The sequence below is a fragment of the Micromonospora sp. A202 genome, assembly GCF_006715105.1.
Classification (GTDB): Bacteria; Actinomycetota; Actinomycetes; order Mycobacteriales; family Micromonosporaceae; genus Micromonospora; species Micromonospora zamorensis.
On the sequence record NZ_VFMP01000001.1, the window covers coordinates 1,589,719 to 1,645,676 of the forward strand.

Below are 55,958 nucleotides of genomic sequence, written 5' to 3' on the forward strand. Positions count from 1 at the left end.
ATCGCCATCTGCTTCGTCGTCGTGAACCTGGTGGTCGACATCCTCTACCTCTTCGCCAACCCTCGACTGCGCGGAGCCCACTGATGCGTCGAACACTCACCGCCCGGCTGTCGGCTCCCGGCATCGCCTTCAAACGGCTCAGCATCACGGCCCGGATCGCACTGAGCTTCGTCCTGCTCATCGTCGTGGTGGGCATCTTCGCGCCGCTGCTCCTGCGGCACGACCCCGCGCAGGCCGGGCTCGGTGCCGCGCTGACCGGCCCGAACGGCGACTACTGGTTCGGCCTGGACAAGCTCGGACGCGACGTGTTCTCACGGCTGGTCGCCGGCACCCGCCGCTCGTTGATCGTGGGCTTCGGCAGCGCCGGCATCGCCCTGGTGGTCGGCGCGATTCTGGGCGCGCTGGCGGGAACCAGCCGGCCCGCGATCGACGAGGTGGTGATGCGGTGCCTCGACGTCGTCATGGCATTCCCCGCCATCGTGCTCTCCGCCCTGCTGATCATCTCCTTCGGCAAGAACAGCCTCGTGGTCCTCGTGGTCGCGATCGGGTTCGTCTTCGTGCCCTCGATCGCGCGCATCGTGCGCGCCAACGTGCTCTCGCAGTACCGGGAGGACTACGTCGCGGCCGAACGGATCATCGGTGCCCGACGGCCGCACATCCTCTGGCGGCACATCCTGCGCAACTGCGCCGCCCCGATCCTCGTCTTCGTCACCGTCATGGTGGCCGACGCGATCGTGTTCGAGGCGTCCCTCTCCTTCATCGGTGGCGGGCTCGCGCCCCAGGAGGCGGCGTCCTCGTGGGGTTCGGTGATCGCCTTCGGCAAGGAGATGGTGCAGATCGGTGGCTGGTGGGCCACGTTCTTCCCCGGCCTGCTGATCCTGCTGACCGTGCTCGCCCTGAACGTGCTCTCCGAGGGGATGTCCGACGCCTGGGCCGCCCCGGCGGCGCGGCGTGCCACCGCGACGAAGGTCGGCGACGCGCAGGAGGAGGCGCAGCCCGGCTCCGGTGAGGTGGTGCAGCTGCCCGGCCTGGCCGAGGCAGCGCAGCGGCTGCGCGAGCGGGCCCGTCCGCTCCCGCAGGGTGAGCCCGTCCTGGAGGTCCGGAACCTGTCCATCGGGTTCGAGGGGCGCCACCGGGGCGTCGACATCGTCGACGACCTGACCTTCGACGTCCGCCCCGGCGAGGTGATGGGCCTGGTGGGAGAGTCCGGCTCGGGCAAGTCCCTGACCTCGCTCGCCGTGATGGGCCTGCTGCCGCAGGGCGCACGGGTCCGAGGCGAGGTCCGCTTCGCGGGCACCGACCTGCTGACGATGAGCACCAAACGACGTCGTGCCCTGATGGGCCGCGAGATCGCGATGGTCTACCAGGACGCCCTCTCGGCGTTGAACCCCTCACTGCGCGTCGGCCCCCAGCTCGCCCAGATGATCAGCCGAGGCGGCACCCGGTCGGCTGAGGAGCTGATGGACCTGGTGGGCCTGGACGCACGGCGCACCCTGTCCGCGTACCCGCATGAGCTGTCCGGCGGGCAGCGGCAGCGCGTGGTGATCGCCATGGCGCTGTCCCGAGACCCGCGCCTGATCATCGCCGACGAGCCGACCACCGCGCTCGACGTCACCGTCCAGGCGCAGGTCATGGAGCTGCTGCTGCGGCTGCGCGGCCAGTTGGGCTTCGCGTTGATCCTGGTCAGCCACGACCTGGCGCTGGTCAGCGACGTCGCGGACCGCGTCGTGGTGATGTACGGCGGGCAGATCATCGAGAGCGGCGTCACCGCCGACGTGGTCGGCGCGCCGGCACACCACTACGCCCGGGGTCTCCTCGGCTCCGTCCTCTCCCTTGAGGCCGGTGCGGAACGGCTCACCCAGATCCGTGGCGTGGTGCCGTCGCCGGCCGACTTCCCGGCGGGATGCCGGTTCGCTGATCGCTGCCCCATGGCGACCGAGGTCTGCCGGACGGAGACGCCCCGCCTGGAGGGCGACTCCAACCACCGGTACGCCTGTCACCACCCGGCCGTGACCGTCAGGGAAGAGGAGCTGGCCCGATGAGTGCGACATCCCCGCGCGACTCGATCGTCGAGCTACGCGACGTGCACGTGGTTCACCGCACCCGCGGTGGCGGCCTGTTCGGCCGCGAGCGGGTGTACGCCCTCACCGGCGCGGACCTGACCGTGCGTACCGGCGAGACCATCGGGGTCGTCGGTGAGTCCGGCTGCGGCAAGTCCACGATGGCCAAGGTGCTGGTGGGCCTCCAGCGACCGACGAGCGGCACTGTCGCCTTCGCCGGCAAGGAAGTCTGGTCGATGAACGCGTCGGAACGACGGCAGCACATCGGTGCCGGCGTCGGCATGATCTTCCAGGATCCGGCCACGTCGCTGAACCGGCGCATGCCGGTCCGCGACATCCTGCGCGATCCGCTCGACGTGCACCGCCGTGGCACCCGCAAGCAGCGTGAGGAGCGGGTCAACGAGCTGATGGCCCTGGTGGGGCTGCCCCGGTCGGTCGCCGACGTCCTGCCGAGCCAGCTCTCCGGTGGCCAACGCCAGCGGGTGTCCATCGCGCGTGCCCTCGCCCTGGAGCCGGGCCTGGTCATCGCCGACGAGCCCACCAGCGCCCTCGACGTGTCGGTGCGGGCGCAGATCCTCAACCTGCTCCTGGACCTCAAGGAGCGTCTGAACCTGGCGATGGTCTTCGTCTCGCACGACATCCAGACGGTCAAGCGGATCAGTGACCGCGTGGTCACCATGTACCTCGGCCGGATCGTGGAGCAGACACCCGCCGCCGGGCTTCCCGAGGTCGCGCAGCACCCGTACACGCGGGCGCTCTTCTCGGCCACGCCGGGTCTGCTCTCGCCCCTGGATCCCATCCCGCTCGTCGGCCCCGTCCCGCTCGCCACCAAGCCGCCGACCGGATGCCCGTTCCGCACCCGGTGCTGGAAGGCGACCGACGGCTGCGCCATCGAGATGCCGCCGGTCCGGTCGGGCGACGGTGGCGCCGGCTCCCACGAGTTCCGGTGTTACCACCCCGTACCCGCTGGATCCAGCAACACGGAGCTGGTCGAGCTCGCCAGAGCAGCGACCGGCCGCACCACCCCCCTACATCTCGAGGAGACAGCGTGACCACCCCTGCCCCGCGGTTCGCCGGAGTCGTGCCGCCGGTCGTCACCCCTTTGACCGAGGAGGGTGCGGTCGACGTCGCCTCCCTGGAGCGGATCATCGAGCGGATGCTCAGCGCAGGCGTCGACGGCATCTTCGCCCTCGGCAGCTCCGGCGAGACCGTCTTCCTCACCGACAGCCAGCGGGACCAGGCTCTCGAGGTCGTCGTGAAGACCGTCGCGGGCGCCGTACCGGTCATCGCCGGCTGCATCGAGCCGACCACGCGCCGGGTCCTCGACCGGGCCGACGCGTCGACGCGCCTGGGCGTCGACGGCCTGGTGGCCACGGCACCCTTCTACGCCATCGTCGGCCCGTACGAGGTCGAGCGTCACTTCCGGTCGCTCGCCGCGTCGGTCGAGCTTCCCCTGCTGGCGTACGACATTCCCGTCTGCGTGCACACCAAGCTCTCCCCGGGTCTGCTGAGCCAGCTGGCGGTGGAAGGCGTCCTCGCGGGTGTCAAGGACTCCAGTGGCGACGACGTCGCCTTCCGTCAGCTGGTGCTGGCGATCACGGAACGCGCGCCGGACGCCGGTTTCAGCCTGTTGACCGGGCACGAGGTGGTGGTCGACGCGATGATGCTCGCGGGCGCCTCCGGCTCGGTTCCCGGCCTGGCCAACGTGGACCCGGCGGGCTACGTGCGACTGCACCGGGCGTGCGTGAACGGCGACTGGGACACCGCCCGCGTGGAGCAGGACCGACTGACCCGGTTGTTCCGGATCGTCGACGCGGCCGACCCGGCGACGGCGGCGGGGGCGACCCGGGGCGTGGGCGCGTTCAAGACCGCCCTGGCCCTGCTCGGCGTCATCGACAGCAACACCGTGTCACTTCCGATGCGGCCGCTCGACGCCGACGAAACGGCGCGGGTTCGTGCCCAGCTGGAACTGGCGGGGCTGCTCTAGCCATGTCCAAGGTGCGCAAGCCCCCGGTCGTCGACGAGGCGGTAGCCGCGCTCGACATCGGGGGCACCAAGACGGCTGCCGCCCTCGTCACGAGGCAGGGCGAGGTCGTCCACCGGGCCACGGCCCCCACCCCTGGTCGGGCCGGGGCGACCGCCATCCTCGACACCGCGGCCGATCTCGTCGATCGGTTGCGGGCTAGGGCGACGGGGACACGCGTCCGTGCCGTCGGAGTCGGTAGTGCCGGAGTGATCGACCACCGGACGGGCCTGGTGCTCTCGGCCACCGACGCCCTGGCCGGTTGGGCCGGCACGGATCTGCGACGACGACTGCGCGAGCTGCTGGACCTGCCCGTCGCGGTGATCAACGACGTGCACGCGCACGCCCTCGGCGAGACGCGCCACGGGGTGGCCGCCGGCCACCAGACGACGCTCTTTCTCGCGGTCGGCACCGGCATCGGCGCCTCGTTCGTCGTCGACGGCACCGTGCTGGCCGGCGCCCACTCCGCGGCCGGGCACGCCGGCCACCAGCCGTCGCCGTACGCCGGGCAGTTGCCCTGCACCTGCGGCGGGCAGGGACACCTGGAGGCGATCGCGTCCGGGCCCGGCCTCGCCCAGGAGTACGCGCGGCGTACCGGCCAACCGGTCGACGACCTGCGGTCGGTGGCCGCGCGCGCAGCCGACGGCGACGCGACGGCCCGGGAGGTGGTCCTGCTGGGCGGGGCTGCCGTGGGCTCGGCTGTCGGCGGACTGGTCAACATGCTCGATCCCGCTGCCGTCGTCATCGGCGGCGGGGTCGCCGGCCTCGGTGACCTCTGGTGGCAGGCACTTCGGGACGCCGTGCGGCGGGAGACGTTGCCCAGCCTGGTCGACGTGCCCGTGCTGGCCTCGACCCTCGGATCGGACGCCCCACTGCTCGGCGCCGCGTCACTCGCCTGGGAGGGCACCGAATGAACAAGCTGATCGCGCATCTCCGTCACCGCCTCGTCGTCTCCTGCCAGGCGTACCCCGGTGAGCCGATGCGCACCCCGGACACGATGCGCCGGGTCGCCCTCGCCGCCGCCAAGGGCGGTGCCGCCGGCATCCGCGCCCAGGGTGTGGCGGACATCGCGGCCATCCGGGAGGCGGTCGACCTCCCGCTCATCGGGCTGTGGAAGGACGGCGACGACGACGTCTTCATCACCCCCACGCTGGAGCACGCGCTGGCCGTGGCACGGGCGGGCGCGCACGTCGTCGCGCTCGACGGCACCGCACGGCCCCGGCCCGACGGCCGAACCCTCGCTGACACCATCGCCGCCGTCCACGAACTGACCGGGGCTCTGGTGATGGCCGACTGCTCCACGCTCGGCGAGGGCATCGCCGCCGCGGCGGCGGGCGCCGATCTGGTCGGCACCACCCTTTCCGGCTACACCGCGTACACCAGCAAGCAGCCCGGCCCCGACCTGGACCTGGTTGCTCAGCTCGCCACCGCGATCGACGTGCCGGTGATCGCGGAGGGTCGGATCCACACCCCGGCCCAGGCGGCGCAGGCGCTGCGGGCCGGGGCGTGGGCGGTGGTGGTGGGCACCGCGATCACCCACCCCAGCACCATCACCGGCTGGTTCGCGTCGGCGATGGCGAACGCCAACCCTGCTGCGACGGAGGCCAAGCTGTGGCTTTGAGCGATCTCACCCTCGCCGAATGCTGGGCGTACCGACCCGATCTGGCTGTTCCGGAGGACCTGGACGCCTTCTGGGAGCGGACACTTCGCGTCGACGAACCAGCGGAGGCGACGTACGAGCCCGTCGACACCGGTCTCACCCAGATCCGCACCTGGTCGGTCACCGTCGCTGGCTACGGCGGCGAGCCGGTGCACGGCTGGCTGCACCTGCCGACGAATGCCACCGGGCCGTTGCCCTGCGTGGTCGAGTATCTCGGGTACGGCCGTGGTCGTGGCCTGCCACACGAGAAACTGTTCTGGGCCTCGGCGGGCTTCGCGCACCTCATCATGGACACCCGGGGTCAGGGCTGGAGTGCCGCGCCCGGCGACACCGCCGACCCGCACCGCTATCCGGCGGGCAGTGTTCCGGGTTTCCTCACCCGGGGGGTCACCAGCCCGGAGGACTTCTACTACCGCAGGCTGATCACCGACGCGGTCCGGTTCGCCCAGGCTGCCCGGGAGCATCCCGCCGTCGACCCCGACCGGGTCGTCGTCACCGGCATCAGCCAGGGCGGTGGCCTCTCGCTGACGGTGGCCGCGCTGTTCCCGGAGGTGGCGGCCGCCATGCCCGACGTGCCCTTCCTGTGTGACTTCCCGCGCGCCGTCCAGGTCGCCGGTCAGGGTCCCTACGGCGAGGTCGCCGGATATCTCGCGCTTCACCGGGGTCAGAGCAGCCAGGTATTCCGTACGTTGTCGTACGTCGACGCCGCCGTGCTCGCACCCGGCGCGACAGCGCCCGCGCTGTTCTCCATCGCGATGATGGACCAGATCTGCCCGCCCTCGACCTGCTTCGCCGCCTACCACCGCTACGGCGGTGACAAGGAGGTGCGCGTGTACGAGTTCAACGACCACGAAGGTGGCGAGGCGCACCACCAGCTCGAACAGCTCGCCTGGCTGCACAAGCTCTTCGGCCGCTGAGGCGCTGAGGCGTTGAGGCGCTGAGGCCTGAGGCGTTGAGGCGCTGAGGGCTTGCGGACAGGGCCGCCGGTTGGCGTCAGCGCGGCTCCCAGGCGTCGGGCAACGCGGTGAGCTTGCGGACGTGGGCGGGCAGCCGACCGCTGACGATCTCGGCGAGGCTCACCTCGTCGACGACCCGGCGCACGGCGGCGCGCACCGCCACCCACAGGCCGGGCAGGTTCTCCGCCGAACCCTCGTACCGGGTCTCCTCGGGGCGCAGCCCGCGTACGCCGGCGAGCGGGCCCTCGACGGCCCGTAGCACCGCGCCGACGGTCACCTCGCGCGGCGGTCGGGCCAGCGTGTAGCCGCCCTCGGCGCCGCGCTGGGCGCGCACGATGCCGGCCCGGCGCAGATCCGCCAGGACCGCCTCCAGGAACTTGCGAGGCATGTCCTGCTCGGCGGCGATGGCCTGGGTGGACAGCAGCGAGGGGTACGCGGTGGCGAGGCTCAGCGCTGCCCGTACCGCGTAGTCGCCGCGCGCGGAGATCTGCACAGTGTCATCATGCCCGCCCGGTGCCGTTGGCCGGTGTGGTGGGCGACCCGGGTCGCGTGGTGTGAGAACCGTTGGCCGATCCGCCGACGGGGAAACCGCCGCCGTTGGCGCCCGTCGGCTCGGCCGGCGGTCGGGGCCGGATCACCCGGGCGGCCGGTTGGTCGCGCGCGGCCCGGAACGCACCGGGGCTGACGCCGACCTCCCGGGTGAAGAAGCGACCGAAGTTCGTGGGCTCGGAGAAGCCGAGGTGCCGGCCGATCTGGGCGATCGGCTGGTCGGTCGCGGCGAGGAGTCGGCCGGCCTGCAACGCGACGCGCTCGTCGATGACCTGCTTGGCGCTGCGACCGGTGACGGCCAGGCAGGCCCGGGTCAGGGTCCGCACCGAGCAGCGGAGCTCAGCCGCGTAATCCTCCACCCGGCGGGTGTGCGCGTAGCTGTGCTCCACCTCCCGGCAGAACCGGTGGAACGTCTCGTCCTCGGGGCGGGGCGTCGACCGGTCGGCACTGCCCAGGGCCAGCCGCAGCAGCAGCACGGCCAGTTGGTGGCGGAGCAGCGCGCGGGCGGCGACGGTGTCGGGGTGCCGCTGGCAGTCCACCACCAGTTGGCTCACCTCGGTGATCACCGCGTCCTCGTCCTCGCCGGCCAACTGCCGCCAGGTCACCGGTGTGTCCAGGTCGACGTCGAAGCCGCGCAGCGCCTCCGGGTCCCAGGCGACCACTGTCGCGTCGAACTGCGGACCGGAGCAGCGCAGCACCTGGCCGGCGCGGACCCGCAGCAGCGTGCCGGGCCGACAGGGCAACGGGTGAAAGTCGGGTTCGGCGTCGCCGTGCCCACGCGTGGTGAGGATCAGCAGCTCCCGCTCGACGATCACGGGCCGACGCCAGCGCGGGTCAGGGGAGAGGTCGGCCAACGCGAACGTGGCTATCTCGTCGGGGACGGGTGACGCCGTTCCGATCGGTGGCGCGGGGGAGGGACCGGTGGAGACCATCGCCTGCGACGGTAGCCCGAACCGCAGGTCACCGCATCCCGATCGACGCGCACAGCGAAGTCGGCGCGTCGATGCGGGCTTGTCGCGATCCTCGTGGCCGGGCTACGTTACCCGGCGGTAGCGCCGTCCGGTCCGCGGTCCGCCCGGCGCACCGCCGGCCGCCTACCCGGCCGGCGGCCTCCGCCGACTCGCGATGGGATGGGCATGACGCAGCTGTTCTCGGTCGAAGGCAAGACGGTCCTGGTCACCGGTGGTTCGCGGGGGATCGGTCTGATGATCGCCCAGGGGTTCGTCCGGGCCGGCGCCCATGTGATCATCTCGTCCCGCAAGGCGGACGTCTGTGAGGCGGTCGCCAAGGAACTCTCCGCCGAGGGCCGCTGCGAGGCCATCCCCGCCGACCTGGGCGACGACAGCGGCGCCGAGGCGCTGGCCGCCGCCGTACGCGAGCGCTTCGGTCGCCTCGACGTGCTGGTCAACAACGCCGGCGCCACCTGGGGCGCGCCGTTGGAGGGCTACCCGGAGGCGGCGTTCGACAAGCTCTGGGCGGTCAACGTCAAGGCCGTCTTCCGGCTCACCACCGCGCTGCTGCCGGCGCTACGCGCCGCCGCCAGCGCCGACGACCCGGCCCGCGTGATCAACATCGGGTCGATCGACGGCATCCGGGTGCCGTGGATGGAGGTGTACGCGTACTCGGCCACGAAGGCGGCAGTGCACATGCTCACCCGCAGCCTGGCCCACCAACTGGCCAGCGAGCAGATCACCGTCAACGCGATCGCGCCCGGCCCGTTCGAGAGCAAGATGATGGCGTTCGCACTGGACGACCCGGAGAGCCGGGCCGCCATCGAGCAGCAGGTGCCGCTGGGCCGGATCGGCCGCCCCGAGGACATGGCCGGCACCGCCATCTACCTGTCGTCGCGCGCCGGCGCGTACCTCACCGGCGCGGTCATCCCCGTCGACGGCGGCATCACCACGCACGGCTGAGCACCGGCTGACCCGGGTCGGGCTGCCCGCGTACACCTTCGGTGTGTGCCGGGGCCGCGCGGACTCGGCAGATCCGCGCGGCCCCGGTGTGGCCGGTGTTGCCCGTTCGGGCGGTGCTCAGCGACCGGCGAGCAGCCGGTTCACCGCCGTGTCGACGTCCAGGTGCTCGGCCTCACGGCCGCGCGGGACGACGACGTACGTCCGTCGAAGGAAACGCACCAGGACGCTGCGCGGCACCTCGAAGAGGGCGTTGCCGTCCGGTGACGAGAGGGCCAGCGCGACGAAGTCACCGCGCGGTGTGGCCCAGGGCCAGACCCGCACATCCCCGATGCCGGCTGGCTCGTCCAGGCCGGTGACCAGCAGTTCGCGGGCAAAGGACCAGCTCACCGCCTCGCCGCCGGCAGATTCGGCGTGGAACAGGACATGGACCGCATACGGGTCAGCAGGGTCGTAACGCAGACTGGCACGCACCGGCAAGGCGGTGGCGTCAGGTGCGACGAGCCTTAGCGACGTCTCGACCTCTACGGTCGTCGGTCGGATGACACTCATGGACGTTCTCCCCCCGGCACCGCTGCGGAACGCGCGTGTCCCGCTTTTCCCATACTCAGGTGCTACTCCTGGCTACGCTCCGCCATACGCTGACTTCACCCAGTGGTGGGAAGGGGGACGGAAAGGCCGCGTGAATACGAGGATTCGCGTAGAATTTCCGGTTCTGCCCAGTGCGTGATCCCGCCCGGCATCGGGTGGTTCAGTCGTCGACTTACTCCGGTAACGTCCAGTCGGCCGTTGCAGTGACGGGCCCGAGCGACACTGGGGGGTGAAATGGTGACGAAGAGATCCTCTATGGATCCGTCGGCGGCTCCCGGCCCGCCGAACGTCGCGGTCCGAGCAGCCGAACAGCGGGGGTACGCAGTGCCGATGGAGCAGCCCGAACGGGCCGGTCGGCCGGCGCCCGATGCCGATCATCCGAACGGCCGAGGCGCGGACCGGTCAGCTGTTGGCACCGGCGGTGGCAGCACCGTCGTGCAGGACCCGCCACGCCGCCCCCGCTGGCGGGAGCGGATCAGGGTGACTCTCGATCTCATCCGGGCCAACCCCACCGGCCGGATCGCACTCAAGATCTTCATCTCGATCGCCGGGGCGCTCGTGGTGACCATCGGCATCGCTCTCATTCCCCTGCCCGGTCCAGGCTGGCTGCTGGTGATCGCCGGGCTGGGCATCTGGGCCGTCGAATACCACTGGGCGCGCCGGCTGCTCGGCTTCACCCGCCGACATGTCCACGGATGGACACAGTGGGTGACCAGACAGTCACTGATGGTGCGAATCGTGCTCGGCTCCGTCGGCCTCGTTTTCGTGGGCGCCGTGGTCTGGCTGTCCCTCAAGTACAGCCTCGGCATCGACGTGGTGGCCGAGGCGATGCACTACCTCGCGACGCACTGACCCCGGATTTCCGGTCCGGTTCCACGATCGGGTAGAGTCAGTGGCGCTGAGGGCGATTAGCTCAGTGGGAGAGCGCTTCGTTCACACCGAAGAGGTCGCTGGTTCGATACCAGCATCGCCCACTCTCAGTTCGTGCAGTCAAAGGTCATTCCCAGTCATTGGGGGTGGCCTTTTTGCTGCCTGTACAGCAGCTAAGTACAGCAGCTAAGTACAGCAACCACGGTCGTTGGGTCTGTGTGTGGTGCAGCCGGGAGGGTGGTGAACGTGACGGACGTGCTGAATGTTGAAGACCTTCGCCAGGTGTTCGGCGTGCTGCTGGACATGGTGGAGGAGCGGTTCGGCGCGGAGATCGATCTTTCGGGCGTCGGTGTCGATCTCTACTGGAACGTCGACCTGGCGACCGCGTTCGACCTGAGAGACCTTCCGGAATCGGGGATCGACGTCGGGCAGTGCAGTGACGACGTGGCAGAGCTACATGCACTGCTGCGCCGTCCGGCAGATCACGTGCCGGTGCTCTGGCACGACCTGCAACACCTGGCCGGTGTTCTGAGGCTGCTGGCCTATCTCGACCTGCCAGCCGGCAACGCTAGCGAGAGTTGAAGGAGCACCAGCGTCACCGCTGCCCGGCTTGGCCGACTGGTGGGTCAGCGGCCGAGAGAATCGCCGAGCCGCTTGAGTGCGTCGCGGGTCGCCTTAGACGAGACCTGGGTGTAGATCTCCATCGTCACCGAGAAGCGGGCATGCCGGAGCACCTGCATGGCGACTCGCGGGTGGACGTCCAGGTCTGCTAGCAACGTGGCGCAGGTGCGGCGTGCGTCGTGGACGGTGATCGGGCGGACCTTTGCTTTGTCGCACCGGGCTTGCCAGGAGCGCTGGAAGTTGCGCGGCTCGATGGGTGTGCCATAGCGCGTGGTGGATGCCAGGCCGTTCTCGTGCCATGCGTTGCCTGCGGATGCTTCTGTCTCGTTGCGTTGATCGCGCCGCAGCTTAAGTGCGGTCAGGCAGATGTCGGGAAGGGGGAGTGTGGCGTCCGAAGCCTGGGTCTTGGTGTCTCTGTGCAGAAGTTGCCCGCGCACGCGTTGCAGTTGACGACCGATCGCCAGCTCCCCAGCGTTGAGGTCGACGTCCTCCCACGTCAGTCCCAGAGCCTCGCCCTTGCGCAGGCCGGTCACGAGGACCAGGGCGTAGGCGGCGTAGAGCGGGTCCTCGTCTGCGCGGGCCGATTCGAGAAACCTGCGCGCCTCGTCGCTCGACCACGACTTGCCTCGTCGACGACGGACGGTTGCCAGGGTGACCGCCACGGCCGGGTTCTTGGAGATGAGGTCTTCGGCTTGGGCGTGAGTGAGGGCAGCCCGCAGTGCGGCCCGGATGTCGCTGACCGTGCGCGTCGACGGGACGGCCTGACAACAGCGGCCGACCGCGCAGCAGTGGCGTTTCTCCTTGGGCCGTGCGGCGTCCTTGCCCTGGGCGCAGCACTGGCAGGTGCGGGCCACCTGGTTGATCCAGGTCTGCACGTCCCGCGACTGAAGCCGGTCCAGCCGCTTTGCTCCGAGGCCGGGGGAGATGTAGCGGCGAACGAACGTCTCGTAGGTGGCGTAGGTCAGGGGCGCGCGGTTCGGTTGGATGATTTCGTTGAGCCAGTAGGTGAGGAAGCTGTCGACCGTCGGAACGCTCGTCGCCACTGGCCCGGCCTTGGCCTGCTGGTGCAACTTGATCCACTTGTCGTGCACAGCTTCGCGGGTCTTGCCGTAGACGTACTTCCGGGTGCGCCTGCCGTCCGGCTTGGTGACCCAGACGTATGCGGCGAAGCCGTTGCGGTAGGGGAAGATGGAGCCCTCGCCGTTAGCTCGTGTGCGTCCGGGCATCAGGCGGCCTCCTGGCGCTCGACCTGTTCGCGGATGTAGTCGTCGACCCACTCCGGGAGGATGCGGCGGTACTTGCCGTCCTTGATAGAGCGCAGCTCGCCGGTAGCGATCTTCATCTTGACCTTGGAGATGCCGAAGCCGAGCAGGACGGCGACCTCGGCAGGGGAGTACCAGCGGGGGCGGAGATCGTGGGTCATGCGGCGGCCACGGTGAGCCAGGCTTCGTGGGCAAGTTCTTCCCGGCCGATGCGTCTGGCCTGCCGGCGCTGCGCGGCGACGGTGTTGGCCAGGAGTGCGTCGCCTTCGCTGAGCCACCCGGAGCCGGCGTAGGTAAGGATGCCGACGGTGACGGTGCCGGGGTTGTCGTCGTTCTCCTCGCGGCGGTGATGGCGCGGGTGTCGCGGAGTAGGCCGAAGGTGACCGAGTAGCGGCGTGCCTTGGTAAGGAAGTGGCCGCCGAGACCGAGCATGTGCGCCCAGCGGCGCAGTCTGGCGTAGGCGTTCGGTTGGGTGTCAAGGCTGTCTTGACGGTCGTCCGCCGTTGTGGCGCCGCTGGCGGTGTCGGTGCCGGTGGGCCGTCCGAGGTGCCAGCAGGCGTCGATGAGGCGGGCGAGGTGGTCGCCTTCCGGGTCGGCGTAGTCGTCGATCGTGGCCGGGGTGAGCCGGACGAAGGAGCGTCCGGTGGATTCGGTGGCCTTGGTGGCGTACTTGGCCAGGTAGGCGGCCACCTTGCCATCGGTCAACTCGCCGTCGGCGGCGTTGATCCGTCGCACGTCGACCTGCTCGCCCCAGGCCACCACCCAGCCCTGCGGCCGGTCGAGATGCGGAGGTGTGGTGACGACGATCTGCCGGGCGGCGGTATGGACTGCGGCGTCCAGATCGTCGATGGTGATGCCGACCGGCGGCGGGACGAGAGCATCCGGGTCAGGGCCGACACCGTCGAGGCGTAGCAGGGCGTGGAAGTGCACGGCCACCCTTCTCTGCATCTCGGCGACCTTGCCGTGCGATACCCGCACCGGCGGCAACCGGCGCACCTTGCCGGAGCCGGTGACAACCTGGACGAAGGGGATGTCGCGTCGGCGGCAGAGGGCGGCGAGGTGACGTTCGATGGCCTGCTTGGTGCGCCGCCACGATTTGCCGGAGAAGTAGTTCCAGACGGCCTGGTGCTGGTGGTCGTAACAGTCCAGGCACAACGGCTGCCCGAGCCGCGGATCGTCGGCGTCGTGGCGGGCGAAGCACGCCGCGGGCTGCCCGTGCTGGCAGTTGCCGGCGGCACCTTGGGCGCGGCAGGGAGCGGGCCGGCAGTCGCAGCGCTGTCGGGTAGCGCAGGTGTGGCGGGCGACCTGCCGATGGTGGACCGCGCCAAAGGACGGGGCGGTGAAGGTGGCGAAGACGACCGGGTGCCGGCCGACCGAGTCGGGTACGCCCTTGCCGCCGGTCAGGCCGCAGCGGACGACCTGGTAGGCGTCACCGGCGGGGTGAGAGGTGGGCCGGCAGCCGGCCGGGCCGCGCGGCCACGAGCCCGCGCGGCGCAGGGGAGCGCACGCCGGCCGCGTCGGCGAGCTGGCGGCAGTCGCGGGTTGCGGCTACTGCGCCTCCGGCGGGGGCGCTCCGGCTCCAGGATGGCCGGGGCTCCGCCGGCGGGTCACGGTCCGTGGGTGGTTGCGGTAGGCCATCCCGCCCGCCATCGACCTGGGCGAGCCGAGCAGACCGCCGCCCGACCCGCCAGCGTCCGAACCTGCGTCAAGGTCCGCTTGACGTGGCGGGCCGGGCGGCGGCCCGCTCCCCGTGCAGGCGGGTCGATGGCAGACGGGATGGCGAGTTCGACGGCGTCTGCTGTGCCGCCTGCTGTCCGGCGGTGGCGGCCGGTGCCTACCGGTCGGTCGTTGCGCGAGCGATCAGGGGAGGTCGGTGGTCGGGCAGGACGACGATGAACTGCCACGGTCCGTGCTCGACCCTGGCAAGCCCGACCGATCCGTTGACGCTAAGCGCCGCGATCAGGGCGGGGCTGCCTTCGACGATTCGGTCCAGCTCGGCGTAGTGCTTGGCCAGGCTGGCGGCGGGGCCGTTGATCCATAGCTTGATCTCGGCACCTCGGCGCAGGGCGTCGAGCAGTTCCTCGCGCATTGGTCCCGCCGCAGCCGCTAGGACCCGGTCGTGCAGGCGTTCCTGTCCGCAGGATCGGGTCGGGGCGGCGACGGCCTGCTGTCGGCAGGCGGGGCAGGCCGAGGCGTCCTCACGGTCGAAGAGGTGCCGATACAACTCGATCTGTTCCTCGACGAGGCCGCACAGGGTTTCCCCGTCGCCCCAAGCGTGCTGCACACCGGGTGTGAGCGGCTGGATCGCAGCGCCGAACTGGGCCGGGACCCGTGCCGTGGCGAACGACCAGCCTTTTTGATCAGCAGACGTCACGGCGCGAGGTTACCGACCTAAGGCCTGAGGCGTTACACCTCAGCCGCCAGGACCCAAGGTCAGACGCGGGCAAAGAGCCTCCCGGCAGTGCCGGGGCACATAGGGGGCACAAGATGACGCGAAACGCCCTCAAGCAGCGATCAACACTGGCAACCCGGAATGCCGTGTGAGCAGGTGTTGAGCGTCGTCGCCGCTGGTGGCGGAGTAGCGGCTCTTAGTTCCGCTTCAACGTCTGATACTCGGGCTGGGTGGCCAACTGGGTGACGACGGGCGCGGGCAAGGCCGGACGTCCGTGGACTGCGGTGGACGGTTCAGATAGCTCAGCCCAGCGACTGGCGCAGCTCATAGCCGGCTGGTAGTTCCTTCGGGACGAAGCGGTCGAGGCTGAGGGGGTGAGGTGGGGATCGCTGTCGTGGCAGCATACGGCGGTGACCTTTGATGATGCCCTATACCTGGATGCCTTTGTCGACTACAGCAGGGGGCATCATTTCGTTCGGCTTGACGTCGAAGTTCCAGCGGAGACTCTGACGGAAGGGTTGGCCGGTCCCGATGACGACGTGCCGCACGGCTCATTGTGGTTGTCGGCGGACCGGGCGGAGGCACTGGCGAGGTCGTTGCTCAGTTGCGCGGCAGAGGTGAGGGAGCAGAGCTGCAGGCGCGACGCGTGAGTGACTAACCGGGTGACGATCGGGTTGGATGCTGACGGACGAGCATGGACACCGGAGGACTCATCCGGCAGTTCAGCGCCTGTGAAACAGCAGGTCAACGATCCCTGTTGGTTGCCTGGGGGTCAAGGGGTCGGCGTCGGCCGACGACGTTGGGGCACGGTTGCCGGGCCACGACCGAGCACACTGAGATGCATGAGGACCATGGCGACGTTCCGCCTTCGTGGTGGCGGGGAGCGTACCGCTGCGCATGTGACGCAACTCCTGGGCATTCAACCGAGCGACGTGTTCGAGGCGGGCACACCGGTCGGCTCCCGAAGTGTGGGCCTGCCCCGTTTTGACGGACATCCGAGATCAGGGGACCTGGGGTCTCCGGGAGGATGTCCATCATCATGGAGAGCATGGGGAAGAAGCGGCCGCGGCCTCGGCGTTCGTTCACGCCGGAGTTCAAGGCCGAGATCGTCGAGTTGTGCCAGCGTGGTGACCGCACGCTTCGGCAGGTCAGCCAGGATTTTGATCTGACCGAGACGGCGGTGCGTGAGTGGGTCAAGCAGGCCGAACTCGACACCGGCGTCCGCGCCGACGGGCTGACCACCGACGAACGGGCCGAACTCGCACAGCTGCGCAAAGAGAACCGCAGGCTGCGCGAAGACGTCGATGTGCTCAAACGGGCGACGGCTTTCTTCGCGAAGGAGACCCGGTGAACGTCTTCCCGTTCATCGCCGCGGAGCAGGCCGGCAAGCACAACGTCAAACGTGCCTGCGAACTGCTCGAGGTCTCCCGATCCGCCTACTACCAGCAGAAAGCCGGCACCCAGTCGCAGCGCGAGCGGGTCGATGCGCAGCTCACCGACAAGATCACCGTGCTGCACGAACGGTCCAAGGGCACCTACGGGGCGCCGCGGATCCACGCTGACCTCACCGAACAGGGGCTACGGCACGGCCGTAAACGCGTCGCCCGGCTAATGCGCACCGCCGGACTCGCCGGCAAGAGCCCACGCCGCTGGCGCACGACCACAATCCCGGATCGGGCCGCCGGGCTCCGACCTGACCTGGTCGGCCGCGACTTCCGTGTTGATCCCGGCGTAATCGATACCCGCTGGTGCGGCGACATCACCTACATCAACACCTGGCAGGGCTGGCTCTACCTGGCCACCGTCATCGATCTCGCATCACGCCGGGTCGTCGGCTGGGCCGTGGCCGACAACCTCAAGACCGACCTGGTCGACGCCGCCCTCGCCGACGCTCTCGCACGCCGCCGACCCGAGCCCGGGCTGGTGTTTCATTCCGACCGCGGCACGCAATACCTCAGCGCCCAGCACGCCCGCCTCGCACACCGTCACGACATCCGCCTGTCCGTCGGACGGCGCGGACAGTGCTGGGACAACGCAGTCGCCGAATCGTTCTTCGCCACCATCAAAACCGAACTCCTGCACCGCCAGGCCTGGCCCACCCATCAAGCCGCCCGCCAGGCCATATTCGAATACATCGAGGGCTGGTACAACACCCGCCGCCGACACTCAACCCTCGACTACCTCAGCCCTGCGGCCTTCGAGGCCACCAGCTCACAACCGCTACCGATCGACCAAGCCGCCTAACTAAGATCAACACAACGACCCTGTCCGTCGAAACGGGTCAAGCCCAGTGCGACTCGGCATGAGGAGTGCGGCTGGTTGCTCAGCAGTGCGGAGAGGCCCGAGAGCGACGTCGAGCTTGCCGAGCAGTTGGGAAGCTTGCTCGACATTTTGGAGCCGGTGGCGGACCGGCTATGGCAGCTCATCGATGGGGGCTACTGGGCGAATTGGTTTTGTTTCCTCGGCTCCCACGCTGCAGAACATGCCGTGGAGCTTGACCGTGACCTTCTCCATCGGTTGCTCAAGTTGCCGGGTGGTCTATGGCTGGACGTCTACGGGGACGACGAGGGTGATGAGGGCGACGGCTGACCATGCACGCCTGTGACGCGAACACCCACCCGGTGGTGAGTGACGAAATGAGTGACAACCAAGGCATGCAGTCACGAACGACCACGGACGTCGGTGGACTGTTGGCGCCGACGGACGAGCATGGACACCGGAGGATTCATCCGGCCGCTCAGCGCCCGTGGAACAGCAGGTCAACGATTCGTGTTGGCTGCCTGGGGGTCAAGGAGTCTCTTCAGCCTTGCCCAGAGCGTCGGCCAGATCGCCGACGAGCTTCTTGGGCCGCCGATGCCACCACCAGCCCATTCCGGGAGTGATCTGGTGGTAGCGGCTTACTGCGAGGCCGCCATCCTCAATCGTGGCGGCTCGGAAACGCTCGTCCAGCGGTTGCAGCATCGAGTGCCAGCATGACCGGACGGGGTGAGTCACCTGGGGCCACGCCTTAGCTAGCCAGTCTCTGCAGTAGAGATCATTTGTGTACTCATAAACGAGGTCGGAGTAGCCCCGCTCAACCTGGGCGACGAGCCACGCCCATTTGCCGATCATCTCCTCGATCGTGAACTCCTTGCGCCACCCTTGCTGATGGAGCGCCGAGCTGGCGGCCCGGACGGACTCCAGGTCCTCGGTACTCAAGTGGCTGTCATCAGGGTCCATGTCCACGTCGGGATGCTAGACCGGCCGTGGATCCACCGGCGGCAGCCGGGGCACACACGGGGCACAAGGCACTGTGAAACGTCGGCAACCAGCCATCAACGACGTGAGCCCAGGAGCAACCGTGACCAGCGCGCCGACCAGGTCGCAGCAGGTCAGGGAACAGTCCGTCCAGCAGATGGGGAGCAGCGGCGATGGTCATGATCAGCAGCTGTCAGTCATTGACCCGTCGTGTGGCACGTCCGGGGACAGGTAGGTAGGGCTGCCCAATGAGGACGCCGACGCGGACGATCGACGCCATGTTCTGGGTCCTTCATCGTCGCTGAATAGGTTGGGCTGCGCGGTCTGGGGGAAGGCGTTCATCGTCACCCGACCCGTACTGCGGTCGATGGCGGCCGTAGTACCGCTGTCCGCCTGCGTTGGTGTGTCGGGGCCTCTGTCGGCGCGAGTACGTCAGGCCGATTCGGTCTTGAGTCGTCCGTCTGTGTACGGCTGCGCGGGGCGTTCGAAGCAGGCGCCGGAGACCCTGGTTTCGACGGTGCGGACGTGTCGGAAGCCTTGTCCCTGGTAGTAGGCGTGCAGCCGGGTGTTCGTCGTCCAGGCGTCGAGGCGCAATCGGGTCAGCCCGGCCTCGTAGGCCCGACCGCCGGCCCAGTTGAGCATTTCGCCGCCCAGATTCGCTCCGGAGCGTTGGAGCGGGATCATCATTTTCGCCGCGTAGAGCGCGTCGGCTGGGTCGTCCTCCGGGTACCACAGCGCACGGCGCGGTCGGCGGAGAAGCCGGTGCGGATGTACAGCAGCACGGGTGTGCCGGCCGACAGGTCGAGCATCTTCGCCTCGACCGGTGTGGGCATCCTGGCCAGGATCTCGTCCTCATAGGCGACCTGCTCGTAGCCGCGGTCAGCGAGTAGCCGGGTTGTGCCCTGCGCGATGTCCTTGGGCGAAAGCAGTTCAGGTACTTCGTTGCACAGGTCCATTGGGTAGCGCGAAATCCCACGCGACCGAACAGCCGGATCTGCCGCATGGCCGTGGCGCGCCTGCCCACCGCCGACGCTATTGAGGTACGCGGTTCCACGGTGGGACCTCGCGTCAGGCCCGATCCCATGGGCCTGACGCGAGTCCATAACGTGGTTAGCTGGTTCGATTCCCGCATCGCCCACCAGGTTTGGCAGTGCGCCAGTGCGCCTACCTCGGCGTGGCGGGGCTGAGCTCGATGATGCTGCCGGTGGCGCGGGACCGCTCCGCCGCCCACACGACCCGGTGCGAGGAGATGCTTTCCTCGGGCCCGGAGGTGACCAGTGAGCGGTCCCCGGTGGCGACCGCCGCGATGAACGCCTCGATGAGTGCCGCGTCGGCGCCACCGTGCCCGTCGGCGGCCGAGGCGTCGCCGTCGGGATCCAGGTCGATGGTCTCGACGGTGTCGGTGAGGAACTCGTGGACGTGCAGGCTACGGCCGTCGCCCTCGATGCTGCCGATCGTGCCGAAGATCCGGGTCTTGCGGAAGTCGAGCGCGGTGAACGCCGTCATGGTGAAGGCGACGGTGACGCCTCCCTCATATTCGAGGCTGACCACCTGGTGATCGACGACGTCGTTGCGTCCTGTGTAGACGCAGGCGCCGTACGGGCCGTCCTCCAGGGCCTTGCGGACGCCGTCGGCGCTGACATCGTCGGTGAGGACGCTCAACGGCCATGCCTCGTGGACGGGGTCGCCGAGGAAACGCTCGTAGATCCGGATCGCGGAGTAGGCACACGACCGTTCGACCGGGCAGTCGACGCAGCGCCCGGCCGCTCCGGCCGGGCGGTTCTCCGGCCGGAAGTGGGCGAGGCCGCCGAAGGAGGAGACCCGGCGGACGGGTCGGCCGATGAGATGGCCGAGCCAGTCGATGTCGTGGCACGACTTGGCCAGCAGCATCGAGGACGACTCGGCCTCCACCGCCCAGTTGCCGCGCACGTAGCTGTGGGCGTGGTGCCACCAGCCGACCGGTTCCAGGTGATCGATACTGACGATTGCACCGATCCGCCCGGAGTCTACGAGTCGCTTGAGCGTCCGGGAGTAGGGCGTGTACCGGAGTACGTGACAGACGGCGAGGAGGACGTCGTTGTCGACGGCTGCGGCGACGATGCGTTCCGCCTGCTCGGGCAGCGGCGCCATCGGCTTCTCCAGCAGGATCGCGTAGCCGCGTTCGGCGAAGGCCACCACCGGCTCGACGTGCGCGCGATCGGGGGTCGCGACGATCACTGCGTCGGCGAGCCGGGGCTGTGCGGCGAGCTCTTCCCACGAGGCGAACCGGCGCTCCGCGGGTACGTCGAATTCATCGGCCAGTGTGCTGCGGCGGGCGGGGTCGGGATCGGCGACAGCTGCGATGGTGGCTTTGGAGGTGGCGACGGCGAGCCGCGCGTAGGCAGCGCCTCGCGCTCCGGCACCGACGATTGCCAGAGTGATGGACATCAGGTGTCTCCTATTTGATGGCGCCGGAAAGGATGCCTTTGACGAAGTGGCGCTGGAAGAAGAGGTAGAGGATGACCACGGGCACGATGACGATGATCGTTCCGGCGCTGAGCAGCGGGATGTTGCGGCCGTAGGCCTGGATGAACTTGCCGAGCCCGGACGGCGCCGTGCGCATCGCCGGGTCCTGGATGAGGATCAGCGCGAGCAGGAACTGGTTCCACGCCCACATGAAGTAGAGAAGGCCGAGAGTGGTGAGCGCCGGCCGGGCGGTGGGCAGCAGGACCCGGCGCAGGATCTGCCTGCTGGACGCGCCGTCCATCTCGGCGGCCTCGATGAGCTCCGGGGGCAGCGACTCGAAGTGACTGCGCATCCAGAACACCCCGAACGGCATGAACGCCCCGATGAGCGGCAGGATGACCGCCCAGTAGGTGTTGAGGAGACCGATCGACTTGAGGTCGTAGTAGAGCGGGATGACGATCGACTCGTACGGCAGGGCCAGACCTAGCATGAGCAACGCGAAGATCGGCCCCCGGACGGCGAGCCGCATCATCGCCAGCCCGTATCCGGCGAGCGTCGCGAGCACCAATGCGAGGGGTACGACGCCGAGCGCGATGATCAGACTGGACCGCATGAGGTCCGCGAACCCGCCGGTCGACCAGGCGTCGACGTAGTTGTGCCACTGCGGATCCGACGGCCACGCGAGGCCCGGGCTGAGATTGTCCTGTGGTTGCAGCGACGCGGCGAGGATCGCGTAGAAGGGAACGAGCACCGAGGCTGTGGCAGCCAGCAGCGACAACCGGGTCAGCGACCGGATCATGGCTTCTCCCGGGTGAGGCGGTTCAGGGCGAACATGACCGCGCAGGTCAACAGGGACAGGACGACGGCGAGCGCACAGGCGGTGCCGACCTGCCCTGCGGTGAAGGTCAGCCGGTAGATGGCGACACCGGGCACCATGGTCGACTCGCCGGGGCCGCCGCCGGTCATCACGTAGACGACGTCGAAGCTGGCCAGGGCGGCGATCACGGTGACGGTCGCCGCCACCGACATTTCCCGGCGCAGACCCGGCACGGTGACGTGCCAGAACTCGTGAATCGCGCCGGCGCCGTCGAGCCGGGCGGCTTCGTACAGGGCCGGATCGATCTTGCCGATTCCGGAGTACAGCAGCAGGAAACAGAGCCCGGTCGAGACCCAGGTCCCGACGACTCCGACCGCCGGGTAGGCCCAGGTGAAGTCACCCAGCCAGGCCCGGGTGACGTCGGACAGGCCGACCGCGCGCAGCAGCGCGTTGAACGGTCCGTCATCGTCGAAGAACAGCTTCCACACGCTGCCGACCGCTACCAGTGGAAGGATCTGCGGCAGGAATATCACGGTACGGACAAACGGCATGCCCTTCCAGGGCACGTTCGCGACCAGCGACGCCAGCACCAGGCCGAAACAGATCGGGATGACCGAGTAGAAGAGGATCAGCCCGAAGGCGTGGACCAGGGAGAGCCGCAGCGCCGGGTCGGCGAGGATCTCCCGGTAGTTGTCGAGCCCGGCCCAGGTGGCGACGCCGATCCCGTTCCAGTCCCAGAACGAGATCCACAGGCTGTGTAGCCATGGCGCGATCACGAAGGCCGCGTAGAAGAGCAGCGCCGGTGCGGTGTAGAGCAGCGGTACGTGTCGTGCCCGCGAGCGCCGGGCCCGCACCGACGTCGCGGATGCAACGACGGTACGGTCCCGGACGGTCGCGCGATTCGCGAGGCTGTCAGCCATGCGTCTTGGCCCAGTCGGACTGGACGGCTCGGATGAACGTGGCGGCGTCGACCTTGCCCGCGATCAGCTTCTGGGTCTCGGCGACCAGCGTGTCGTTCATGGTCGCGGTGGCGTTGTTGTTGAACCCGATGAGCCCGTCATCGGCGTTGACCTTGTTCCACGCGGCGATCAGGTCGGCGGAGATGGTGCCGGGCTCGGCGGTCACCGTCGAGGTGTCGGAGGGCAGGAAGCCCTGCGCGAACGAGGCCTTGGCCGCCTCCGGGCCGCGCAGGAAGTCCAGGAAGGCGGCGGCGGCCTGCGCGTTCTTCGACTTCCGCGAGATCCCGTACGCGACCGACGTGCCGATGGCGGTGGCCTTGGGGCCGGGGAAGGGCACGAAGCCCGCGTCGCCGCGCAGCGCGTCGCCGATCTTCTTCGAGTCCCAGGAACCGTCCACGAAGAAGACGCCGTCGCCCTTGGTGAACTTGTCCACCGCGCCTTGGAGGTCGATGCCGTTGGCGTCCTTGGAGTAGTAGCCCTTCGTACCCCAGTCGGTGATGCTCTGGGCGCCCTTGGCGTTCCCGGCGGTGTCGAAGGTGGACCCGCCCTCTCCGAAGACCCACTTGGCGTACGCGGCCGGGCGGTCTGTGGACTGACCGATGAGCTGGATCGGGAAGGAGGCGTGACCCTCCTTGTTGCCGAGTTGCAGCGGGGTCTCACCGCCGGCCTTGGCCTTGGCCAGAGCGGCCTCGAGGTCCTCCAGTGAGGCCGGAGCCGCGGCGATGCCGAGCTTCTTCAACTTGGCCTTGTTGTAGTAGAGCCCGACCTGGGAGAAGGACGCGGGTGCCGCGTACAGGTCGCCCGAACCGAGGGTGGTGCCGTCCTTGGCGATCCGCCACTGGTTGAGCTGTCCGGCCGGGTACGCCGACTCCCAGCCGTACGCCTTGGCATAGGGCTGAAGGTTGAGGATCAGCTGGTCCTTGACCGTGGTGCCCACCGCGTTGAGCAGCACGATGTCGGGCGAGGTGTCGCTGGACAGGGCGAGGTTGAGCGACTTGTTGTAGTCATCGTACGTGGTGTCGACGTAGTTGATTTTGACGTTGGGGTGCTTGGCCTGGAATGCCGGGATGATGTCCTTCATGGCGGCACCCGACTCGGGGGTGGCGATCAGGTTGAGTTCCACCTGTCCGGACGGAACGCCGGTCTGGACGGCCGCGTTCGCGTCGGCGGCCGGTTCATCGCTGGATGAGCTGCCGGGTGCGCACGCTCCGAGCGCGAGAAGCACGGCGGCCGCGCTGAGCGCACTCTTCACCGATGGCATGGACTTCATGGGGGTCTCCCTGGGCAGGAGTAGTTCCGAAGGAAACTTGCGTTCGCTATAGTGAGCCGTCTACGAACGCACGTCAAGGGGCAGCGAATGACCGTAGGTGATGCTCTTCCAGGCGGGGGTCAGAGCGCCTTACGGCACCTGAACACGCGTCGTGTGCTGCGGCTTCTCTACGAGGGGCCGTCGCTGACCATCAGCGGTGTCGCCCGCGAGACCGGGCTGTCCCGCCCTACCGTGCAGGGCATCCTGACCTCGCTGGTGGAGTCTCGACTCCTGGTCCTGGACGGCTTCGACAACGCCCCGACCGGAGGGCGACCCGCCCAGCGGTACCGCTTCGCCGCGGACGCGGGCATCGTGGCCGGCCTCGACATCGGGGCGCACGCGGTGTCGGTGCGGATCGCCGACCTCGCCGGCGCGCAGGTGGCGGCCGCTCGGGCCGCCATCCACCCGGACCTGGACCCGGCCGAGCGCATCGACGCCGCTGTCAACCTGCTGCGACGGACGATGCCGGCCGACGCGCCGCGGTTGTGGGCGGCCTGTGCCGGCTCCCCGGGCATCATTGCCGACGGTGTCGTGCGGCTGAGCGTGGCCATTCCGGACTGGACCGGCACGGCGTTGGCCAAGGAGCTCACCGCCCGTCTGGACTGCCCGGTGAGCGCCGTCAAGGACGCCAACCTCGCGGTCCTGGCCGAGCACCGGGTCGGTGCCGCGCAGGGGGTCGACCACGTCCTGTACGTGCATGCCGGGCACCGCCTCGGCGTCGGCGTGCTGGTGGACGGCAGGCCGTTCGGCGGCGGCCGGGGGGCTGCCGGCGAGATCGGCCGGCACCCGGGCCTGGGCTGGGAGGTGGCACCCCGCAAGCTACTCTCCGACGCGGGGGTCGCTCCCGGCATGAACTCCCGCGAGTGGGTCTTCGCGCAGGCCAGGCGGGGGGACAAGCGCGCTGTCGAGGCCGTCGACGACTACGCGCGGGCACTCGCCGAAGGAGTGGGCGCCATGGTTCTCGCCATGGACCCGCAGTTGGTCGTGGTGGGCGGCGGCATCGCGCGCGCGGGTGAGACGGTGATGAAGCCGGTACGGCGCCACCTCGCCGAGATTCTGTACGAGTTGCCAGTTCTGGCGATCTCCGCGCTGGGAGACGACGCGGTGGCCATCGGCGCGGTCGAGACCGCCCGGGACGCGGTCCGCGCAGAGCTCTTCACCGATGGCTCTTGACAGCGGTAGGGCTCACCGGCATATTCCGAAAGAACTTTTCTTTCGTTTCCCCGGGAGTGCCTCATGGCGCATCGCTTTCGAAGAGTTCTAGCCGCCGCCGGTTCGATGATCCTCGGTGTCACCCTCGCCGGTGTCGTCACCGCGCCGCCGGCCCAGGCCGGCGACACCCCTCCCAGCCCGCTCGCCAAGCCGGGCTACACCATCGACTTCGCCGAAGAGTTCGACGTCAACACCCTCAACACGAATCGCTGGCTGCCCTACTACCTGCCGCACTGGACCTCACCGGCCAACCGGGAGCTGGGTGCCAAGGCGCGCTACACCATCGCCGACGGGGTGCTCACCCAGCGGCTCGACGCCGACACCCCGGCGTGGAATCCGCAGTACGACGGCACGGTCAAGATCTCCTCGTTCCAGACCTACAACAAGGACTACTGGCACAAGTTCAACGCCTCGATGCCGTTGAACCACCACGAGCCCGACTTCAACGGCTACACGTTCCAGTACGGCTACGTGGAGATGCGCGCCAAGAAGTCGAACGTCGGCGGAGGCGGCCACCAGGCGCTCTGGCTGGTCGGCACCGGGGACACCTCCAGCGCCTCGCGCAACCCCGAGGTCGACATGGTCGAGACGTTCTTCAACGAGCCGAACAACTGGCGGATCGCCGCCCACGGCTGGGGCGACCCGAACTTCCTCTCCAACTCGTACGCGTCGATCGCCCCCGTTCCCAGCGGGTCGCCGACCACCGAGTTCCACACGTACGGCATGGAGTGGACGCCCACCGACATCAAGTTCTACTACGACGGCCAGCTCTACCGGACGATCAACGACGCCCCGAACATGCCAATGGGGCTCATCATGGGCATCTACACCGACGCCGGCTCCGGTCGGCACAACGACGTCTGGCCCAAGACCTGGAGCGTCGACTACCTGCGCGTCTACAAGAAGGACGGCGGCTACCCGGTGTCCTATCAGCGGCTGAAGAACCGGCAGACCGGCCAGTACGTCAAGGACGACGGCAGGGGCACCGCCAAGTACGTCGCCGCTTCCGGCACCGATCAGTCCGCTCAGTGGGCCGTCGAGAACGTTGACGGCTACGTCCGGCTCAAGAACCGCGCCACCGGCAACTACCTCCACGTGGAGAACCAGACCGGCACCGTGCAGACCGGGACGGTGCCCGGCACCTACTGGTCGGCGCAGTGGAGCCAGGAGTCCGTCGACGGTCACCTACGCCTGAAGAACCGTTGGAAGGGCACCTACGCTCATACCGAGAACATGACCGGCAGCGTCCAGTACGGCGTCGCGCCCTCCGGTTGGTGGACCAGCCAATGGACGCTCGAACCCGGCTCCTGACGAACCGCGAGAGCCGCAACCAGCATCCCCCACTCTGAGTTCTCGCAGGTCAAAGGCCACCTCCCGGGTTCGGGAGGTGGCTTCTATGCTGCGCCTGGGTGCCCACCGCTGACCCGCCGGAGGGAGCGGGGATCACCCTGGCGAGGGAGGCCGGCCACCCAGTCGCGGTGCGCTGGTCGGGCCACGACCGGCTGTCGCCGGAGGACGAGGAGGCGTCGGTGGCGGCTGTGGCCGCGCAGGGTGAGACTGGGTGATGACGATGACGAAGCACGCCGTCCAGGCCGCACGGATGTTCGACGGCGAGCGCCTCGTGGACGGCGGAGTGCTGGTCCTTGCTCGACGGCCGCCGCATCGCTCCCGATGCTGATTTAGTCAGACGCGCGCCCGGATCCGGACGGCCCACCGGGGTACGACGGGTGAGCATTCACCAGATCAATCCTCGCCGGACACGATAACCCGGCGATTCGCCCCGCCGCCTCCCCGCCGACGCAATGCATCACGACCGCGACGCTCATAGCCTGTTGGAGCGGCCGGGTCTCGATCTGGACCCCAGCCGCCTGAGGAGAGAGGCAACGCTGTGCGAGCAATCCCGCTGTTCGTCGTGGCACTGGTGCTCTGCGGGTGTACTGCACCAGCCCCGCCCGCCGCCGGCCCGGCCTCGCCGGCCGGGTCGGCGCCGGTGCCGTCGTCGCCGGCCGCGTCGCCGCCGGTGCCGGCCTTCCAGCAGAGCCTGCCCGGCAGCGCCCGGCGCGAGTGCGTCGCGGTGCCCGGCGACGCCACGCTGGTGCGCTCGGGCGACTTCATCGCCGGGGACTTTGTGGAGTACCGCCGGCAATGGCATCCTGACCTCGGCCCCGACCTGGGCAAGCTGTTCTGGCTGCCGGCCCGCCCCCAGCTCAACGCCGCGCTCACCGTGACCGCGACCTCCGGCGGCCGCACCGAGACCTACAGCGCCGGCTCGCTGGCGACCAACGACGCCGGGCAGGCGATGTACCCGAGCGGCATCCCGTTGCCGGCCGCCGGAACGTGGAAGCTCGTCGCGCAGGCGGGCGACGGGTGGGGGTGCTTCGAGCTGACACTGCTCTGACCGGCGTTCGGCGCGCGCCCGGGCCCCAGCTCAGCGGACAACACCAACGCCAGTCAGCTCCGATCCCAAATGAACGGCTACGTCAAAGACGGGGCGCTCAACAGCTACCACGTCTCCTGCGCCTGTCCGACGCCGAGATCGCAACGTTCCTGATGCTGCGATTCATGCCGGCTTAATGGCGCCGTAAGCGGGACGCGTCACGGGTGTTCGTCACCTCCGGCTAGCGCGAGATGCTGTTCCGGCAGCGCCGCTCCACACGGCGCTCGGCCGACATGCTCTACCGCCTTCGGCTCGTCGACGAGATGCCCGCCACCGGGCGCACCTTCCGCACCGGTCAAGGTCGGCGACTCGAAGAAGCTGGCCGACGACGCCCGCAAGCCGTTGGCAACGCTTTGACCACGGGTGGCAGGTGCTGACCGAACGAGAGGTCGCTATTGGGCGACCGCTTGCCGTCGGACCTCGGCGCCTGAACACTTCTCCGCCTGATCGGCAATGTCAGGGTGAAGCGCGGATTTTGCCGAGGAGGGCCATGGATTCGGATGCGGATTTGATAGGCCGGTCGCTGGATGGCGATGTCGACGCCTTCGTGGAGGTGGTCGAGCGTCATGAGGCCGCCGTCGGTTCGTACCTCGTTCGCCGGGCGGGGCGGGATGCGGCTGAGGACCTCCTGGGCGAGGTTTGGGTTGCGGCGTTCGAGTCGCGGCGATCGTACGACCGGTCGTACGACGATGCGCGGCCGTGGCTGTACGGGGTGGCATTGAATCGCTTGCGGCGCTACTGGCGGTCCCGGCCGGCCGAGGACCTGGTCGCGGATGTACCGGACGTGGCTACTGGATGGGATCCGTGGTCGGCGGTGGACCTCGGCATGGACGCCCGGGCGGTGCTGCGGTCGGCCCTGACGCGGCTCAAACCCGACGAGCGGGAGGTCCTGAGGCTCGTCGCCTGGGAGGACCTGACCGCAGCCGACGCCGCGCGGGCACTCGGCATACCAGCGGGCACCGCGCGGCGGCTGCTGAGCCAGGCCAGGACGGCAGTGCGCGACGCCCCGGGGGTGTCTGCGCTTCTGAAGGACCGCAACAGCACGAAGGAGAGACACCGATGACCGACGAGCTCGATCTGGTCGGTGCGTTGGGCAGCGCAGAACCACTACGCCCGGAGGCGTATCAGCGGGCGCGGGCGGTGCTGCGGGCGGCTATGGCCGACCCCGGAACCGTGCGGCTGTTGGGCGCGATATCAGCGGAAGACACGACTATGGAGGCGACTTCAACCATGGAAACGACGACAACCACGCGGGACAACGAATCCAGCCCGGCGATTCAGCGCCGCCGCCGGATCGGTATCGCGGGCCGATTGGGCATCGGCGCCGGGGTGGGGGTTGCCGCCGCGGCGGCAGTCGTCGCTGTGGTGCTCAACTCGCCAGCGACCGGGGGCATCGAGGCCGGCAAGGATTCGTCAGCCGCCACCTCGGGCTCGACCACCGTCGACGGGTCCGCAGAGCGCGCGCCGCTGATGACCCTGGCCGGGTCCATCAAGACGGTCACCCCGTCGGCGGGCGACGCGTGGCTGGTGAAGGCGACGCAGGTCCACGGCACCAAGACCATGCAGGTCGTCTACACGCTGTACACCGACGGTCACGCGATCTATACGGGCAACAGCGTGAAGGACATCAAGCGTGCGATCGCCCGTCACCAGGACCAGATGACGGACGGCGGCTACGCTCCGCTCCTCAAGGCAGCCGTCGCCGCGGCGGACAGCAGCCCGGCCGACGGCCGGACCCAGATGCTCAAGGCAGCCAAGGATCCGCTGGTGGGCCTCGACCCCACAGCGCAGAAGGCGGTATGGGACAAGCAGCAGGCGGCCGCCCAGGTGATCATCAAGCAGAAGGGCGGCAACGCCAAGCCGAAGCCGTACAGCCCCCAGGCCGTTCAGCGGCACTTCGACAACGCCCTGTGGACCTACAGCACCCAAGCGCTGTCCGCTGGCGACGGCAACACGCAGGTCCGGGCCGGCGTGCTGCGTCTGCTGTCCACCATCTCCGCGGTCAGCGTCAAGAACTCGACCACCCACGGCAAGGCCACGCTGACGATCACCGCCGGCCCCGAGGCGTTCGGCGGCGAGGGCAGCGAGGTGCTGACCATCGACGCCACGACCGGCATGCTGGTCAAGGACATCTCCACCGTGCCGGGCCTCCCCCAGGCTTCCACGACGTACGAATCTTCCCGCGTGACGAAGGCCGACCTGTAGGCCAGAAACTCCCACCCGCCAGCATTCCGGCAGACGGGCGTATCGCGCCCGGCGTTCGATAACGGTGCGGGCCGCCCAGAGGCGGCCCGCACCGTCGTTTTGTTGTTCGCACGGCCCGCGCCTGACTGCGATGATCGACGCGTGGCGTACATCCCGGACCTGGCGCCCTATGACTACGACCCGGGCGCCCCGGACGCCATTGCCATTGGTTGGCTGGATTCGCGCATGCCCTTTACTGCAGGAGCCTGCCCGCGAGACGTTCGAGATCGCTTGGTGAGGCTCGGCGCTAAACCGGTACGGCTCATGCGTGGGTACCACTACTGCCAGTTCTGCGAGGCAGCGGTGGAGCCTCCGCGCGTGATTCGGGCCGACATTCGGCTCTACGACGCTCCCGATGTTGGGCGCGGGAGCGGCGAGATCTGGCTCACCGGAGTGGACGGGACGAACTTCGCTGCACCGGCGCTGATCGGCCACCTCTTCGGCGGCACCGAAGGCGTCAGAGTCGGTGCCCCGCAGAGGCGGTAGGGCGGGGTCCGCACATGCCGAGTTGCGGAATGCTGGCGTCCGTTCACCCGCTCACACCGTAAGGTCCGGGCATGGCTAACGCGAAGATCAGGCTCGACCACTGCGTGATCGCGGTCAGCAACTGGGAACGCTCTACGGCCTTTTATCGAGACGTCCTGGGCGCGGAAGTGGTCGACCATCCCGACGGTCACGTGGCCTACCGGTTCGGCGACCAACAGCTCAACGTCCACGGGCCGGGCCTGGATGTCGGAAAGCTGGTGGCACGGCCGCCCGTCACGCCAGGCGGCAGCGACCTATGCTTCGTTTGGCCCGGCACCACCGAGGACACGGTCGCTCATCTTCAACACCATCGCATCGAACTAGAGGCAGGGCCGGTTATCCGCAGCGGTGGAGGTGGGCGTGGCGTGAGTGTCTATTTCCGGGATCCGGACGGTTCCCTGCTGGAGCTGATCACCTACACCAAACCCTCGTAGCCGGGACTGGGCTCCGAAGATGATCAGACCCTTGGCGGCTGTCCGCGGGCCCACACATGCCACGATTCGGGCACCACGAGGCGCTTACCGCCGTTGTGACGTGAGCATCTGACCGGCGCAACGCGAGCCGGACTTGCAAGTGTCAGTTGCCGCGCAGAATCTGGTCCCGGTACTGCTGGAAGCTGTACCAGCCAGCGGTTTGAGTGGGCGCGCCGGTCAGGAACTCGCCGGTCGAGATGTCGAAGCGCACGGCCACCAACCGAGGCGCTGGACCTGCAACCTGACGTGCCCCTGGTGGGGGAAACCACTGTCGTATCCGTGTGGTGGAGTGCGTGCCATGGGTGTGCTGTACGACTACTTCCGGGCCAAGGACGACGCTGCGGCTGTCAGGTTGATGAAGGATTTCGAGGGCGGGCCGTTCGCTGTCAGCCGCGGCGGCATAGCTGTGGATGCGGTTGATCTGAAGGGCATCGAGCCGACGGTGACCCTCGGCAAGCTTGTCAGCCTCGTTCGACAGGTCGACTGGGATGTGAGCCTGGTCGGCCTTGAGTTGTTGTGGAGCGGGGACGAGCAGGACGGGCCATGGCTGATGTCGCTCCACCGGACCGCGCGGGACACCCTCGCCTCTATCAGCAACACACAGGTGCTGGAGTTGTCGGCGCAATGGGGGCGGATCGAGGATCTGGCGTGGAGCGGTCCTTTGTCGGACGACGAGATGCTGCCCGTCATCGAGAAGGTCGCCGCCCTTGCTCAGCGCGCGCGAGACGCGGGCGAGGATCTGTATTGCTGGTGCTGCCTGTGACTTACAAGGGGGCGGTGCCGGGCCCGGATAGGGGGAGCGGACTGGGAGCAACAGGGTGCCTTGATCGGCCTTGAACTGCACCCAACGGCGTCGAACGGCGCTCAACTGCACCCATCCCTACCTGCGGCTCCACGTCGCCGCAGGTCAGGGGCGGCGCGGCGTCCTGTTTCACCGCGGAGTGCTCCGCAATTCTGAGATGCAGTAGGCGACGATGTGTGTCGCCTGGTGGGGAGTGTGCGCAGGTCAAGGCGGTAAGGAGCCATTGGCTGGCCTGGCCTTGCAACTGGGAGCAGATTGGGTGCGGGTTGGCGAAGAGGTCACCGCGACCGAAGTGCTCACCGACGCCGGACAGGGGCGAGGACCTGACCTGCGGTGATGCGGTCGAGCGGTGCGGCGTGACCTCCCAGTAGGGGTCGAAGTGGTCAGGCGTTGCTGCTTCCGGGGTGGCTGGCGCCGGCCGGCGTCTCGGTTCGCCTAGGGCCACGTCTGTAGGCGTGCCGCAACCCAGCGAGCACAACCGTCGCCCAGGGCGTGAGCTGGGGATCAATCAGCGTACTGTCCGACTCGGTCCGCGTGAATGGCGTCTCCGCAGTCTCGGCGCTATCTGAGCCTGCGGAGACGCCGGTGGTTCAGCCGTTCTGCGGGCTGGTGTTGTCCGTGCCGCCGAGGCGGGCCAGGAACTCGTGGCACTTGCGGGCACGCGCCGAGTCCTCCGCCATGACCTGCTCGAAGAACGACGCGATCTCGTCTTGGCCGGCGTTCTTGGCGTCGCGGACGTATTGCCCGTAGTCGTGCCCCGCTTTGAGCGAGTGGTACTGCACGGAGATGAGGTCGAACGTCACGTCGTCGAAGCCGGTTTCTCCGGTAGCCATGTGCTCTCCTTCCCCTCAGGGCGCGTACGCACGCGTCTTCCGGTAGTCCTACCCACCCGGACGTCGTGCACTCCCGAAACCTCATGCCACGGCGGTGGCGCACTCCAACACCGGCAGTCATGACGGTCTCAGGCTCTGCCGGAGACGGCACCGCTCTCTGAGCGCGCAGGGCGGCGGCGGTGCTGTCTGCCCCGGCCCGTTGTCGGGCCCGGTCTTGAGACCATCTCGCTGCCGGAGGCGTACGCCGCGTGCGCGGGGGACTGGTGCCGGTGCCACCAAGGGCCGACGCGGCGATCGCGGGGCAGCCGACCAGCCGGGCTGGGAGCGGGTGGCCGGCATGGTCGCTTCCGGCGGGGGTAGGTGACACGCACCCGAGACGAGGTGAGGTGGGACCATGGCCGGATCGTGGTTGCTGGGGCCGGACACCGGTGGCCAGGGCGAACGCCCGACGGCGGTTCTGGTGGCGGTACGTGACGACGGCGCAGCCGACAGCGGTCCCGGCTCGCAGACCTCGCTGACCGAGCTGCGCCGGCTCGCCGCCACCGACGGCCTGACCGTCGCCGACGAGGTGGTGCAGAGCCGGCCAAACCCCGACCCGGCGACCTACGTCGGCTCCGGCAAGGTCGACGAACTGGCCGCGCTGGCCGAAAGCGCACACGCCGACCTGGTGATCGCCGACGGCGAACTGACCCCCGGTCAGGTACGCAACCTGGAGGAACGCGTCGGCGTACGGGTGGTTGATCGCACCGCCCTGATCCTCGACATCTTCGCCGAGCACGCCCGGACCAGCGAGGGTCGCGTACAGGTGGAACTCGCGCAGATCGCCTACCAGTTGCCCCGTCTGCGCGGCGGGGGTCGCACGATGTCCCGCGTCGGCGGCGGCCGGACGGCCGGCGGCGCCGGCATGGGTGTCCGGGGTCCCGGTGAGATGCGGCTGGAAACCCAGCGCCGCACCCTGCGCCAGCGCGCCACCCGACTACGCCGCAACGCCTCCGAACTCGCACGACGGCGCGAGCGCACGCGCACCCGCCGCGCCCGTAACCAGGTGCCCTCGGTGTCGATCACCGGCTACACCAACGCCGGCAAATCGGCGCTGCTCAACCGGCTGACCGGTGCCGACGCCCAGGTCCAGGACGTGCTGTTCGCGACCCTGGACCCGACCGTCCGTCGGATCAGCACCGGCGATTTGACCTACACCGTCACGGACACGGTGGGCTTCGTCCGACACCTGCCCCACCAACTCGTCGACGCGTTCCGCTCGACGCTGGAGGAGGTCACCCGCAGCGACCTCGCAGTGCACGTCGTCGACGCCTCCGCCCCCGACGCGCTGGATCAGATCACCACCGTGCACGGCGTGCTGCACGAGATCGGCGCGCGCGACGTTCCCGAGCTCCTGGTCCTCAACAAGATCGACGTGGCGCCGCCGGAGTGGGTGGACGCGCTCTGCCGGGTCCACCCGGACGCCGTCGCGGTCTCCGCCCGCACCGGCGCCGGCATCGACCACCTCCGGGCGGAACTCGCCCGACGGGTACGCCTCCACTGACCCGGCCGCCCTCGGTTCCAACTATCGATCGCCTAACTGAACAAAATCTCTTCTTGTTGCGCGGGCGCGTCGTCCTCGCTCTGCTCTCGAACGGCGGGGTTTTTATGGGCGGTGACGGATCTCGGCCGGACGCTGTTCGTAGCTGACCATGCTGTCGCGCCTCAGCCGGTACACGGGATTAGGGCACAGGCACAAGCCCCAGCAGTCGTCGTGCAGGAGCTGCTCGGGCCGGCCGCTCTCGCTGACCGCTCGGCGCATGCGGTCCAACGTGCCGGCGAGGAAGACCCGCTCCGCGTCAGCCAGTTCCGGCGTTCGGGCGTGGTCGGCCACGAGCGTCCGGGCCTCAGCAACCCGGTCCACCCCGGCGCCAGCCCACGAAACAGGCCGTCACCCGCGAACCTTGCAGCTGACCGGACCAAGCGGCGCAACCCGAAACCGCCAGCCCACCAGAACCGACCCCGCAGACCTACGAGCAGCGCGAGCGGACGCCGTTTTTCATGAGTCCTGACGCCAGTCGAGCTCCCTCAAGATCAAGAACACTGAAGTGTCGCTGACAAGGCGCGTCGATCGGGGGCCGTGCTCCCCGATCGGGCGATGCGGCTGCGGGAACCAGCGCTGGTGCCAACCAAAGCACTGGGCCGGCAGTTCACTGTCGGTCGGCGGCTGGTGCGAGTCCGGTTTAGGGGGAGCAGGATGGGAGCAGCGGGGCGCCCTGAACGGCCCTGAACTGCATCCAACGGCATCAAACGACGCTCAACCGCATCCACCCCTGCCTGCGGCTCCACGTTGCCGCAGGTCAGAGTCGGTGCTTGGGAGCAGATCGGGAGCAGCGGGGCTGGTTCTCGGTTCGGGGCCGCCACGGACCAGCCCGGCTGAGTGACCTGATTTGCGGTCCCGAGCGGGGCCTGCGGGCTGGTTGAGGAGTCCTACCGCTACCGGCGCCCACATCACGAGAGGGTGCCCCCGCGCTGCGGCTCACGGGCTGCCTGATGGCCGTCGGTCCGGTGATCCGCCCACTCGCCGGTCCGCATTGCGAGGTCGCGTACCCAGCACTCGGTGTTCTGCCGGGACTTGGCGGCCCACTTCGTCGCGTTCTTTGACGCGAAGTCGTCCAAGACCTGTTGGTCAGTCGCGGTCCATCCGGGAAGCTGCGCTATCCACTCTTCTGCCTGCTCGGCGCTGTGGCCGCTGCCGATCAGCCATGAGACGAGCAACGCGAGTTCGACCCGTGGGTGGCCTTGGTTGCCCACGCCCAGTCCACGATGCGAAGGCCGAGTGGTGGTGTCACGATGAGGTTGGCCGGGTTGAGATCCGCGCGCACCTCGCCGGAAACAGCGGTGCGGGCCTGGCCAGGGCTCAGTCGAGCAGATAGCTGGCAGGGACCGCGTTGGTGAGCCAGACGCCGTTGGCGCTGCGGTGGAACACGTGTCCGTCGGCGGCCATCGCCGCCGCGTCGATGGTGAGGATCACGACCCGACCGGCGCGTCGGGCGCCGACCCGGTGGGCGGTCTCTGTTTCGGCGGAGAGATGGACGTGGTGCCGGCCGCCGCGGTGCAGGCCGGCGGCCCGGATCGACTCCAGCGCACCGGCGCTGGTGCCGTGATAGAGCCGGTCCGGTGGGGTGACCGGGGGCAGCCCGAGGTCCACCGGGACTGAGTGGCCCTGGTTGGCCCGGATCCGCAGCACCCCGTCGGTGCCGCGCTCGACAGCGAACCGCTGCTTGTCGTTGCCGGCGACGACCGCGTCCAGCTCGGCCCGCTCGATCCGTAGGGCGGCGAGCAGAGCGTCGACGGGAGTCCAACCGGCCGGATCGAGCACCAGGCCGGCCCGGTCGGGATCGTGCCGGAGTGCCTTCGACATCCGTTTGCTCAACTTCACCAGGCGCTCGCGTTCCACGCTGCCATTGTGGTCGATCCCCGTCGCTCGAATCGAGAGGTTTTCCGGCGACCCCGATCCCGGGTCTTTTCTCCGGTGGGCCTGTCGGGTACGAACCGCCGGCTCCAACCTGTCTACTGCGGAGGCGGGCCACCCGAAGATCGTCGCGTCCCGGACCCTCAAGAAGGCCGACTTCGGTGCCCGGGGAATCGGCAGGAACCTGGCCGACGGGAGCGGGCTCAGACCCGGGTGATCCGCACCGCGTCGGCGACCACTAGTCCGGTGCCGCTGGTCCAGCGACTCACGCCGACCTTGTTGCCCATGCCCGCAGCCAGGGTGAACACGCCGATCGAGACCCACCTACCGCCGTTGACCCGCTGATTGACGGAGACGGACCTGCTGCCTGTGGTGGTCTCCACAAGGTATGGCGTCTGGTTGTTGTAGCCCGCGTCGGCCGGGTACCAAACTGAGATCTCATAGCTTCCGGTCGCCGGGATGGTCGACCGGAACCAGGCGACGTCGCTGGACGACACCGGACTGGCAAACCGGTAGTCGGTGCCGAACCGTTGGCCGGAGTAGGCCGACGTGCCCCATGCAGTGCTCGCGGTGAACCCGCCCGAGGCGCTGTTGTCGATGGTCGTGGTCCACTGCTGCGGCGGCGGGGTCTGCGTAACCCTCACGTCGAGGTAGTTGCGGTCGATCTTCATCGTGACGCCACCCCACGTCTCGGTGACCTCCCCGGCGTACTGGTGCAAGCGCTGCTGGTTTGCGTAGTAGGCATCGGCGCAGTAACTTCCGGCATCCGTGTCAGCCACCCCGTTCCACCAGGCGATCCAGATCTGGTCGAGTCGCGTGTAGCTCGGGTTGTCGTACGCCTCGCAGACGTCCTTGATGCCGGACGAACCGCTGGAGTACATGCCGGCGAGGTAGCCCCTTACGTGCAACTGCTCGGTCCAACCGGACAGGAACGACAGCACGGCGGCCCGGCACGACGCGTTCGACGGGTACTGCTCGATGTCGTTGTAGATGGTGCTCGCAGTGCCGATGCCCAGTGCCTGGGCGGCATTCGCGGCGCTGTTGGCCGCGGAGCCGCCTTGCGACCGGGCGGTGGTGGGATTGGCGGACATCTTCGGTGTGCGGGTGCCGCACGGTGCCTGGTAACCCAGTTCGATGGGGATCAGGCGCCATCCGTTGCTGGTCTGGTTGGCCACCCAGCTTGCGGTGAGGTTGGGCTGGGAACAGGAGCGGCTCGCCCCGCTGATGTAGATGCCGACCGCGCCGTAGGGCGAACTGGCCCGCCACGCGTTCATCGTGGTCTGTGACGGAGCGGCGCAGGTGTCGAATCCCCGGCCGGTGAAGGTGCCGGGTTGCGGGCCGGTGGCCAGCGGGGTCACTGCGGTCGATGCTTGTGTGGGTGTCGCGGCCACAGCAATCGACTCGGCGGGCGCCACGATTGCTGCGGCAAGGATGAGACTCGCCAGCCACCCGGCAGTGACTCTCACGTTGCCTCCATCTGAAGAAATTCTTGCCTGGGAACGGCCAGTGCGAAAGATTTCTACCACGAATCGATGAGTAGCAATAGAGGGTCGCCGCCGATCCGGCGCCGAGGTCAGCTGAGGGGCAGGCCCACGTAGTTCTCGGCCAGGCTGGTGGCGTACGCGCGGGAGCTGGTCAGATCGCAGCGTTACGGTCTGCAGCTTCGCCTCGTACGGGCTGCGGAGTGCTCGTCAAGGACCCTTAATCGGATCGCGAGTGCCTTCATCTGGACTGCCGATGTGCGGGCGTCTAGCCGGGACCGTGCGGCAGCGATGCGCAACCTGACCATTGTCTGGGGTCTCCGGCTCCGTCTTGCGGTTAGACGTATACGCCTATAGGTTGCCTGGGTGCCCTTGGACGCGTCACGGAACAGCCTGGTGTTGCCGATCCTCGGACTCCTCGTCGAGCAGCCGGCGCATGGCTACGACATCACGACACGCCTACGCGAGCGATACGGACACCTATCGGTAACCCGCAGCACGGTTACGTCCCTGCTGAAGGCTCTCGAGAAGGCAGGCTTGGTCTCCTCCGGGCCGCCCGAGCGAGTGGGGAATCGGCCGCCACGTACGGCCTACGTGTTGACTGCCGCAGGTCTCGCCGACTTTCGCCACAAGGTCGAGGCTGGGGTACGCGACACCCCGGCCGCGTCCGTGAACTTCGTCATGGCGGTCGCCTACGTCGCAATCCTTCCGCTCGACCAGGCGGCGTGCATCCTGGACGGTCGCGCCGACCGGCTCGACCAAGAACTGGCTGCCCTTTCGGGGCTGCCCGACGGTGACGTACTCGAAGTGCACATGCTCGAAGTCGCCTACTGGCGCACCATCGTCGCCACCGAAGCCACCTGGATCAGGACTCTGGTGCGGCGGATCTGCGCGCGCGAGATCGGCTGGCCAACCCAGCAAACCGACCAATACGGGAGTGCGGAAGCGTGAAGTTCGGTATCTATCCGGGCGGGCGGGCCGGCACAGTCTGCTCCCACCCACCCGATGTCGCCGCGATCCGCCACCTCGTCGACGACCTCTCGAACGGTCGCTCCTTCGTCATCCGTGAGTACGTGCACTTCCTCGGCGACCCAGCACCGCCGGACGTCGTCACCTCGCTCGGCGCCGAACACGAACTCGCGCACCTCACGATGCCCGACGAGTGGTACGTCGACGGAAACCGCGAGCTGGACCTCGTGGTCAGCTACATCCCCCGGGCCGCCGACCTCGCCGGATGGCTGGCCTTCCTCGACACCGTCATCGACCGTTACGGTCACCTGACGCGGTATCTTCAGGTGACGCTTGAGCCGAACTTCCCCATCCCGCTCATCGACGGAAGCGCACCCGGCGTGCTCGAGGCCCTGGTCCTCGGCATCCCGCACGCACGGTCCGCACTGGACCGGCGGGGTCTCCAGCACGTGCGGACCGGCTTCTCCGTCGCCGAACCACCGGAATGGTTGGGCGGCGACGACCAGTTCTGGTCGTACCTCTCCTCGATCCCGTACCAGGACTTCGCGGCCCACGTCGACTACGTCGGCCTGGGCCTGTACCCCGACGCCTTCTCACCCGTCGCCCCACGGGGCAACCCGGGAGACACCGCCTCCCTCACCACCCACGCCCTGCACCACTTGCGGGGCGGGTCGCTGCCCCGCGCGCACATCCCGCCCCACACCCCCATCCACATTGTGGAGAACGGCACCCCGAGCGGGTCACCGCGCACCGAGCAGGCACAGTGCGACTCACTGTCGGACATGCTCGGCGTCATCATCACCGAACAAGAACCTCTGAACATCACCCACTACGAACTGTTCAGCCTCAGGGACGCCGACAGCAGCTCCACGGAACCCACCGGGACACTCGGCATCGTCACCGACACCTACCGACCCAAGCCCGCCCTCGCGGTCTACCGCGACGTCGTCCGCAGCACTGGCCCGCTGCCCGTCGCCAGACATCCCTGAGCGCGGCGAACCGAAACGCAGCGGGGCGAGCCAACGTCCACTATTGGCGCGCCCCGCCCCGTTTTGAAAGGCCGACGCACCGACAGGCCATCACCGGCTCACGTCGAGCCGACGCCGTACGCCGACCAAGGCCCGCACAAGTAGCCGCTGGCAAGGCGCGGCGATCGTGAGCGTGCTCGCCGATCGACCGTTGCGGCTGCGGGAGCCAGTGCTGGTGCCAACCAATGCACTGGGCCGGCCGCTCACGATCGGTAGGCGGTCGGCGGCCAGGCGCGAGCCCGGCCTAGGGGAGCAGGTTGGGAGCAGCGGGGTGCCCTGAACGGCCTTGAAATGTGTGCACGGCATCGAACGGCGCTCAACTGCACCCACCCCATCCTGCGGCTCCACGTTGCCACAGGTCAGAGTCCGTGCGGCGTCCTGGTTCACCGCGGAGTGCTCCGCTGTTCTGCACAGCGGTCGGCAACTCTCTATGTCGCCTAGCTGGGGAGTGTGCGCAGGTCAAGGCGGTAAGGGGTCGTTGGTTGGCCTGGCCTTGCAGCTGGGAGCAGATTGGGTGCAGGTTGGCGAAGTGGTCTCCGCGCCCGAAGTGCTCACCAACGCCGAACTGTCGTCGCGGTGGCGTCGGTAGGGGTCCCGTGAGCTGGGACCCAAATCCCACCGGCGAGCCTGTGAGCAGGGCTTCCTGGACGGTGACCTCTTCGGCGATTCCAAAGGCGTCAGCGTTGGTGCCACCGCAGAGGCGGTAGGGCGGCTTCCGCTCATGTCGACGAGAGTGCGTCTGCGTATCGGCGATAAGGCGCAGTTAACCGATGTCCCAGGACGCGAGGTGGGTCCGGCAATGCAGGCATTGGAACAGATACGCGGTGGGCTCACCGTTGCGGTCGAGCCGGTGTAGGAACTGTTCGGTTTCCTCGGGTGACCAGCCGAGTTGCCGGTGGCTCGCGCGAAGCATGTTCAGGGCGTCCGGATGAGGTTCGACATCGCGGTAGCCAGCTGGGCCGAGGAATGCCGCGCCGTCACCGCAGTGGTAGAGCCATGACTCTTGCTGCCAACCGGTGAAGCCCGGAGTCCGGCGAGTGATCTCCTCGATGACGTGATGCGGCACGTCGTCAGGCACGTCGACCGCGTCGCTGAACTCGGCAGGCATCTCCAGGATGTCGCTGCCATCGGTGGCGGCGGCGGCGACGCTGAGTGCCCTGGAGGCCGCCCCGGAGTAAATACAGTGCAGGCAGAGGCTCTCGGGCTGTCTGCCGTAAACCGGTCCCCGGTATCGAGTTTGCCGAAGTTGACCGCAGACGCTGCATTCGTGCTGAATGCGCACCGCCGAGCCGGTGGCCAAGGGATCAGGGTGGTATCGAAACACCGGTTCGGTCACCAGTCCATCATGTCAACGACGTTGAGCACGCCCGGGTGTGGTGCCAGGGCGCAGTGGTGAATCGGATTGATTCAGTCTTGTCGTGCCTGTCAGGATGCCCGTCATGTCAATCGCCAAGGCGTCTGCGGAGGATGCTCTGGTCGCGCTGCACACGTCGCTGGATGAGCGGCATCGGCCGGAAGAGGTCGCGCATCTGGTGCTGCGGGTCGTCGGTGGCCAGTTGGGGCTTCGCGAGCGGATGACGTTGGGGCGGGTGACTCGTGCCGTGGGGCGGTGGAACGGTGGAGTTCCATGTCGACGGACTTCGCGCGGCCGGTCGGTGCTGCTCGTCAGGTCGAGGCGGCAGTGCGGTTGTTCGAGCTTCAGCACGGCGGCGTCGACCCGTAGGACCCGGCTTCACTGCTCGATTTCTCGGCCCGTCTGAGCGAATCGCTGGGCGCCGTCTATCCGATGCGGTTGGACTTTCTGCGGGACCGGTTGAACCGCGAGGCCCGTGCCACGGTGGGGATCGAACTGTCGAAGCGGCAGTACAACAGGCGGTTCCGGGTGACGCAGCGACTCTCAGCGAAGGCCGACCGGCTGGCGGTCGAGCAGACCAAGCGGCAACTGGCGATCGTCGCGCGGGCCGGGTTCGCGGCCAGCATCGACCGGAGCGTGTTCCTGGCTGATCCGTGGGCCGGCTGCTTCGTGGCGTACCTGACCGCCAAACGCAAGCTGCGGCGGGAGTTCACGCTGGCGGGGCGGGACAACCCGTACGACGACATCCCAGACCTGCTCTTCCAGGAGCAGTGCGCCCTTGGCGCTGTCGCGGTCCTGCCAGGACGCGGCCAGGGCTCAGACCGTGACCAGCAGCCGGAGGGTGCCGGTGACGATGAACCGCTTCCGGCCGTTGACCCGCTTTCCGTTCGCACAACGCCTGCGGCGTCGTCGGCCTCCTGAGCCCGCCGGTCGCGCAACCGAGGGCGGGTCGACCGCGCCGGACGGGGACCGGGCGGCGAGAAATGCGCCGCACCGACGCCATCACGTCCGGACCCTGACCCGCTAGTGTGTGGAAACAGCGTTTCCATTCATGCCATCACAGGGCAGGGGACCAGCGTGCATCGCAGCCAGGAAGACACCGCCGCCGCGCCGGAGGTCGGCGAGCAGACCACCACGTTCGGCCCACTCCAGCTCGCACCGGGCACGACCCGGACCAACATCAGCGGGTACTACTGGCTGGCGCTGACGTCGATCATGACGTTCACGTTCATCCCGGCCGCGCAGACGGCGCTACTCACCTCCATCCTCGGTGTGCCCAAGGGGGAGCAGGGTTCGATCGTGGGCACCGCTGGGCTGATCAGCGAAATCGTCCTGATCGCGGCGGTCGGCCTGGCCGGTGCCTGGTCCGACCGCCTCGGACGTCGCCCGATCGTGGTCGGCGGCTACATTCTGCTTGGCCTCGGCGTCGGCATGGCACCGTTCGTCGGCTCGGTCCTGCCCTACTACCTGGCCCGGGGTGTCGCCGCCGTCGGCGTGGCGATGGTCACCGTGATGCTCACGGCAGTGGTCGCCGACTACGTCCAGGACACCACCCGCGGCAGGGCCAACGGCATCCTCGGCTTCTGCAACGGTCTCGGCGCGCTCGTCACGTTCTTCGTGCTGATCAAACTGCCCGACATCTTCGAGGGCATGGGGATGGACACGATCGCCGCCCTGCGGGCGACCTACCTCATCGTCGGCGGGCTGGCCCTGCTCACCGCGATCCTGATGCGGCTCACCCTCCGGGGCGGGCTGGCGACAACGCACTCCGAGCACATCCCGATCCCGAGGCTGCTGCGCGAGGGCGTCGCCGAGATCCGGCGCCCCGGCGTCTCCTTCGCCTACCTCAGCGCCTTCGTCGCCCGAGCTGACCTGGCGCTCGTCGGCGCCTACCTCACCCTCTGGGCACAGCAGTACGGCACCCAGCACCTCGGGCTCAGCGAGGCCGAGGCGCTGGCCAAGGCAGGTCTGTTGCTGGGAGTGGCCAACGGCATCGCGTTGATCGGGGCACCGGCCATCGGCATCATCGCCGACCGGCTGTCCCGCACCGACGCGGTGCTGATCTCCCTGGGGACCGCCGCCCTCGGCTACACCGCCACGATCTTCGTCGGGGACCCGTTCAGCCCGCTCGGCTACGCCGTCGCCGCGCTGATCGGGCTCGGCCAGGTCAGCGCCGTCATCTCCAGTCAGGTGCTGATCGCCGAACAGGCTCCCAGCCGTACCCGGGGCTCGGTCATCGGAACGTTCGCGCTCAGCGGCGGCATCGGCATCATGATCGCGTTCGCCGCCGGTGGCACCCTGTACGACAACTGGCGCCCCGCCGGCCCGTTCGTCCTGTTCGGCATCCTGGCCGGGCTGGCCTGCCTGTACGGCCTGGCCGTCCGATCGAGGATCCCCAACCACCCGGTGGGCTGAGAACCCCAGCCGCACCCCGCAGGACGTTTGACGGTGTCCGAATTTATGGAAACACTGTCACTTCCAGGGAAACGCAACGGGAGTGCCGGAGGTGGGTGTGCCGACCATGATCGTTGTGGGCGCAGGGCCGGGTGGCCTGGCCTGTGCCATCGCCGCCGCCGACGCGGGCGGCACCGTCCTGCTGTTGGAGAAGGCGCCGGACGTTGGGGGCGCCCTTCCGTACTCGGGCGGGCACCTGTCCGCCGGCGGCTTCTCGCTGCAGCATGAGCGGGGCATCAGCGACGACCCCGAGCGGCACTTCGACGACGTCTGGCGGATCAGCCGGGGCGCCGCCCGGGCCGACCTGACCCGGCTGACGCTGCGCGAACAGCCGGCGGTCCTGGAGTGGCTGCTCGCCGCCGGGCTCACCGTCGATCCGGGTACGCCCCGCATCGTGTACGGGCACGAGCCGTACCGCACGCCGCGGACCGTCCACGCCACCACCGTCCCCGGCGGTCCGGCCATTCTGGCCGTGCTGCGCCCGATGCTCGACGCGCATCGGGCCGCCGGCCGCATCGACCTGCGCTGCGAAGTGCGCGTCACCGAGCTGCTGACCGAGGGCGGCGCGGTGGTCGGGGTGGCCACCGCCGACGGCGCGCGGTGGCGGGCACCCGCCGTCGTGCTCGCCACCGGCGGATTCGGGTACGCGCCGGAGCTGTTCGCCGAGCTGGAGGGCGCGCCGCTGACCACCTCGGCGGCACCCACCTCGACCGGCGACGGCCTGCTCATGGGCCGGTCGGTCGGTGCCAGCCTGCAGGGCCTGGGCCGCTACATCCCCACCTTCGGCGGGCTGCCCCCGGTCGACGGCGACCTTCGGGTCGACTGGGGGCACCGGCCGCACCTGGTGGCGCCGGAGCGGCCGCCCTGGGAGATCTACGTCGACCGCGCCGGAAGTCGCTGGATCGCCGAGGATGAGCCCAGCATCGACCACAAGGAGCGGGTGCTGACCACTGTCGACCGGATGACCTTCTGGACGGTCTTCGACGCCCATGCCCTACGCGAGTCGTACCCGATGGTGCACGGCTGGAGCGCGGCCGAGCTGGACGCCCAGTGCGGCCGGCGCCGCGGCGTGCACCGGGCGTCCGGGCTGGCGGAGCTCGCTGGGCTGGCCGGCATCGACCCGGCGGGGCTGTCGGCCACTGTGGCCCGCTACAACGGTTTCGTCGCCGACGGCCGGGATGCCGACTTCGGCCGAACGTACCTGCCGGCGCCGATCGTCGAGCCGCCGTTCTACGCGCTGGAGAACCATCCGGTCACCCTGATCACGTTCGCCGGCCTGGACGTGGACGAGCTGCTGCGGGTCCGCCGTGCGGACGGCACGACGGTCCCCGGTCTGTACGCCGTCGGTGAGGTGATCGGCTCCGCCGCTGTCAATGGCAACGCGTTCTGCTCCGGCATGTGCCTGACGCCGGCCATGGCCTTCGGTCGGCTGGTCGGGCGTCGGCTCGCGGGGACCGCCGGCTGAGCCGGTCTCGGCCGGCCCGTCCACAGCGGACAGAGCTTCCGGGCCGAGTCAGTGTGCGAAGGCGAAGCCCTCCGCGCGCAGCTTGCCGGAGCTGATCGGCACGAACGGGGTCCTGATCTCGCCCCGGTAGGTCAGCGCGGGCCAGCCCCCGGCGGCGCAGAGCTCGTCGAGGACGGCCTGGTTGGTCTGCGGCACGACCGCGTCCGGTACCGCGTTGAACACGCCCGTGAGGTCGCGGGTCACCACGAAGTCGAGCGCGGCGGCGGCGTCGCGGTAGTCGATGCGGTAGTGCAGGGCCTCGGCCGAGAACGGCACGCTGCCGCCGAGCATCTCGTGGGCCAGCTTCACCCGGGTCGGATAGTCGAGGTCGCGCGGATGCCCGTACACGTCGGGGATCCGCAGCGCGGCGCCGCGCGGGGCGGCCAGCACGGCGGCCTCGGCGGCGGCGAAGTTGCGGGGGGAGGCGTCCGGGTCGTCGGTGACGGGGGTTGCCTCGTCGACCAGCGCGCCATGGCCGGCACCGTAGACCGACACCGAACTGGTGAAGACCACCCGGGGATGCACGGCGGCGGCGGTGCGCGCGGACGCGGTGAGCGTGTCGGCGTACTCGGCGATGCGCTGGTCGGCGTCGAAGGCTCGGGCGATGCGCGGGCTCACGGTGAGCACGACCGCGTCGACGTCGCGGGTGACCCGCTCGACGGCGGGACGGTCGCTGCCACGGAGGACCGCCACCTCGGTGCAGACGGGGGCCAGCTCGGGCACCCGGTCGGGGGAGGTGGTCGTGCCGATCACCTGGTGGCCGGCCGAGACCCAGCGACGGGCCAGCTCCATGCCGACATTGCCGCACCCGATGATCACGTAACGCACCTGGACCTCCTCATGGAAACGCTGTTTCCACACTCTGCCCCATCTCGGGCCGCCTGCCAAGGCCGTGCCGCCGAACCCGCCCGTCGGCGCTGCGCTGGCCCGGGGAATCGATCACATCGGCCGGCGTCAAATCGCCTGTCGGGCTATTGACAGGAGGGTCGGCCGGCTGCCTTTATGAACCTATCCAATTTTGGAAACTGCTGTTTCCACTAGCGAAACGGCAGCCAGGGGTGCACCGTTCCCCACAGGAAGGAGAGCGGGACCGCAATGGGATTGCTCAGAACTACGGCAACAGCGGTGGGCGTAGCGGCGTTGGTCGCCGCCGCGACCGCGGTCTGCGTGTCCCCCGCGCAGGCGTACGGCCCCACCCCGGGCAACCTGGGATGCCGGCTGTACTTCAACGACGCCGGTACCGGCAGCTCGCCGACGAACTGGGCCGACTCGTTCGGGCTCACTCAGACGCCGGCGACGCCGAGCCCGGGTCAGACCGTGACGGTGACCTTCACCGCGGCGGCCGGTCCGAACAACGGCCCGGTCGCGATCAACCCCGGTGACGTGCCGATCGTCGTGGAGGCGGCGCTGGGTGGCTCGCAGAGCGGCCCGGTCACCCTCCAGCAGACCAACTACCCCGCCGGTCCTATCCCCGGCAACACCCCCACCGGCCCGATCACCGCCACCGGCACCTATGTGGCCGGAGCGACCGGAGCCGCGACGCTCACCGTCAACCGGGTGATCCTCAACAACCCGATCGCCAAGACGTACTGCTCCGCCGCTGGCGACCGGGACCACAAGGCAGCACCGGTCCCGACCTCCATCGTGGAGAGCTTCACCGTCTTCGGCGGCACGGTCTCGGTCACCTCGGTGACCGGCCAGACCGTGACCGGGGCTGCCCGGGCCGGCAACGTCATCAACTACGCGGTGACCGGGCTCGCACCGTCCACCGCCCTGACCGCAACACTGCGCGCGGCCGACGGCACCGGAACGGCCGAAGGCTCCGGCACGGGCACGACCGACGCCGCCGGCGCCGGCACCGGCACGCTCACGGTGCCCAGCGGCGCCACCACGGGAGCACGTACCGTGGCGGTCTCGGACGGGACCAACACGGTCTCCGTCCCGATCACGATTCTCGGCTCGCCGGGCATCGCGATCACCCCCAGCGGTGGCGGCTCCGGCACCGTGGTGACGGTCACCGGCACCAACTGGAACCCGGGCAGCACGGTCACGATCGGCGGTTACAAGGCGCTCACCGGCGCCCCGCCGCCGCCCGCGACGAGCGACCCGGCAACGACGGCCACGGCCGGCGCCACCGGTGGGATCAACGCCACCTTCACCGTCACGGACAGCGCCACCGCGTACATCGGCGCGCAGTCCGGCGCCCTGTTCGCGATCTCCGCGTGGACCGGGTCGGCTGACTCGTGCACCGCCAAGACCGGCTCGGCCACGACCGGCAACTGCACCCTGTCGTACAACCTGTCGGAGACCGTGACCGCCGGAAACCTGTCGATGGCTCGCGCCGCCGGCACCGGCAACATCCCGTTCTCCGGCGTCACCGTCGGCGGCAGCGTGCAGACGGCGACGGGCAACCTGTCGACCGTCACGGTTACCGACCACCGGGGCAGCACCTTCGGGTGGAGCCTCGTCGGCACGGTCACCGACTTCACCGGCACCCCGGGCGGAACCATCGCCAAGAGCAACCTGTCCTGGACGCCGGCCTGCGTCGACACCGCGGGCGCGACCAACGCGGTCACCGCGGTGGCCGGCACCCCGGGCACTGTCGACGCGGCGACGCTCTGCTCCGCACCGACCAGCGCCACCGGTACGGGCGGCAGCTTCGACGCCTCGGCCGGGCTGACCCTCTCCGTGCCGGCGAACCAGCTCGCCGGCACCTACGCCGCGACCCTCACGCTCACCCTGAGCTGAGGACCGCATCGAGGTGAGGGCGGTCGGTGCGAGCCGGCCGCCCCCACACCGACCAGTCGAAGGGTGGAACCGCGTGCGTCACCCCCTCTGGCCACGCCGCCTCCGCACCGGTGCGGCAGCCCTCGCCGCCGCAGTCGCCGCTGTCACGCTGACCGTCGTCCCGATCAGGCCGGCCGCCGCTGCGGACAACGGCGAGTGGGCCGTCGTGCCCACCCCGCCGGCCAACGCCGGACCCACCCCCCGGCTCTACTTCTTCCTCGAGTCACCCGCCGGCCGGACCCTCACCGACTCCGTGCGGGTGATCAACCGCACCGACACCGAGCGCACCTTCACCGTGTACGGCGCGGACGCCTACAACACCGCCCGCGACGGCGGATTCGCGCTGCGCCAGCTCACCGAGAAGCAGTCGGACATCGGGGTATGGACGGTGGTCGGCGCCGGCACCGTGGTGCTCCCACCCAAGGCGCAGGCCGACATCCCGTTCACCATCACCATCCCGACGAACGCCAGCCCCGGCGACCACATCGGCGGCATCGTCGCGATGGAGTCCGTTCCGGGCGGTCGGAGCGAGCAGAACGGCGTCGCCGTCGCGGTGCAGCGGGCCGTCGGCGCCCGCATCTACCTGCGGGTGGCCGGGCCGGAGATGCCCGGGCTCAACCTCGCCGACCTGGACCTGACGCACCCGACGCCCTGGCTGCCCACGCCGGTCGACGGTGCCCTGGAATACACCCTGGCCAACACCGGCAACCTGCGCCTCGCCCCCACCATCACGGTCACCGCCTCCGGCATGTTCGGCCACCGGATCCACCAGCGTGGCGCCACCCCACAGCTCGACCTGGTCCCGGGCGCCGAGTCGCGGATGCGTACCCGGTTCACCGGGCTGTGGCCGGTCGACGTCGTCACCGCCACCGTGACGGCGAAGGCCGACGGCGGCGTGCTCACGGTGCGGACCACCCGTACCGTCGTCGTCTCCTGGACCGGCGTCGCCGCATTCGCCGCGCTGATCGCCGCCGCAGTCGTGGCCTGGCGCAGGCGCCGCCGCGCCCAGGTGGCCCGCCCCCGGGGCGTCTCACGCGTCCGCGCGCACGCGGAGGTCGGATGACGAGGATCGGACGCACCCTGACCGCCGTCGTGTGCGGGCTGGTCATCGGGCTGGCACTGCCCACCGGGCCGGCGTGGGCAGCCGAGGGACTGACCCTCGCCGCCCCGGCGGCGGCACCGGGCGACCGGCTCGGGGTGAACGGCACCGGCTGGCCCGGCGGCACACTGGTCCAGCTCGTCACCTGCGGGCAACTCGCCATCGGCGGTTCGGCCTCCTGCGACACACGTGCCGCCCTGGCTGTTCCGGTGCGCCCGGACGGCACCTTCGCGGTGCAACTCGTGCTCGGCACCCCGCCGGTGCCCTGCCCGTGCGTCGTGCACGCCACGCTCGTCGGCGGCACCGCGCGCGGCCAGGTCGACGCGCCGCTGGAACTCACCGGGCACACCATGGGGGAGACCCCCACCGTCTCGGCCGCCCCGGTCCGCCTCGACCTGGTCGAGGCGAGGATCGCCGGCCGACCGGGCTGGCGGAGCCTCTTCGGCGCCGCCGCGACCCGGACCCTCGTCTATACAGTGCACAACCCCGGGCCGCACCCGCTTCCGAACCCGCCCCTCAACGTCCGGATCGGCCGGGAAGGCGGCGGCGACCGGGTCAGCACGCCCGGCACCGGCAGCATCCGGCCGGGCGAGACACGCACCTACCGGATACCCGTCACCACCCCGTTCGCCGCGTTCGGCCGGTACACCGTGCAGGCCGACCTGGGCGGGTTCGGCCCGGCCGAGACGACGCTCCGGACGTACCCGTGGGGCCTGTTCCTGGTGCACCTGCTCGGCGGGACGCTGATCATCGTGGGCATCGCCCGCCGCATCGCCAACCGCCGCGACCGCCCGCCGCTGCCCGCGATGGCCACCGCACCGACCGGGACGCTGCTGCCGTCCGTCGTGCGGGTCGGCTCACTCGGGGCGTACCTCGTCTTCGACGACGCTCCCGGCGTCGGCCGGCTACGTCGACGGGCCAACGCCCACCTGAGCGTCGCCGCGCTGCGGGACCTGCTCGGCGACACCGGACTGCCGAGCGCATCCGGCACCGAGGCCGCCGGCACCGCGGTCATCGACCTCGCCGCCCTCGACGCGGTGCTCGCCGCCCGCCCAGGCGCGGCCACGCCGGCCGGAGCACGCGCCGGCAACCAGGGCGCCGCCGCCGTGATCGATCTGGCCGCGCTCGACACCTACCTCGGGAGCCCTCGATGAGTCGCGACCCTGGCACCCACACCACCGGCTGGGACCGGGCCCTGACGGTACGGGCGGCCGTAGCCACCGTCGCCGCGCTGCTCGCCTTCGTCGGCTGCGGCGCGGTGCTGCCCGGAGTGGGCGGCGCCGACGGCACCGGCGTCGGACCCGGCGTCACCGCCGACGCGGTCACCGTCGTGTTCGTCGGGACCGACCTCACCAGGACGGCGAACCTGACCGGGTTCAACACCGCCTCGGCCGGCGACCCGGTACGCCAGATGCGGGCGCTGGAAAGCCACGTCAACGCCAACGGCGGCATCGCCGGCCGGCGGATGCGAGCGGTCTTCCGCAACTACGAGGCGAGCGACGACTCACCGGCCGCCGAGGAGAAGCTCTGCAACCAGATCACCCAGGACGACCGCGCGTTCGCGGTCGTGCTCACCGGCCAGTTGCAGGCCAACGCCCGCCCCTGCTACGCACAGCGGCACACCCTGGTGCTCGACGCCACCCTGATCACCATCGACCAGGCGACGAACGAGCGCCTCGCGCCATACCTGTTCGCCCCGGCCTATCCCGCGTACGACGACTTCGTGCGCGCGTACCTGCCGGCGCTGGCCGCGCAGGGCTTCTTCGACGGTGCCCGGCAGGCGGGCATCGTCGCGGTCGACGCACCGGCCAACCGCGCGATGTACGAGCAGCACGTGGTGCCGTACCTGAAGCAGCGGGAAATCACCCCGACCGTGGCCTGGATCGACTCCACGGACCTGGGCACCCTCAACACGGGGCTCAACCAGGCCGCCGTCGACCTGCGGGCCAAGCGCGTCGAGCGGGTCTTCTTCCTCGGCGGGACCCGGCTGGCCTCCTTCTTCCTCACCTCCGCCTCCGCGCAGGGCTTCACCGCCCGGTACGGCATCTCCAGCTACGACAATCCCAGCTTCCTGATCGGAAACCCGGACATCATTCCGCGCGAGGCACTGACCGGGGCGGTGGGCATCGGCTTCAACCCCAGCCAGGACGTCGCCGACCGGGAGTACGCCTTCCCCGCCACCGACCCCGAACGAGCCTGCTTGGGCATCTTCGCCGCAGCGGGGGAGTCGTTCGGCACCCGCGAGAACGCCCGCGTGGCCTTCCCGTACTGCGACGCGGTCCTGCTGCTGCAGACCGGCGCGAAGGACCTCGGCGCGGACCTCAACGCGCACCGGTGGCTGGCGGCCGTGGGCAGGCTCGACACGCAGTTCCAGCCGGCCACCGGATTCTCCGGGCGGCTCGGCCCGGACCGGTTCGCCGCCTCGAACGGCTACCGGGCGTTCGGCTACGACAGCGGCTGCGCCTGCTTCACCTACCGCGGGGAGGACGTGTCCTTTGCGACCCGATGACAACACCCGCCGGAGCGTCCCGCCGGGCACCGCCCGCGACGGTGCGAGGGCATGGCGTTCCCGCAGCGCGGGCTGGGGAGCGGGTACGGCCAGCGGCTTGCTGACCGGGGTGCCGCTGCTCGGCGCCGCGGGACTCGCCCGGGGTTTCGATGTCGACCTGACCAGCGTGCTGACCGCGGTGATCGCCGCCGCGGTGGTCGGCGCGGCCGCGACCGTCGCGGTCGTGCAGCGGGTACCGCACCGCCATTCGGTACGCGCCGCGCTGCTCGCCGGCGCCGGGCTGGGGGCCGCGCTGCTGCTGGTGGTGAACGTCGCCGCCCCGGTGCCGGGGCTGTTCGCGCTCACCGCGCTCGGGCTGCCCTGGGCGGTCCTGGTGGTGTCCGGCCGCGCGATCGCCGCCACGACGGCCGCCCTGCGGTACTGGCACGTGGGGCTGCTGAACGGGCTCGGCCTGGCCGCGCTGCTCGCCAGCGGCACCGGCGGCGGATCCGGGTACCACTGGGCGGCGGCGGGCGTCCTCGCGGCGCTCGGCGTGCTGGCCGGGGCGACCGCCGCGCAACTGCCGGGCGATGCCGGCTGGCCGCCGGCGCTACGCACCCTGTTCGACAACGCCACCCGCCCACCCACCGCGCGTACCGCCGTCCTGGCCCAGGCCGGCCTCGGCATGATCGTGCCCGGCGCGCTGATCTTCGCCGTCGACGTGCTGCGCACCGGGTTCGGCCTCGGTCCGCGCGGCGCCGTCGGAGTCATCGGCGACGCGTTGCTCGCCGGGGCCGCGCTTGCGGTGCTCCTGCGCGGCGAGCGGGCGCTGCGCCTCGCGGTCGCCGCAGCCCCGGCCGGGTTGCTCGTCGCCGCCGGTGCCCTGTCCGTCGGGGCCACGGTCGGCGTCGTGCTGTTCGCATCCGGCCTGGCCGTCGCTGTCGGTGCGCTGGTCGCGCTCGCCGTCTCGGGCGAACGCATCGCCGCCGAGGTGCTCCACCCCGACGCCCGCCCCGCGTTCGTGGCGGCGACATCGGTGCTGTCCCTGGCCGGTGGCCTGGGCGGCGCCGGCCTGCTCGCCCTGCTCAACACCCGGTACGGCGCCGGTCCGGCGTTGGCGGTGGCCGCGGCGGCGGTGCTGGTCGGCGCCGGCTACGCCCGACGGCTCCGGCGCACCGCCGCCGCTGACGCCGAACGGTTGGCCCGGGTGCTCGCCGACGAGGCGGAGGTCGCCCGGCTACGGCACAGCGGGGCACGTCCGGCCGCTCTCTCCTGCTCCGGCATCGACGCGGCGTACGGTCCGGTCCAGGTGCTCTACGACGCGGCCGTACGCGTCGGCGACGGCGAGATGGTGGCGATCTGCGGCCCGAACGGGGTCGGCAAGACCACGTTCCTGCGGGTGCTCTCCGGCCTGCACCGCCCCGCCGCCGGGGTGGTCCGTCTCGGCGGGGTCGACGTGACCGCGCTGACCGCGCCCCGCCGGATCGAGCTCGGTCTGTCCACCGTGGTCGGTCAGGCGGTGTTCGGCTCGCTCACCGTCACCGAGAACCTGCGCATGCACGGCTACGCGCTGGGCCGGCGCAGCGACGCGGTGCACCGGGGGGTCGACGCGTCGTTCGCCGTCTTTCCCCGCCTCTACGAGCGGCGCGACCAGGTCGCCGCCACCCTGTCGGGCGGTGAGCGGCAACTGCTCGTGCTCGCCAAGACGCTGATCCAGCGCCCCCGGATGCTGCTGGTCGACGAGTTGTCGCTCGGCCTGGCCCCGGTCGTCGTCGGCGGCCTGCTGGAGATGCTGCGCCGACTCAACGCGCTGGGCACCTCGGTGCTGGTGGTGGAGCAGTCCGTCAATGTGGCGCTGTCGCTGGCCGACCGGATCTACTTCATGGAGAAGGGTGCGATGGTCGCCGAGCACACCGCAGGCGAGCTGGCCGGTCAGCCGGACCTGGTCCGGGCCCTGATGCTCGGCGGCCACGCGCCAGCCGAGGACACCGAGCCCGCGCCCCAGGCGCACGCCGCCGAGCCCGCGCCCCAGGCGCACGCCGCGCCCACGTCGGAGGCCACCCCGGTGGACGGGGCGGTGATCCGATGATCGGCGGTTTCGACGTCGGCCCGGACCGCATCGTGCTGGGCCTGTTCACCGGCCTCACGTACGGGCTGCTGGCGGTCGGGCTGGTGCTGGTCTACCGGTCCAGCCGGTTCGTCAACTTCGCACACGGCGCGGTCGGGGTGTTCGGCGCCGCCGTGCTCGGCCGGCTGGTCGGTGACGGGGTGCTGCCGTACTGGCTCGCCCTGCCGGTCGGGATGCTCGCCGCCGCCGCGGTCTCCGGCGCGATCGAGCTGAGCGTGGTCCGCCGGCTGCGGCACCGGCCCCGGGTGATCGGCATGATCGCCACCCTCGGGCTGTCCCAGTTCGTGCTCGTGCTCGCCTTGCTGGTGAACAGCTCGGGGGCCAGCGGCCCGGCGTTCCCGGCGCCGCCCGGCATGCCGTCGTTCACCATCGGCAACACCCCGGTCGGCCCGGCGTTCACCGCGATGCTGCTGCTCACTCCGGTGCTGCTGGTCGGGCTCGCCATGTTTCTCAAGCGCAGCCGGTTCGGGCTGGCGATCCGGGCCGCCGCCGACGCCCCCGACGCGGCCACCCTCAACGGCGTCACCGCGGCCCGGATGGCGACCCTCGCCTGGTCGATCGCCGGTGCCGTGGCCGCCTTCTCGGCGATCCTCATGGCGCCCACCCAGGGCACCCAGTCGATTGAGTCGCTCGGCCCGGCCCTGCTGGTGCGGGGCCTCGCCGGCGCGGTGATCGCCCGGTTCTCCTCCATCCCGATCGCGTTCGGCGCCTCGCTGGGCATCGGGGTGGGCGAGCAGATCCTGCTGTCCGGTCAGTCCAGCGGCGGCCTCGTCGAGCTGGCCCTGGTCGCGGTCATCCTGGTCGCGCTGCTGGCCCAGCCGGTCCGCGCGCGCCGCGACGGCGAGGACGGCGGCTGGGGCCGGATCGGTGCGCCGCCGCTGCCCGCCGCCTACCAGCGGATCTGGCTGCTGCGCAACCTGGGCCGGGTCGTCGCCGGGGTGGGCTTTGCCGTCGCCGCCGTGCTGGCCTTCGTGATCAGCAATGAGACCGCCTCGGTGCTCATCGCGATCATCGGCTTCACCCTGGTGGGCCTGTCGATCGGGCTGGTCACCGGTGTGGCCGGCGAGCTGTCCCTGGGCCAGTTCGCGTTCGCCGGCATCGGCGCCGCGGTGTCGGTGCAGGTCTCCGTGCGGACCGGCAACCTGTTCCTGGGGATCCTCGCCGGCTGCGCGGCGGCGGCGCTGGCCGCAGTCGCGGTCGGCGTGCCGGCGCTGCGCCTGCGCGGGCTCGCCCTCGCCGTCACCACGCTCGCCTTCGCGCTGGCCACCAGCACGTTCCTGCTGCGGCAGGGTTGGCTGCTCGGCGATGGCGCGCAGGTGCCCAAGCCGCGCATCCTCGGCCACACCTTCGACCTGGCCACCGACTACTACCTGTTCGCGCTGGTGGTGCTGCTGCTGGGCCTGTGGGTCACCGCCAACCTGCGCGCCGGTGCCTTCGGGCGGATCCTGGTGGCGCTGCGCGACAACGCCGACGCCGCCCGCGCGTTCACCGTCGCGGTGCCGGTGCGGGTCCTGCAGGCGTACGCGGTCGCGGGCGCGCTCGCCGGTCTCGGCGGGGCGGTGATCGGCCACGGGCAGAGCCAGCTCACCGTGAACACGTTCCCCGCGTCGGCCAGCATCGACGTCGTCGCCACAGTGGTGGTCGGCGGGATCACGCTGCTGGGCGGCCCGCTGCTCGGGGCGTTCCTGATCGTCGGCGTACCCGGATTCCTGGAACTGGACATCATCGGCCAGGCCGCGCTGACCCTGGTCTGGCTGGTCGTGGTGATCGCGCTGCCGGCCGGACTCGGCGGGCCGGTGCTGTGGCTGCGTGACCGGATCGCCGCGCTGATCGCCCGCGGGCGCGACGCACCGACGCCGTCCGCCACCGAGGAGATGGGCGGGTCGGCGCAGGCCGCCAGCGGCGGTGGCCCGATCACGCTGCCGCCACGCACCGTCCCGCTGCGACCGGCGGCGACCGGCGAGCCGCTGCTCTCGGTGCGGGAGGTGGCCCGATCCTTCGGCGGCGTGCGGGCCGTCGCCGGGGCCAGCCTGGACGTCGCCGCCGGCGAGGTGGTCGGCATCATCGGCCCGAACGGCGCCGGTAAGACCACCCTGTTCGAAATCATCGCCGGCTTCACCCGCCCCGACCGGGGCGCGGTCCTGTTCGCCGGCCGCCCGGTCACCGGGCTGTCGCCGCAGCGGCGGGCCGGCCTCGGGCTGGTGCGCTCGTTCCAGGACGCCCGGCTCTTCGCCACCATGACGGTGCTGGAGACCGTCATGGTGGCCGGTGAACGCACCGCACCGACCAGCCTCGTCGCCGCGGCTCTTGGTGCCACCGGGCCGGACCAGGCCAAGCGCCACCGGGCCGAGGAACTCGTCACGCTGATGGGCCTGGCCCCGCTCGCCGATCGGTTGGTCGGGGAACTGTCCACCGGCACCCGCCGGATCGTCGAGATCACCTGCCTGCTGGCGCTGGAGCCAGCACTGCTGCTGCTCGACGAGCCCTCATCGGGAGTGTCCCAGACCGACGGCGTCGCGCTGGGCGAGGTGCTGCGCCGGATCCACGACGAACTCGGGGTCACCATGGTCATCATCGAGCACGACCTGCCGCTGCTCGCCCGGCTCGCCGACCGACTGGTCGCGATGGACGGCGGCCGGGTCATCGCCGACGGCACCCCGCAGGAGGTCCGCGCCCACCCCGACGTGGTCCGCTCCTACCTCGGTACCGACCACGCCGCCGTCAACCGCTCCGGCGTGCCCGCTCAACGTACGACGGTGCCGTCGTGAGCCCGCTCCGCGTCGCCCCGCCACGTGCCCGTGCCGGCCTGCGCCGAACCTGTCAGGAGATCGCCGTGCGAACCTTCCGCCGCCGGGCGCTCACGCTCGCCGCCCTGCTCGCCACCAGCAGTGGCCTCGCCGTCGTGGCGGCACCCCCGGCCGCGTTCGCCGCGCCGGCCCTCACCGTCAGCGTGACCACCGGGCTGACGGACAAGCAGCAGGTCATCGTCAACGGTTCGGGTTTCGCCCCGAACCTGAAGCAGATC

At 69.9% G+C, this 55,958-nt stretch carries 55 protein-coding genes, 1 tRNA gene and 2 pseudogenes (2 of these 58 only partly in view); 37 read left to right on the forward strand and 21 right to left on the reverse strand.

What is annotated here, in order from left to right:
* The 7 genes in view from FBZ33_RS07365 to FBZ33_RS07395 are tightly spaced (at most 11 nt apart) and all read left to right on the forward strand, a layout consistent with a single transcriptional unit that may run on beyond the window.
* Positions 1-84, forward strand: the end of a protein-coding gene (locus FBZ33_RS07365; protein ID WP_088946961.1) for an ABC transporter permease. It extends 873 nt beyond the left edge of the window; only the last 84 of its 957 coding nucleotides appear in the window; its start codon lies beyond the left edge, outside the window; its stop codon occupies positions 82-84.
* A complete protein-coding gene (locus tag FBZ33_RS07370) occupies positions 84-2,042 on the forward strand; it encodes a dipeptide/oligopeptide/nickel ABC transporter permease/ATP-binding protein (RefSeq protein WP_141908458.1) in 1,959 nt (652 codons plus the stop codon). The genes FBZ33_RS07365 and FBZ33_RS07370 overlap by 1 nt, the downstream gene beginning before the upstream one ends.
* The gene (locus FBZ33_RS07375) at positions 2,039-3,112 is read left to right on the forward strand and encodes an ABC transporter ATP-binding protein (protein ID WP_088946963.1); all 1,074 of its coding nucleotides are present in this window, start codon (positions 2,039-2,041) and stop codon (positions 3,110-3,112) included. The genes FBZ33_RS07370 and FBZ33_RS07375 overlap by 4 nt, the downstream gene beginning before the upstream one ends.
* The gene (locus tag FBZ33_RS07380; RefSeq protein WP_141908459.1) at positions 3,109-4,047 is read left to right on the forward strand and encodes a dihydrodipicolinate synthase family protein; all 939 of its coding nucleotides are present in this window, start codon (positions 3,109-3,111) and stop codon (positions 4,045-4,047) included. Before FBZ33_RS07375 ends, FBZ33_RS07380 begins: the two co-directional genes overlap by 4 nt.
* 11 nt (positions 4,048-4,058) lie before the next feature.
* Complete coding sequence (locus FBZ33_RS07385) at positions 4,059-4,997, forward strand: ROK family protein (protein ID WP_255508745.1); 939 nt, start codon at positions 4,059-4,061, stop codon at positions 4,995-4,997.
* The gene (locus tag FBZ33_RS07390; protein ID WP_141908460.1) at positions 4,994-5,704 is read left to right on the forward strand and encodes an N-acetylmannosamine-6-phosphate 2-epimerase; all 711 of its coding nucleotides are present in this window, start codon (positions 4,994-4,996) and stop codon (positions 5,702-5,704) included. The genes FBZ33_RS07385 and FBZ33_RS07390 overlap by 4 nt, the downstream gene beginning before the upstream one ends.
* Complete coding sequence (locus tag FBZ33_RS07395) at positions 5,695-6,660, forward strand: alpha/beta fold hydrolase (RefSeq protein WP_141908461.1); 966 nt, start codon at positions 5,695-5,697, stop codon at positions 6,658-6,660. Before FBZ33_RS07390 ends, FBZ33_RS07395 begins: the two co-directional genes overlap by 10 nt.
* Positions 6,661-6,736: 76 nt before the next feature.
* Here FBZ33_RS07395 and FBZ33_RS07400 read toward each other — a convergent pair whose 3' ends face one another.
* Positions 6,737-7,192 (reverse strand): Rrf2 family transcriptional regulator, encoded by a 456-nt coding sequence (locus FBZ33_RS07400; RefSeq protein WP_030333674.1) that lies wholly within the window; start codon positions 7,190-7,192, stop codon positions 6,737-6,739.
* Between the two features lie 7 nt (positions 7,193-7,199).
* Positions 7,200-8,180, reverse strand: coding sequence for an AraC family transcriptional regulator (locus FBZ33_RS07405; RefSeq protein ID WP_141908462.1), 981 nt, complete (start codon positions 8,178-8,180; stop codon positions 7,200-7,202).
* Positions 8,181-8,384: 204 nt separating this feature from the next.
* Here FBZ33_RS07405 and FBZ33_RS07410 point away from each other — a divergent pair, with 204 nt between their 5' ends.
* Positions 8,385-9,161, forward strand: a complete 777-nt coding sequence (locus FBZ33_RS07410; protein WP_099857187.1) for a glucose 1-dehydrogenase — start codon at positions 8,385-8,387, stop codon at positions 9,159-9,161.
* 117 nt (positions 9,162-9,278) lie between these two features.
* On the opposite strand, the gene FBZ33_RS07415 is transcribed toward FBZ33_RS07410, so the two are convergent.
* Complete coding sequence (locus FBZ33_RS07415) at positions 9,279-9,710, reverse strand: SsgA family sporulation/cell division regulator (RefSeq protein WP_007457244.1); 432 nt, start codon at positions 9,708-9,710, stop codon at positions 9,279-9,281.
* Between the two features lie 294 nt (positions 9,711-10,004).
* Here FBZ33_RS07415 and FBZ33_RS07420 point away from each other — a divergent pair, with 294 nt between their 5' ends.
* From FBZ33_RS07420 to FBZ33_RS07430, 3 genes are all read left to right on the forward strand, one after another.
* Entirely contained in the window at positions 10,005-10,601 is a 597-nt protein-coding gene (locus FBZ33_RS07420) for a TIGR02611 family protein (RefSeq protein WP_255508746.1), read from the forward strand.
* 50 nt (positions 10,602-10,651) lie between these two features.
* Positions 10,652-10,723 (forward strand) — tRNA-Val (locus tag FBZ33_RS07425).
* A 142-nt stretch (positions 10,724-10,865) separates the two neighbouring features.
* A complete protein-coding gene (locus tag FBZ33_RS07430; RefSeq protein ID WP_185755232.1) occupies positions 10,866-11,201 on the forward strand; it encodes a hypothetical protein in 336 nt (111 codons plus the stop codon).
* Positions 11,202-11,245: 44 nt separating this feature from the next.
* Here the strand turns inward: FBZ33_RS07430 and FBZ33_RS07435 are convergent, their stop codons facing one another.
* The 4 genes and pseudogenes from FBZ33_RS07435 to FBZ33_RS07450 all read right to left on the reverse strand — a co-directional run bounded on the left by FBZ33_RS07435 (position 11,246) and on the right by FBZ33_RS07450 (position 14,591).
* Positions 11,246-12,466, reverse strand: a complete 1,221-nt coding sequence (locus tag FBZ33_RS07435; protein ID WP_141908464.1) for a site-specific integrase — start codon at positions 12,464-12,466, stop codon at positions 11,246-11,248.
* On the reverse strand, positions 12,466-12,663 hold the full coding sequence (locus FBZ33_RS07440) for an excisionase family DNA-binding protein (RefSeq protein ID WP_107075187.1): 198 nt from the start codon (positions 12,661-12,663) through the stop codon (positions 12,466-12,468). The genes FBZ33_RS07435 and FBZ33_RS07440 overlap by 1 nt, the downstream gene beginning before the upstream one ends.
* A pseudogene (locus tag FBZ33_RS33275) lies at positions 12,660-13,939 on the reverse strand (replication initiator); the annotation flags it as partial. The gene FBZ33_RS07440 and the pseudogene FBZ33_RS33275, both read right to left, overlap by 4 nt.
* A 397-nt stretch (positions 13,940-14,336) precedes the next feature.
* Positions 14,337-14,591 carry a hypothetical protein gene (locus FBZ33_RS07450; RefSeq protein WP_141908465.1) on the reverse strand — a complete coding sequence of 85 codons (255 nt, stop codon included), beginning with the start codon at positions 14,589-14,591 and terminating at the stop codon, positions 14,337-14,339.
* 30 nt (positions 14,592-14,621) lie between these two features.
* On the opposite strand from FBZ33_RS07450, the gene FBZ33_RS07455 reads away from it, so the two are divergent.
* The 4 genes and pseudogenes from FBZ33_RS07455 to FBZ33_RS07470 form a co-directional block, all read left to right on the forward strand.
* Positions 14,622-14,897 carry a hypothetical protein gene (locus tag FBZ33_RS07455; protein WP_141908466.1) on the forward strand — a complete coding sequence of 92 codons (276 nt, stop codon included), beginning with the start codon at positions 14,622-14,624 and terminating at the stop codon, positions 14,895-14,897.
* Between the two features lie 1,024 nt (positions 14,898-15,921).
* Complete coding sequence (locus tag FBZ33_RS07460) at positions 15,922-16,245, forward strand: transposase (protein ID WP_141908092.1); 324 nt, start codon at positions 15,922-15,924, stop codon at positions 16,243-16,245.
* Positions 16,242-17,138, forward strand: coding sequence for an IS3 family transposase (locus FBZ33_RS07465; protein WP_185755211.1), 897 nt, complete (start codon positions 16,242-16,244; stop codon positions 17,136-17,138). Before FBZ33_RS07460 ends, FBZ33_RS07465 begins: the two co-directional genes overlap by 4 nt.
* Positions 17,139-17,195: 57 nt before the next feature.
* Positions 17,196-17,483 (forward strand): annotated as a pseudogene (locus tag FBZ33_RS07470) (DUF4279 domain-containing protein); the annotation flags it as partial.
* Between the two features lie 198 nt (positions 17,484-17,681).
* Here the strand turns inward: FBZ33_RS07470 and FBZ33_RS07475 are convergent.
* The 7 genes from FBZ33_RS07475 to FBZ33_RS07505 form a co-directional block, all read right to left on the reverse strand.
* Complete coding sequence (locus FBZ33_RS07475; protein WP_221629438.1) at positions 17,682-18,119, reverse strand: hypothetical protein; 438 nt, start codon at positions 18,117-18,119, stop codon at positions 17,682-17,684.
* A gap of 444 nt (positions 18,120-18,563) precedes the next feature.
* Positions 18,564-18,818, reverse strand: coding sequence for a hypothetical protein (locus FBZ33_RS07480; RefSeq protein ID WP_255508748.1), 255 nt, complete (start codon positions 18,816-18,818; stop codon positions 18,564-18,566).
* On the reverse strand, positions 18,815-19,087 hold the full coding sequence (locus tag FBZ33_RS07485) for a UTRA domain-containing protein (protein WP_099851645.1): 273 nt from the start codon (positions 19,085-19,087) through the stop codon (positions 18,815-18,817). The genes FBZ33_RS07480 and FBZ33_RS07485 overlap by 4 nt, the downstream gene beginning before the upstream one ends.
* 208 nt (positions 19,088-19,295) lie before the next feature.
* The gene (locus FBZ33_RS07490) at positions 19,296-20,558 is read right to left on the reverse strand and encodes a Gfo/Idh/MocA family protein (protein ID WP_141908469.1); all 1,263 of its coding nucleotides are present in this window, start codon (positions 20,556-20,558) and stop codon (positions 19,296-19,298) included.
* A gap of 10 nt (positions 20,559-20,568) precedes the next feature.
* The gene (locus FBZ33_RS07495) at positions 20,569-21,375 is read right to left on the reverse strand and encodes a carbohydrate ABC transporter permease (protein ID WP_141908470.1); all 807 of its coding nucleotides are present in this window, start codon (positions 21,373-21,375) and stop codon (positions 20,569-20,571) included.
* Positions 21,372-22,313 carry a carbohydrate ABC transporter permease gene (locus FBZ33_RS07500; protein WP_141908471.1) on the reverse strand — a complete coding sequence of 314 codons (942 nt, stop codon included), beginning with the start codon at positions 22,311-22,313 and terminating at the stop codon, positions 21,372-21,374. Before FBZ33_RS07500 ends, FBZ33_RS07495 begins: the two co-directional genes overlap by 4 nt.
* The gene (locus FBZ33_RS07505; RefSeq protein WP_141908472.1) at positions 22,306-23,622 is read right to left on the reverse strand and encodes an ABC transporter substrate-binding protein; all 1,317 of its coding nucleotides are present in this window, start codon (positions 23,620-23,622) and stop codon (positions 22,306-22,308) included. Before FBZ33_RS07505 ends, FBZ33_RS07500 begins: the two co-directional genes overlap by 8 nt.
* A gap of 153 nt (positions 23,623-23,775) precedes the next feature.
* On the opposite strand from FBZ33_RS07505, the gene FBZ33_RS07510 reads away from it, so the two are divergent.
* From FBZ33_RS07510 to FBZ33_RS07545, 9 genes are all read left to right on the forward strand, one after another.
* Positions 23,776-24,834 carry an ROK family transcriptional regulator gene (locus FBZ33_RS07510; protein ID WP_185755235.1) on the forward strand — a complete coding sequence of 353 codons (1,059 nt, stop codon included), beginning with the start codon at positions 23,776-23,778 and terminating at the stop codon, positions 24,832-24,834.
* A 105-nt stretch (positions 24,835-24,939) separates the two neighbouring features.
* A complete protein-coding gene (locus FBZ33_RS07515) occupies positions 24,940-26,184 on the forward strand; it encodes a family 16 glycosylhydrolase (RefSeq protein ID WP_185755236.1) in 1,245 nt (414 codons plus the stop codon).
* 98 nt (positions 26,185-26,282) lie between these two features.
* Positions 26,283-26,438, forward strand: coding sequence for a hypothetical protein (locus FBZ33_RS32635; RefSeq protein ID WP_185755237.1), 156 nt, complete (start codon positions 26,283-26,285; stop codon positions 26,436-26,438).
* A 323-nt stretch (positions 26,439-26,761) separates the two neighbouring features.
* Positions 26,762-27,271: a hypothetical protein gene (locus FBZ33_RS07520; protein WP_141908475.1), complete on the forward strand. Its 510-nt coding sequence runs from the start codon at positions 26,762-26,764 to the stop codon at positions 27,269-27,271.
* 529 nt (positions 27,272-27,800) lie between these two features.
* Positions 27,801-28,373, forward strand: coding sequence for an RNA polymerase sigma factor (locus FBZ33_RS07525; protein WP_141908476.1), 573 nt, complete (start codon positions 27,801-27,803; stop codon positions 28,371-28,373).
* A complete protein-coding gene (locus FBZ33_RS07530) occupies positions 28,370-29,515 on the forward strand; it encodes a hypothetical protein (RefSeq protein WP_141908477.1) in 1,146 nt (381 codons plus the stop codon). Before FBZ33_RS07525 ends, FBZ33_RS07530 begins: the two co-directional genes overlap by 4 nt.
* Before the next feature lie 141 nt (positions 29,516-29,656).
* Positions 29,657-30,040 (forward strand): hypothetical protein, encoded by a 384-nt coding sequence (locus FBZ33_RS07535; RefSeq protein WP_141908478.1) that lies wholly within the window; start codon positions 29,657-29,659, stop codon positions 30,038-30,040.
* 71 nt (positions 30,041-30,111) lie between these two features.
* On the forward strand, positions 30,112-30,513 hold the full coding sequence (locus FBZ33_RS07540; protein ID WP_141908479.1) for a VOC family protein: 402 nt from the start codon (positions 30,112-30,114) through the stop codon (positions 30,511-30,513).
* 337 nt (positions 30,514-30,850) lie between these two features.
* On the forward strand, positions 30,851-31,315 hold the full coding sequence (locus FBZ33_RS07545) for a hypothetical protein (RefSeq protein ID WP_141908480.1): 465 nt from the start codon (positions 30,851-30,853) through the stop codon (positions 31,313-31,315).
* Positions 31,316-31,944: 629 nt separating this feature from the next.
* Here the strand turns inward: FBZ33_RS07545 and FBZ33_RS07550 are convergent.
* The gene (locus FBZ33_RS07550) at positions 31,945-32,187 is read right to left on the reverse strand and encodes an acyl carrier protein (RefSeq protein WP_099851665.1); all 243 of its coding nucleotides are present in this window, start codon (positions 32,185-32,187) and stop codon (positions 31,945-31,947) included.
* Between the two features lie 394 nt (positions 32,188-32,581).
* Here FBZ33_RS07550 and hflX point away from each other — a divergent pair, with 394 nt between their 5' ends.
* Positions 32,582-33,730, forward strand: coding sequence for a GTPase HflX (gene hflX / locus FBZ33_RS07555; protein ID WP_141908481.1), 1,149 nt, complete (start codon positions 32,582-32,584; stop codon positions 33,728-33,730).
* A 102-nt stretch (positions 33,731-33,832) separates the two neighbouring features.
* On the opposite strand, the gene FBZ33_RS32640 is transcribed toward hflX, so the two are convergent.
* The 4 genes from FBZ33_RS32640 to FBZ33_RS07575 form a co-directional block, all read right to left on the reverse strand.
* Positions 33,833-34,090 (reverse strand): hypothetical protein, encoded by a 258-nt coding sequence (locus tag FBZ33_RS32640; RefSeq protein ID WP_185755238.1) that lies wholly within the window; start codon positions 34,088-34,090, stop codon positions 33,833-33,835.
* 587 nt (positions 34,091-34,677) lie between these two features.
* A complete protein-coding gene (locus FBZ33_RS07565; RefSeq protein WP_185755239.1) occupies positions 34,678-34,980 on the reverse strand; it encodes a hypothetical protein in 303 nt (100 codons plus the stop codon).
* Between the two features lie 106 nt (positions 34,981-35,086).
* The gene (locus FBZ33_RS07570; protein WP_141908482.1) at positions 35,087-35,626 is read right to left on the reverse strand and encodes an RNA 2'-phosphotransferase; all 540 of its coding nucleotides are present in this window, start codon (positions 35,624-35,626) and stop codon (positions 35,087-35,089) included.
* Between the two features lie 218 nt (positions 35,627-35,844).
* A complete protein-coding gene (locus tag FBZ33_RS07575) occupies positions 35,845-37,107 on the reverse strand; it encodes a glycoside hydrolase domain-containing protein (RefSeq protein ID WP_255508749.1) in 1,263 nt (420 codons plus the stop codon).
* Positions 37,108-37,488: 381 nt separating this feature from the next.
* Between FBZ33_RS07575 and FBZ33_RS07580 the strand changes: the two genes are divergently transcribed.
* Both FBZ33_RS07580 and FBZ33_RS07585 read left to right on the forward strand, forming a co-directional pair.
* Positions 37,489-38,073: a PadR family transcriptional regulator gene (locus FBZ33_RS07580; RefSeq protein WP_141908483.1), complete on the forward strand. Its 585-nt coding sequence runs from the start codon at positions 37,489-37,491 to the stop codon at positions 38,071-38,073.
* Positions 38,070-39,080 (forward strand): hypothetical protein, encoded by a 1,011-nt coding sequence (locus tag FBZ33_RS07585; RefSeq protein WP_141908484.1) that lies wholly within the window; start codon positions 38,070-38,072, stop codon positions 39,078-39,080. The genes FBZ33_RS07580 and FBZ33_RS07585 overlap by 4 nt, the downstream gene beginning before the upstream one ends.
* An 802-nt stretch (positions 39,081-39,882) precedes the next feature.
* Here the strand turns inward: FBZ33_RS07585 and FBZ33_RS07590 are convergent.
* Positions 39,883-40,455, reverse strand: a complete 573-nt coding sequence (locus tag FBZ33_RS07590) for a CbrC family protein (protein ID WP_255508750.1) — start codon at positions 40,453-40,455, stop codon at positions 39,883-39,885.
* A 450-nt stretch (positions 40,456-40,905) separates the two neighbouring features.
* Here FBZ33_RS07590 and FBZ33_RS33280 point away from each other — a divergent pair, with 450 nt between their 5' ends.
* The 3 genes from FBZ33_RS33280 to FBZ33_RS07605 all read left to right on the forward strand — a co-directional run bounded on the left by FBZ33_RS33280 (position 40,906) and on the right by FBZ33_RS07605 (position 44,392).
* Positions 40,906-41,394 carry a hypothetical protein gene (locus FBZ33_RS33280; RefSeq protein WP_255508751.1) on the forward strand — a complete coding sequence of 163 codons (489 nt, stop codon included), beginning with the start codon at positions 40,906-40,908 and terminating at the stop codon, positions 41,392-41,394.
* Positions 41,395-41,550: 156 nt separating this feature from the next.
* Positions 41,551-42,888, forward strand: a complete 1,338-nt coding sequence (locus tag FBZ33_RS07600; protein ID WP_141908486.1) for an MFS transporter — start codon at positions 41,551-41,553, stop codon at positions 42,886-42,888.
* Positions 42,889-42,994: 106 nt separating this feature from the next.
* Positions 42,995-44,392: an FAD-dependent oxidoreductase gene (locus FBZ33_RS07605; protein ID WP_141908487.1), complete on the forward strand. Its 1,398-nt coding sequence runs from the start codon at positions 42,995-42,997 to the stop codon at positions 44,390-44,392.
* Positions 44,393-44,440: 48 nt separating this feature from the next.
* Here the strand turns inward: FBZ33_RS07605 and FBZ33_RS07610 are convergent, their stop codons facing one another.
* Positions 44,441-45,259, reverse strand: coding sequence for an NAD(P)-binding domain-containing protein (locus FBZ33_RS07610; protein ID WP_141908488.1), 819 nt, complete (start codon positions 45,257-45,259; stop codon positions 44,441-44,443).
* Between the two features lie 267 nt (positions 45,260-45,526).
* On the opposite strand from FBZ33_RS07610, the gene FBZ33_RS07615 reads away from it, so the two are divergent.
* The 7 genes from FBZ33_RS07615 to FBZ33_RS07645 form a co-directional block, all read left to right on the forward strand.
* On the forward strand, positions 45,527-47,179 hold the full coding sequence (locus FBZ33_RS07615; RefSeq protein ID WP_141908489.1) for a hypothetical protein: 1,653 nt from the start codon (positions 45,527-45,529) through the stop codon (positions 47,177-47,179).
* Positions 47,180-47,252: 73 nt separating this feature from the next.
* The gene (locus tag FBZ33_RS07620) at positions 47,253-48,281 is read left to right on the forward strand and encodes a WxL protein peptidoglycan domain-containing protein (RefSeq protein ID WP_141908490.1); all 1,029 of its coding nucleotides are present in this window, start codon (positions 47,253-47,255) and stop codon (positions 48,279-48,281) included.
* Entirely contained in the window at positions 48,278-49,471 is a 1,194-nt protein-coding gene (locus FBZ33_RS07625; RefSeq protein ID WP_141908491.1) for a hypothetical protein, read from the forward strand. The genes FBZ33_RS07620 and FBZ33_RS07625 overlap by 4 nt, the downstream gene beginning before the upstream one ends.
* Positions 49,468-50,826, forward strand: coding sequence for an ABC transporter substrate-binding protein (locus FBZ33_RS07630; RefSeq protein ID WP_141908492.1), 1,359 nt, complete (start codon positions 49,468-49,470; stop codon positions 50,824-50,826). The genes FBZ33_RS07625 and FBZ33_RS07630 overlap by 4 nt, the downstream gene beginning before the upstream one ends.
* On the forward strand, positions 50,813-52,894 hold the full coding sequence (locus FBZ33_RS07635) for an ABC transporter ATP-binding protein (RefSeq protein WP_141908493.1): 2,082 nt from the start codon (positions 50,813-50,815) through the stop codon (positions 52,892-52,894). The genes FBZ33_RS07630 and FBZ33_RS07635 overlap by 14 nt, the downstream gene beginning before the upstream one ends.
* On the forward strand, positions 52,891-55,701 hold the full coding sequence (locus FBZ33_RS07640) for an ATP-binding cassette domain-containing protein (protein ID WP_141908494.1): 2,811 nt from the start codon (positions 52,891-52,893) through the stop codon (positions 55,699-55,701). Before FBZ33_RS07635 ends, FBZ33_RS07640 begins: the two co-directional genes overlap by 4 nt.
* A gap of 65 nt (positions 55,702-55,766) precedes the next feature.
* Positions 55,767-55,958, forward strand: partial view of a neocarzinostatin apoprotein domain-containing protein gene (locus FBZ33_RS07645; protein WP_185755240.1) — the 5' end (the start) only. Its footprint extends 513 nt past the window's final position; 192 of the gene's 705 nt are visible here — the first part of the coding sequence; the start codon lies at positions 55,767-55,769; its stop codon lies beyond the right edge, outside the window.

What these genes read in the sequence shown, in the direction of transcription:
- FBZ33_RS07370 (WP_141908458.1), top strand. Translation starts at nt 84, where the DNA reads ATGCGTCGAACACTCACCGCCCGGCTGTCGGCTCCCGGCATCGCCTTC.
- FBZ33_RS07375 (WP_088946963.1), top strand. Translation starts at nt 2,039, where the DNA reads ATGAGTGCGACATCCCCGCGCGACTCGATCGTCGAGCTACGCGACGTG.
- FBZ33_RS07390 (WP_141908460.1), top strand. Translation starts at nt 4,994, where the DNA reads ATGAACAAGCTGATCGCGCATCTCCGTCACCGCCTCGTCGTCTCCTGC.
- FBZ33_RS07405 (WP_141908462.1), bottom strand. Translation starts at nt 8,180, where the DNA reads ATGGTCTCCACCGGTCCCTCCCCCGCGCCACCGATCGGAACGGCGTCA.
- FBZ33_RS07410 (WP_099857187.1), top strand. Translation starts at nt 8,385, where the DNA reads ATGACGCAGCTGTTCTCGGTCGAAGGCAAGACGGTCCTGGTCACCGGT.
- FBZ33_RS07415 (WP_007457244.1), bottom strand. Translation starts at nt 9,710, where the DNA reads ATGAGTGTCATCCGACCGACGACCGTAGAGGTCGAGACGTCGCTAAGG.
- FBZ33_RS07420 (WP_255508746.1), top strand. Translation starts at nt 10,005, where the DNA reads ATGGATCCGTCGGCGGCTCCCGGCCCGCCGAACGTCGCGGTCCGAGCA.
- FBZ33_RS07435 (WP_141908464.1), bottom strand. Translation starts at nt 12,466, where the DNA reads ATGCCCGGACGCACACGAGCTAACGGCGAGGGCTCCATCTTCCCCTAC.
- FBZ33_RS07440 (WP_107075187.1), bottom strand. Translation starts at nt 12,663, where the DNA reads ATGACCCACGATCTCCGCCCCCGCTGGTACTCCCCTGCCGAGGTCGCC.
- FBZ33_RS07450 (WP_141908465.1), bottom strand. Translation starts at nt 14,591, where the DNA reads ATGCGCGAGGAACTGCTCGACGCCCTGCGCCGAGGTGCCGAGATCAAG.
- FBZ33_RS07460 (WP_141908092.1), top strand. Translation starts at nt 15,922, where the DNA reads ATGTCCATCATCATGGAGAGCATGGGGAAGAAGCGGCCGCGGCCTCGG.
- FBZ33_RS07480 (WP_255508748.1), bottom strand. Translation starts at nt 18,818, where the DNA reads ATGATGATCCCGCTCCAACGCTCCGGAGCGAATCTGGGCGGCGAAATG.
- FBZ33_RS07485 (WP_099851645.1), bottom strand. Translation starts at nt 19,087, where the DNA reads ATGGACCTGTGCAACGAAGTACCTGAACTGCTTTCGCCCAAGGACATC.
- FBZ33_RS07490 (WP_141908469.1), bottom strand. Translation starts at nt 20,558, where the DNA reads ATGTCCATCACTCTGGCAATCGTCGGTGCCGGAGCGCGAGGCGCTGCC.
- FBZ33_RS07495 (WP_141908470.1), bottom strand. Translation starts at nt 21,375, where the DNA reads ATGATCCGGTCGCTGACCCGGTTGTCGCTGCTGGCTGCCACAGCCTCG.
- FBZ33_RS07500 (WP_141908471.1), bottom strand. Translation starts at nt 22,313, where the DNA reads ATGGCTGACAGCCTCGCGAATCGCGCGACCGTCCGGGACCGTACCGTC.
- FBZ33_RS07505 (WP_141908472.1), bottom strand. Translation starts at nt 23,622, where the DNA reads ATGAAGTCCATGCCATCGGTGAAGAGTGCGCTCAGCGCGGCCGCCGTG.
- FBZ33_RS07515 (WP_185755236.1), top strand. Translation starts at nt 24,940, where the DNA reads ATGATCCTCGGTGTCACCCTCGCCGGTGTCGTCACCGCGCCGCCGGCC.
- FBZ33_RS07525 (WP_141908476.1), top strand. Translation starts at nt 27,801, where the DNA reads ATGGATTCGGATGCGGATTTGATAGGCCGGTCGCTGGATGGCGATGTC.
- FBZ33_RS07530 (WP_141908477.1), top strand. Translation starts at nt 28,370, where the DNA reads ATGACCGACGAGCTCGATCTGGTCGGTGCGTTGGGCAGCGCAGAACCA.
- FBZ33_RS07540 (WP_141908479.1), top strand. Translation starts at nt 30,112, where the DNA reads ATGGCTAACGCGAAGATCAGGCTCGACCACTGCGTGATCGCGGTCAGC.
- FBZ33_RS07545 (WP_141908480.1), top strand. Translation starts at nt 30,851, where the DNA reads ATGGGTGTGCTGTACGACTACTTCCGGGCCAAGGACGACGCTGCGGCT.
- FBZ33_RS07550 (WP_099851665.1), bottom strand. Translation starts at nt 32,187, where the DNA reads ATGGCTACCGGAGAAACCGGCTTCGACGACGTGACGTTCGACCTCATC.
- hflX (WP_141908481.1), top strand. Translation starts at nt 32,582, where the DNA reads ATGGCCGGATCGTGGTTGCTGGGGCCGGACACCGGTGGCCAGGGCGAA.
- FBZ33_RS33280 (WP_255508751.1), top strand. Translation starts at nt 40,906, where the DNA reads ATGCGGTTGGACTTTCTGCGGGACCGGTTGAACCGCGAGGCCCGTGCC.
- FBZ33_RS07605 (WP_141908487.1), top strand. Translation starts at nt 42,995, where the DNA reads ATGATCGTTGTGGGCGCAGGGCCGGGTGGCCTGGCCTGTGCCATCGCC.
- FBZ33_RS07615 (WP_141908489.1), top strand. Translation starts at nt 45,527, where the DNA reads ATGGGATTGCTCAGAACTACGGCAACAGCGGTGGGCGTAGCGGCGTTG.
- FBZ33_RS07625 (WP_141908491.1), top strand. Translation starts at nt 48,278, where the DNA reads ATGACGAGGATCGGACGCACCCTGACCGCCGTCGTGTGCGGGCTGGTC.
- FBZ33_RS07630 (WP_141908492.1), top strand. Translation starts at nt 49,468, where the DNA reads ATGAGTCGCGACCCTGGCACCCACACCACCGGCTGGGACCGGGCCCTG.
- FBZ33_RS07640 (WP_141908494.1), top strand. Translation starts at nt 52,891, where the DNA reads ATGATCGGCGGTTTCGACGTCGGCCCGGACCGCATCGTGCTGGGCCTG.